Below are 57,516 nucleotides of genomic sequence, written 5' to 3' on the forward strand. Positions count from 1 at the left end.
GCGCAGCACCCCCTCACGGTCGATCGCCGCCCCCACCCGGGACAGCACCGTGGATTCCGCCACCAGGAGCGTGTCACTGGCGCAGGCCGAGGGTTCGGCGTCCCGGTCCAGCAGCAGGCACGCCGTGCTCACCACCCGCGCCTCCTCCCCCGCGTCCTCGGGCACCCGGACCCGCACGGTGAACTCGGATTCCCCACCCGCGGGAACCTCGACCCGCCAGTTGGCGACCCCCTCTTCCAACACCCCGCCCTGGCCGACCTCGACCACCTCCAGGGGTTCGGGCACGTGTTGGGCGAGCAGCCCGCCTTCCACCGCTTCCCCTTCGCCACCGGCGACCGTCGCTCGATAGACGAACTCCTCACCCGCCGGGGGTGGCTGGGGCGCGCCGGACAGGACCAACCCGACGGGCGCCGCCTCGGAGGCGCCCTCCCCCTCGTCCACGGCGGAAGCGGGGGCGACCAACAACGCCGCGGCGGCGACCCCGGTGACAGCGCCGGCCACCGCACGCCCGGCCCCTCTCGTTCTGCCACGTCCACGAACACCCTCGAAAACGGCCAGCGTCATCCCGTGTCTCCCCGGTCTCACTGTCTCTCACTGTGTGACACCTCAAGACAACTACGAGTGACTGCATAATCACGTCAGGTGACACGCCCTTGCCCGCTCCACCGCCCGGAGTGACCGCTTAGATCAGGGATCGACCTCTTAGTCCCGGACCTCCGCATCCAGCGGGCGAAGGGTGCCAAGACCCGGATCTCTCCCGATGCGTGGGCCGCCCTCTTAGTCCGATCGTGGGACCCACGGCGGCCGAGAGCCGACCGCCGGGGAGAAGCGGAGAGTGTCATGTTCCAGATCGAGACCCTGCACAACTACGTCGAACGCCCCGGACCGAAGGAGGTGCTGGAGCACCGGCAGCGTCGGGAGGTCCTGTGGGAACGGCGACGCCGTCGAGAGGCCCGTCGGACCGAACGCCGGGCCGACCGTCGGACCCGCCGCGCCTTCGACACCTGACCGGTCCTTGCGGTGCGGGACATAATGGCCGGCATGCCCCTTCTTCCCGCGACCACCACCCACCTCGTCGGCCGCTCGGAGGAACTCCACGCCCTGTCCGCGCACACCGGCCACTGCCGAACGCAGGCCTCGGCGACGATGATGATCGGCGGCGACGCCGGCGTAGGCAAGACCCGCCTGGTCACCGAGTTCGCTGCCACCCTGCCGACCGGGACCGTGTTCGCGGGCGGCTGCCTGGAACTGGGCGTGGACGGCCTGGCCTACGCCCCGTTCACCACGCTGTTGCGTCAGGTGCTGCGCGAACGGGGACGCGGAGACTTCGAGCTCGCCCCCGACGGTGGTGGAGTGGGCGAGCTCGCCCGGATCCTGCCCGAACTGGGAGCGATCCCCACCGAGCGCCCCGAGTCACGTGGCGTGCTCTTCGACCAGGTGCTGACGCTGATCCGGTCACTGGCCGAGAATCCGGGGCCGACCGGGGAGAAGGGCCTGACCCTGGTCCTGGAGGACCTGCACTGGGCCGACGGCGCCACCCGTGACCTGATGGTCTTCCTGGTCCGGGCGCTGGACCGGCCCGGGGTCCAGATCATCGCCACCCACCGGTTCGTCGAACTGGACGGCGCGCACCCGCTGCGCCGACTGCTGCCCGAGTTGGAACGCCTGCCCGAGGTGACCCGCCTGGACCTGGCCCCGCTCACCCGGGAGGAGGTCGCCCGCCAAGCGCACGCCCTCACCGGCGACGCCCTGGACGCTCGGGGACTGGACGAGTTGTACCGGCGCAGCGACGGCATCCCCCTGTACGTGGAGGCGCTGGCCGGTGACGACGAAGCGTCCTCCCCGGTCCCCGAACACTTCCGCGACCTGCTGCTGGCGCCCGTGCGCCGGCTGCCCGTCCCCTGGACCCGGGTGCTGCGCGCCGCCGCGGTCGGCGCGCTCTCCGGGGAGGTGGGCCATGAACCACTGCTGCGGGTGACGGGCCTGTCCGAGGACGACCTGGAGGAGGCCCTCCAAGGGCTCGTGGACACCCGGCTGCTACGGATCAGCGGGGACGGCTACCGCTTCCGGCACGCCCTGCTGCGCGAGGCGGTCCACGAGTCGCTGCTGCCGGGGACACGTTCGAGACTGCACCTGCGTTTCGCCCGGGACCTGGACGAACACAGCGACGCGGTGCCGGGCGAACGCCGCGCCGCCGAGCAGGCCCATCACTACCAGGCCGCGAACGAGCTGCCCTTGGCCCTGGCCTCGGCGTGGAACGCGGCGGTGCGCGCCGGGGAGGTCCTGGCCTTTGGCGAGCAGCTGGCCGTGCTGGAGCGGGTGCTCGTCCTGTGGGACCGGGTGCCCGAGGCGCGCGAGTCGGTCGGTGGCCGTTCCCTGGCCCGGGTGCTGGCCGACGCCGCGTTGGCCGCGTTGCAGAGCGGGCGGCCCGAACGCGCTTGGGAACTGTGCGACGCGGCGCTGCCCGACGTACCCGAGGGCCCCGACGACCATGACCTGACCCTGCGTTCGCTGCTGCTGCGCTGCCGTGGACAGGCCCGGACCCAGTGCGTGGCCGAGGGGGCGGAGGCCGACCTGGCCGAAGCACTGCGACTCCATCCGCCGCACATGCCCGGATACGGACGCACCCTCTCGATCGTGGCGCGCGAGAGCATGTTCCGCCCCAGGGAGACCCTCGGTCTGGGGTTGTCGGCGGTGTCGCTGTCCGAACGCGCCCTGGAAGTGGCCCGTCGGGACGGGGACCGCTCCGCGGAGGCGGCGGCGCTGGTCTCGCTCGGCTCGGTGTACATGAGTCGCGGTCGCGGCGAGGAGGGACGGCCCCTCTTGGAGCGGTCCCTGAGGTTGGGCCGTGAGATCGGCGACCCGGCGATGGAGGCGCGCGCCAGCGGGAACCTCGCCCACTACCTGCGCGAGCAGGGGCGCACCGACGAGGCTCTGGAGTTGCTGGAACGTTCCCTGCGGTACCAGCGCGAGCGGGGTTCGGCGAGCCTGCACAACGGCTTCACCCTGCAGAACCGGGCGGAGGTGTTCTACGACACCGGCCGTCTGGAGCGGGCCAGGGAGGTGATCGAGGAGACCGCCCCGCGCGCGTCCACCCCGATGCACCGGGTCTTCCTGACGAGTCTGCTGGCCCGGACCCTGGTCGCGCTGGACGAGACCGCCGCGGCCCGTGCGGCGCTCGGACACGAGGACCTGGCCAGGGCCCGGGAGAGCCTGGAGCGTCTGGGTCGGGTGTCGGTGCTGAGTGTGGAACGCCTGGACCAGGCCCAGCTGGTGGTCGCCGCCCATCTGGACGTGTACCTGGCCGAGGACGACCTGTCGGCCGCCCGCGCCGAGGCCGACGAGGCGCTGCGCCGGCTGGAGTTCCCGGACTCCCCCGGGTTCGGCTGGGCGCTGCTGTCCCTCGTGGCCGAGACGGCCCGTCGCGGACGCGAGCCCGAAGCGGTCGAACGGACCATGCGCGCGGTGGAGCGGATGCCGGTGCACGGCCCGGTCCAGACGGCGTCGCGGGCCGACTGTCGGGCCCGGCTCGTCGAGGCCGGGCGGGGACCCGCGGCGGCCGTCCAGGAGTGGGGCCGGGCGGTGTCGGCCTGGGAGGCCGTCCCGATGCCGCTGCACCAAGGGTGGGCGCGGCTGCGTCGGGCCGAGTCCTGTGCGGTGGCGGGTGACCGCGCCGCGGCCACCGACCCCGTCCGGCAGGTACGGGAGAGTGCCCGCGCACACGGCGCGGTGGCGCTGGAACGGGCCGCCGACGACCTGGCCCGACGGCTCGGGCTCTCCCCCACCAAGCCGGTGCCCGGCTCCGCGGGGTTGACGGCCCGGGAGAGGGAGGTGCTGCGGTTGCTCGCCGAAGGCGCCACCAACGCCCGGATCGCCGAGCTGCTGTTCATCTCGCCCAAGACCGCCAGCGTGCACGTGTCCAACATCCTGGCCAAGTTGGAGGTGCCCAACCGGGCCACCGCCGGCGCACGTGCCCGGCGGTCGGGCCTGGCCTGAGACCCCACCGGAAGGTCTTAGGGGATGCCCCGTCCGACTTAGCGGCACGGACGCCGGGGCCGTGTCCCCACGATGGAAAGCAGGAGTTCTCCCCATGTGGCGGCGGGTGTCTTAGCGACATCGTCGTAGATGTGCCGAACGCGTCCGGCACATCACGACACCCAGGGGGAGACATGACCTACGACGACCTGCGCACCGCCACCGCCCACGCCATGCGGGACGAGCGCCTCCAGCACGCCGAGCGGGCCCGAGAGGCCCGCCGACTGCGGGCCGAGGCCCGCGCCCGACGCCGCGAGGAGCGTCGGATCCGCGGCGAATAATGGGCGGAGAAATGTCCCGGGCACAGAGCATAATGAGCGGTATGCCCCTGCTTTCCGATACCAGCCCCGTCTTCGTCGGCCGCCATGACCAGCTCCGGCTTCTCACCGACCAGGCCGACCGGGTGCGTTCCGGAACACCGGAGATGCTCCTGGTCGGTGGGGACGCCGGGGTGGGCAAGACCCGCTTGGTGAACGAGTTCACCGCCACCCGGCCGGCGGGAACGGTGTTCACCGGCGCCTGCCTGCAACTGGGTGTCGACGGACTCTCCTACGCCCCCTTCACGGCGGTGCTCCGCCAGGTACTGCGCGAGTGCGGCCGGACCCCGTTCGAGGAGGCCGCCCCCGGCGGGCTAGGAGAGTTCGCCCGTCTCCTGCCGGAGCTGGGACCCTTCCCCGAGGAACGTCGGGAGAACCGGGGCATCCTCTTCGAACAGCTACTGCGCCTGTTCACCCTGTTGGCCGGGGACGAGGGCGTCACCGTGGTACTGGAGGACCTGCACTGGGCCGACGGTGCCACGCGTGACCTGCTGGTCTTCCTGGTCCGCAACCTGGACCGGCCCGGGGCCCAGATCGTCGCCACCTTCCGCAGCGACGACCTGCACCGCGCGCACCCGCTGCGGCGACTGCTGCCCGAGTTGGAACGCCTGCCCGGGGTGGGCCGGATCCAGTTGGAGCCGCTCTCCCGCGAGGAGGTGGCCGCCCAGACCCGGGCGATCCGGGGCGAGGACCTCACCCCCACCCAGCTGGACTCGCTGTACCGCCGCAGCGAGGGGGTGCCCCTGTTCGTGGAGGCCCTGGCCACCGCCGAGACCTGCCCCACCGACGAGGACCCCGACCTGCCCGACCACTTCCGCGACCTGCTGTTGGAGCCGCTGAACCGATTCGACGACACCACGTGGGCCGTGCTGCGCGCGGCGGCGGTGGGAGCGGTGAGTGTCACCGTCGAACACGAGATGCTGTACCACGCGGCCGGGCTGCCCGAACGTGAGTTGGAGGCGGCCCTGCACACCCTGGTGGACTCCAACGTGCTGCGGGCCGGGCAGACCGGATACCGCTTCCGGCACGCCCTGCTGCGCGACGCCGTGCACGGGGAGATCCTGCCCGGACCGCACGCCCGGCTGCACCTGTGCTTCGCCCAGCTCATCGACGAGTACCCCCACACGGTCCCCGTCGACCGGCGTGCCGCCGAGGAGGCCCATCACTACCAGGCCGCGCACGATCTCCCCAGGGCGTTGCAGGCCGCCTGGTGGGCGGCGATCCGGGCCGGTGAGACGCTCGCCTTCAACGAGGAACTGGCCATGCTGGAACGGGTGCTGGGTTTGTGGGACCAGGTGCCCGATGCCGCCGAACGCACCCAGGGGCATACCCGGGCCAAGGTGGTGAGCCGGGCGGCCGGGGCGGCGCTGGACACGGGCCGACACCGGCGGGCGCTGGAACTGGTGGAGGAGGCCCTGGCCGACCTGCCGGAGGACCCCACCGACGACGAGGGCCGCATGATCCGAGCCCTCCTGTTGCGCAGACGTGGTCAGGCTCGCGCGTACAAGATGCGCGACGGTGGCCTGCCCGACCTGGTGCGGGCGTTCGAACTGCACCCGCCGCACATGCCGGGGTACGCGCAGCTCCTCGCCGACCTGGCGCGGGAGAGCAACCTCCTGCGCCTGGACCGTGCGGGCACCCCCGAGCAACGGCTGCTGAACGATCTGCGCCGAGCCGGGCACGGCCCACGCGAACTCGCCGAGCTCGCCATCGAGGTGTCCTCCCGGGGAAACCCCGCGGATCTGTGCGGTGAGGCGGACGCGCGGATCATCCTAGGTTGCCTGCACATGGAGGACGGTGACGTCGAACGGGGCCGTCCACTCATGGAACTGGGTACTCGGCGGGGAGCGGAACTGTCCAACCCGATGATCGAGGCACGCGGCGCCGGAAGCCTCGGCCACCACCTGCGGGAACTGGGCCGACATGAGGAGGGCATGCAGGTCCTGGAGCGTTCGCTGGACCGACACGAACGGCTCGGCTGGGCCTCGGTGCACCGGGACTTCAACCACCAGAACCGGGCCGAGATCCTGTTCGAGTCCGGCCGGCTGAAGAAAGCTCGTGCCCTGGCCGAGCACACGGTGACCACCTCCACCAAGATCAAGCTGCACTTCATCCAATCGGTACTGGCCCGGATCGCGGCCGCGCAGGGCGATCTGGAGACGGCCCGGAGGTCGGCCGGTTCCTTGGGCGACCGGAGCATGCTGGACGCGCACCGGATGGACATCCTGCAGCTGCGGGTCCTGGGTTCCTTGGAGACCGCGCTGGCCGAAGGGGAACTGGAGGAGGCTCTGGAGTTGTCCCTGCGAACCCTGGACCAGGTGATCCTGGAACGGTTCCACGGGTACACCTGGCCGTTGCTGGAACGGATGGCCGAGACGGCCCGCCTGGTGTCCGCCCCGGAGCTGGTCGCCCGGGTACGCGAGGTGGCGGATCGAACCCGGATCACCGGCCTCGCCATGCCCGCCTACGCGGCGTCGGTCGTCGCTCTGACGGCGGAGGCCGATGGGGAGGACGCCACCGACCTGTGGAAGGGCGCCTTGGTGGCGTGGGAGGCGACCCCGATGCCGCTGCACCTGGCCCGGGCCCGGCTGCGTGAGGCCGAGGTGGTGGCCGTCGGCGACCGCGACCTGGCGGTGCGCCGGATCCGGCAGGCGCACGAGAGCGCGGTGGAGTGCGGGGCCGCGCCGCTGTCCCGCGCCGCGGAGGGGTTGGCGCGCAGGCTCGGCACCGGGGTGACCGAGCAGGCGGCCCCACCGGCGCCGCCGGCGGGGTTGACCGCGCGTGAGAGCGAGGTGCTGCGGTTGCTCGCCGAAGGCGCCACCAATGCGCAGATCGCCGAGCGGCTGTTCATCTCACCCAAGACCGCCAGCGTCCACGTGTCCAACATCCTCACCAAGCTGGACGTGCCCAACCGCGCCACCGCCGGCGCCCGTGCCCGACGGTTGGGCCTGGCCTAGATGCCGTGATCGGGATTCCGGTCGTCGAGGACGAGGCTGTTCACCACGCGGGTGACGAGCCCCTCCAGGTCGCCCTCGGGGGCGAGCACCCCGGGCAGGGTGAGGTGTTCGGTGACCAGCCAGTTCAGGGCCAGGTAGAGCACGAGGACGGTGTCGCGACCGCCCGGCATCGCGGTCTCCTCGTGGAAAGCGAAGTTGGCCTCCAGGTCGGCGCGCACGCGAGCGGTCATGTCCGCGCGCAGTTCCGGGCGGCGGGTGGCCTCCAGTTGGAGTTCCAGGGTCGCCAGGTAGACGTGGGGGTCGGCGGCCAGGCGCTTGACCGTGGCGCGCATGACCTCGGCGAGTTTGGCGCGGTCGCGGGCGCCGACCAGCACGTTGTCCCACTCGTCCTGTTCGGGCATGAAGCGCTCGTAGGTGCGCGCGCCCGTCTGGGCGAGCAGGTCGCCGCGGTCGGTGAAGTAGTTGGAGGCGGTGCCGATGGGCACGCCCGCCCGGGTGTCGACGGCGCGGAAGGTGAGCCCGCGCGCGCCCTCTTCGGCGAGTGTCTCGATGGCGGCGTCCAGTAGCGCGGCGCGCCGACCCGGGTTCCTGACCACGTGTTCCTCCTTGATCCGGGGACTTCCCGAAAACCTCTTGGCAAACCACTACACACGAAGTACTTTGGCTGAAGTACTTTAACCATAGTGGTCGCTCGACCGCAGGAAACCCCTACAAGGAGACACATGCGAAACCTCACCTACTTCGTCGCGGTCTCGCTGGACGGCTTCGTCTGCGCGCCGGACGGTTCCTTCGACTTCTTCCCCGGTGGCGACGACGACGGCAGCGGCGGGGAGCTCGGCGAGAACGGCGAGTTCCACGCCCGCGAGTACCCGGAACTGCTTCCCACCGTGGCACGGAACCACCTCGGACTGGACGTGCCGCACCAGCACTTCGACACCATGATCCAGGGCCGGGGTTCCTACCAGATCGCCCTGGACCAGGGGGTGACCAGCCCCTACGGGCACATGCGCGAGTACGTCTTCTCCCGCACCCTGCCCGCCGACCTCGACCCGAACGTGACCGTGGTGGCCACCGACCCGCTCCAGGCCGTACGCGAACTCAAGGAGGAGGACGGGGGCTTGGGCATCTGCACGGTCGGTGGCCCCTCCATCGCCGGACTCCTGCTGCCGGAGATCGACGAGCTGGTGATCAAGCGCTACCCGGTCGTGGCCGGGGCGGGGAAGTCGTTCTTCGAGGGCGCCGCCTTCGACCCGGCCGTCTTCGAGCGGGTGGAGAGCACCGCCTTCGACAACGGCGCCGACTACACACGGTTCCGCCGTCGCCTCGGTGCGAGGTGAGCACCGACGGGTCCGTCACCCCGCCGGGTGACGGACCACATGTTCGCGGTCGGGGGTGGCCCGAACCCCCGCCGTGAGCGGTCATAATGCCTGTGCGGACGACGGTCCGGGGACCGCCGATCCTGTACTGAAATACCCCGGAAATATCCGCACGGCACACTGGGTCCCGGGACATCGTGTCCGGCTCGGCTCCGCGATCGACGGAGCGAGGCAGGGACCGACCGGCTTCGAGGAAGGTTGCTCGTGAATCGACAGCAGGAATTCGTGCTCCGCACGTTGGAGGAGCGCGACATCCGGTTCGTGAGGCTGTGGTTCACCGACGTGCTCGGGTACCTCAAGTCCGTGGCGGTGGCACCCGCCGAACTGGAGGCGGCCTTCTCCGAGGGCATCGGGTTCGACGGTTCGGCCATCGAGGGGTTCGCCCGGGTCTACGAGGCCGACATGCTCGCCCAACCCGACCCCACCACCTTCCAGGTCCTGCCCTGGCGCAACGAACCGCACGGCACCGCGCGCATGTACTGCGACATCCTCATGCCCGACGGTTCGCCCTCCCCCGCCGACCCGCGGCACGTGCTCAAGCGTCAACTCAGCAAGGCCTCCGACCTCGGGTTCACGTTCTACACGCACCCCGAGATCGAGTTCTACCTGCTGAAGAAGTTCCCCGAGCACGGGGAGTTCCCCGAGCCGAACGACTCGGGCGGCTACTTCGACCACACCCCGCACAACAGCGCGCACGACTTTCGCCGTAACGCCATCAACATGCTAGAGGCCATGGGCATCTCCGTGGAGTACAGCCACCACGAGGGCGGGCCGGGCCAGCAGGAGATCGACCTGCGCTACGCGGACGCGCTGACCACCGCCGACAACATCATGACCTTCCGGCTCGTGATGAAGGAGGTGGCGATGGAGCAGGGCGTGTACGCCACGTTCATGCCCAAGCCCTTCACCCAGTACCCCGGATCGGGCATGCACACCCACCTGTCGCTGTTCGAGGGCGACCGCAACGCCTTCTACGAGCCGGGTGCGGAATACCAGCTGTCGAAGGTGGGGCGCGGGTTCATAGCGGGCCTGCTGCGGCACGCGGACGAGATCACCGCCGTCACCAACCAGTGGGTCAACTCCTACAAGCGGTTGTGGGACGACCCGGCCGCCTCGGCCGGCATGGGCGGCGAGGCGCCCGCCTACATCTGCTGGGGGCACAACAACCGGTCGGCTCTGGTGCGGGTGCCGATGTACAAGCCGGGCAAGTCCAACTCCAGCCGGATCGAGATCCGTTCCGTGGACAGCTCCACCAACCCCTACCTGGCCTACGCGGTGATCCTGGCCGCCGGGCTCAAGGGCATCGAGGAGGGGTACGAGCTTCCCCCGGGCGCCGAGGACGACGTGTGGGCGCTGACCGACGCCGAGCGTCGGGCGGTGGGCATCCGTCCGCTGCCGCAGAGCCTGGACGAGGCGCTGCGTCTGATGGAGAACAGCGAACTGGTCGCCGAGGCGCTGGGCGAGCACGTATTCGACTTCTTCCTGCGCAACAAGACGTCGGAGTGGAACTCCTACCGCCGCCAGGTCACGCCGTACGAGCTCCAGCGGTACCTGCCCACCCTCTGAGCCGGTATGGCGAACACCAAGGCCCGTCCACGGGGGACGGGCCTCGTCTCCGTGACCAGGGTGCCCCGCCGGGTCAGACCAGGCCGAACTCGTGGGCCCTGGTGACGGCGGCGGTGCGGTTGTTCACCCCCAACTTGGCCATGAGGTTGGTGACGTGCACGCTCACCGTCTTGGCGGAGATGAACAGCGCCTCGCCCACCTCTCGGTTGGACAACCCCTTGGCGACCTGGACCAGGACCTCGGCCTCGCGGGGGGTGAGCCCGGCGGGCAGCGCGACGGGGGCCGGTGCGGCGTCGGCGAGGGCCGCGCCCATCCCCGCCACGTCCCCGCAACTCACCGCCGGACCCAACCGGCCGCGCAGTTCCCTGACGCGGTCCAACAGCCCCGTGGCCCGCTCACGGTCTCCCAGGGCGAGCAGTGTCCAGAAGGCTCCGGTCCAGGCGTCGATCCGGGACATCACGCTCGCCCTCTCGGCGAGCGGCAGCGCACGCTCCCAGTGCACGAGTGCCCCGGTCGGGTTCTCGGCGAGCCATCCGAGCGCCATGTGCCGGTTGAGCGCGCCCGCCGGTGAAGTCGGCCAGTCCGCACGCTCCAGCGTCCTACGAAGCAGCACGGCGAGTTCCTCGGCGAGTTCGGCGTCTCCGGGCTCGTCACGGTGCCGTAGCCGGGACACCAGCTCCGACAAGGACGGCAGACCTTGGTGGCTGAAACGGACCTGATCGATCAGCCCGATGTCGGCCTCCCCCTCGAAGGCCAGGCGGGCGGCTTCGGCCAGGCGATCCCCCGGGCCCTCCTTCAACAGCCACAGCCGTCCGAAGTAGTAGGTCAGGTACTCCATCGCCGAACTACGATCCCGGGGCAGGACGCGGGTGAACTCACCCAGGACCCTTTCAGCGGCCTCCCAATCCCCCTGTATGAGGTGGAACTGGGCCACGACCCCTTGTCGACGCGCGGCGGTGAGTTCCTCTCCCGCGGGATAGACCTCCAACACCCGCCGGGCCTGATCCATCCGACCCAGGCAGTTCAGGTAGTTGGCCGCGGCGTTGCCGTAGTCGCCACCCTGACTGCGCAGGATCCCCAGCTCGGCGCAACGATCCGCGAAGCGCCTCGTGGTGTCCAGCGCCTCCTCGTACTCCAGCCGCATCGCCAGGTTGTTGGAGAGGTTGATGAACCCGCGCAACTCGACCTGGACCTCGCCCGGTTCCCGGGCGATCCGGATACCCTCGCGCAACAGTTCCAGGGCCTCGTCGGAGCCGGTGACGTCCAGCAGCGCCCCCCGGGTGACCAGGGCGTCGGCCTCACTACCGCGATCTCCGACCCTCCGCGCCAGGTCGATGGTCTCCCCCGCGACCCTCTCCGCCTCGTCGTGGAACCCCTGGAGCATCAGGACCGAGGCCGTCGCGGCGCCGATCGCCGCCTGTTCGAAGTGTCCCTCGGGCAACAGTTCGGCGGCGGCCCGCATGTCGTCCAGCGCGACGATACGGCCCAGGTTCTTGTAGGCGCGGGCGCGGGCCACCAGCAACCGAGCTGCCGCCTCGGGTTCGGTGGTGGAATCAAGGTCGGCCAACCCGTCCGTGGCGTGGTCGACCGAACGGCGCAGGTCACCGGCGACCTGGGCGGCCAGGCACACCCGCAGCAGCAGGGCGCTACGGTCCAGGTCGAGTCGATCGGCGGCGTCGGGCACCAGTTCCCACAGCTCCAGCACCCGCTCCAGCAACTCCAGGTGTTCGGGGTGGGCGGTGGCGGCCAAGGCCCGCTGCGCCGCCTCCCATGCCGCGACCAGTGCGCGCGGGTGGTCGTGGGCGGCGTAGGCGTGATGCGCCAGTTGAGCCACGGTCTCGGCGCGCGGCAGCCCGGGGACCCCGGTGTCGAGCACCTCCGCGTAGCGGCGGTGGGCGCGCACCCGTTGGCCGGGCAGCAGGTCCGCCTTGACCGCCTCGGCGAGCAGGGCGTGCCGGAACACGTAACCGATCTCGGTGGCCCGTAGGACCTGGGCGTCCACCGCGTGGCGCAGCGCCTCGTCCAGGTGGTCCTCCTCGATCCCGGAACGTTCGGCCACCTCGGCGAGCAGCGCGTGGTCGACCCGGTCCCCGGCGACCGAGACCAGTCCCAGGACCTTGCGGGCGGTGTCCGGCAGGGGTTCCACCCCGCGCATCAGGAGGTCACGCGGACCCTCGGGGACCCCGCCGCCGTCGGCCGTGCCGACGAAGGACTCGACGAACAGGGGATTGCCACCGCTGCGTTCGTGCAGCAGGTCCAGGTCGGTCTCGGTGAAGGCGGCCCCCGCCAGCGCGGCGGCCTGTTCGGCCACCTCCTGGCGGGTGAGGGGATCCAGGTCCATCCGAGCGACCCGGGGGAGCCGTTCCAGTTCCGGCAGGAGCGGCCGAAGCGGGTGGGTGCGGTGCAGGTCGTCGGTGCGCACCGACACCACCAGGTGCACCGGCGCCGTGCGCAGGTTGCGCAGCAGGAAGACCAGTAGGTCCCGGGTGGAGGCGTCCGACCAGTGCAGATCCTCTACCACCAGGGCGAGTCCCTCGGGGCGGGCGCGCTCCTCCAGGAAGGTGAGCACCGCCTCGAACAGGCGGGCCCGGCCGTTGTCGCCGGTGTCCGGGCCGATGTCCTGGCCCAGCCCCGGCAGCAGACGCGTGAGCTGCGATCCGGTCTCGGGGGCGCCGTCCTCGGCGCGCAGCAGGTGGCGCAGTAGCGCGGTGAAGGGGGCGTAGGCGATGCCCCCGGTGCCCAGCTCCAGGCAGGACCCGAGCGCGGTCCGCCCCATGGGGGTGTGTTCCAGGTATTCGGCCAGCAGCCGGGACTTGCCGATCCCGGCGTCCCCGCACAGCAGGGTGGCCTGTGACTCCCCTTCCAGGGCCCGGCGGGCGTCGGTGAGGAGCCGGTCGAGGTGGGGCCGTCGGCCCACGAAAACGGAGTGCGCTGAGGGGGACATAGTGGTCAGTATGCCCGGCGCGCGGTCGCTTCGGTGTCCCTCAGAGCAGGCCCAGTTCCCGACCCCGGGCCGGGTACTCCGGGGGCTGGGTCAGCCGATCAGGGCGGAGAGCAGGCGCTCGGCGTCGAACTCCCCGTCCTTGACACCCTCCACGAAGGCATCCCACTCAGCGCGGGTGAAGACCAACGGAGCGGCATCGGGGTTCTTCGAGTCACGGACCACGAAGACCTCGCCCTCAGCGCTCTTGTTCTCCACAACCACCTCGTGACCGGGAACGACAGCGACCTCAACACACTGCCCCCCGTTCTGGGAGTACGTCGACCTGAGCCAGTCACTCATCAGTGATCTCCTTCAATCTGCGAAGGGTGTCGTCTACGGGGAGGGCACTACCTAGAGCGGTGCGCGCGAGGTCCTGCAACCGCTCAATACCACGGGCTTCGTTCACCACGATACTCCCGTTCGTATGCTCCGAAGTCGCCACCCGAGAGCCGTCCCTCAGCTTGTAGATCTGGAAGGGCGACGTCACACCAGCAAGGATGCTGCCGGCCGGAACCATGTTGACCCTTACCCGGTCAGTCGAAACGAGGTCCAACAGGTGAGCGGCCTGTTCTTTCCTCGCAGTAGCCGGCACTCCCGCAAGGCCGGCCTCAGGGAAGGTCGCGAACACTCTTAGCCCCGGATCCAGACGGGACAGCTGCGAGCAACGGATTTTCACCAGTTCATCGATGACACCCATGGGGTCAGATGGCCTGCCCTCCGCCAAGGCATAACGCGCGTACAGCGGCGACTCCAGAATTGCGGGAACTAACACGGGTGTGACGACCTCGATCGTCACAGCTTGTCGAGATAGCTGATCATCATCACGCAACCACGGAGGTGCACCCGAAGTCTGTGTCACGTCCCGAAGAACCCGGAGCAGACCACCCCGCGCCCCCAGGAGTTCGTCCAGTTTCTTCGCAGTTTCCTCATCTGGTGTCGTTCGCCCGTTTTCCCAGTTAGAAGCTGCCGAAGGAACGTAGCCGACATGGTCGGCGACCTGCGCCTGCGTGAGACCGTTCTGTTTGCGCAAACGACGAAGCTCTCTTTGAAAGTCATTCACATGACACAGGATCACACACTGTCAATACGAGTGAGGAGTGTCTAACGAGAAACATTGTCATGACCTAGGCGACAAAAGTCGTCGGGCTGAGGCTGGGGTCATGGACGTTTTTGGACAGCAGCAGACACGGACCACCCGCAACACTCAGAGCCAGAACACCGATCCTCGGGCCGAAGCCCTGCACGCCTTCCGTGAGATGCGGGGGCTGACCTTCACCGTGGAGTGGCGACGCTTCCCCTGGACCCATGGCCCGGACCTCGAACGCGCCCTGGTCGGCCCCGCCTACCTGGGCAACGTCGCCCTTGGTCTCAAGGACCGCAGCCACTGGGCCTACCAGTCCCGGGACGGCCATACCTGGCGCTACATTCCCCGAGCCCAGATCCGCCGACTGGTCCACGAGGTGGTCGAGGAGTTCGCCGGGTTCGCCCCGCCCCTGCCCCGCAGGTCCTGACCTCTGGCTGGAACACACCACTGTTCCAGGAACACCCGCCCTGGACTGCTCCCGTCCCCGGCAGCAGGACCTACCCCGCACAGCCATGCGGGGTCCTGACAACCGAAGCGGCCCGGCGGTGCAACCAACACCCCGGGCCCGGACAAGTGAAAGAAGCACTTGCCATGACGTACGTTACCGCCGCCCTGTGCACCCTGGTGCGCCTGCTCCGCCCATGCGGCGGGCTGCACACCGACCCCTCCGGCTACCTGCGCGCCCTGGCCGCCGAATACCGGCGCCGCTCCCGCCGGGTCCGCCGCTACACCCTGCCCGAGCACACCTCCGCCCGTCCGACAGCCACCGCACAGGCCCCGGACCAGTTCGACCCGTTCATCCCCCGCCCCCGCCGCCCCGTCGACCTCCAGCACCCGATTCCGCTCCCGGCCTCTTCCCGGACCATGTACTCAACCCCGGAGACGCCCTGGGCACTGTTGCCGACCTTCCGTGTCTCCCACGACCATGCGCACGTGCTGAAAACCTCCGCCGCGACTGCCCGAGACGACCTCGTGCGCACTTACTACCGCGTCCATGAGCAGCACGCCCGCACCATCCGAACCCGTAACGGCCACACCGCCTGACCTTTCCTGCCCCGGCCCGCGCTCAGAGCAGTCCCAGTTCCCGGCCCTTGGCGGCGGCAGCGGTGCGGTTGTCCGCCTCCAGCTTGGCCATCAGGTTGGTCAGGTGAACGCTCACCGTCTTGGCGGAGATGAACAGCGCCTCGCCCACTTCTCGATTGGACAGCCCCTTCGCGACCTCGACCAGGACCTCCAGTTCCCGAGGGGTGAGTCCGGCAGGCAGGGGCTCCCTGGTCGGTGCGGCCGCGGCCAGCGCCGCCCGCATGCGTTCGGCCTCCCGTCGCAGCACCAGACCGATCCCCGGCCCGAGGTGGGACTCGTAGCGTTCCAACAGTGCGCGGGCCCGGTCGATGTCGTCCAGGTCCAGGGCCGCGTGGAAGGCGCCCAGCAGGCTCCGCAACAGTACGAGCCGGTAGCCGGCCTCCTCACAGACCCGAGCCGCCTCGGTCAGGTGCTCCAGTGCTCTCGCCGGGTCCTCGGCAAGGAAGCCCTCGATCATCCGGTGCCCCAGCCGCCCCAACGCCGAGACGTGGCCATGGTCGTGTTCCAGGTGGTGGCGCAGGTGCCCGCTGAGGACGTCGACCCACCGCCGCGCCTCGGCGTCGTCGATCATCCTCAGCCGGAACACCAGCTCCCCGACCACGGTGAGCCCGTAGTAGGGGTAGCGCCCGGGGGTCAACAACCCGACGTCCGCGTGGGCCCGCTCGACCGTTCGGGCGGCCTCGATCGGCTCACCCCGGCGCATCGATAGGTAGAGCCGGGCGTAGTGGTGGTTGAGGTACTCCATCGGGGAACTGGTCTCTGGGGGCATGACCCGGATGAACGCGGCCAGCGACTCCTCGGCCCGATCCCAACGTCCCTGGAAGGTGTGGAACAGGGCCGTCAGGTTCAGCCGGTAGGCCTCGTTCCTCGACCGGCCGTGGGGCAGCCGCGTGAGCAGTTCCTCGGCCTCGTCCAGCCGGCCCATGTCGTTGAGCAGGGCCGCCATCGCCGTCGCGCAGCCGACCCCCTGGCCACGGGAGACACCCAGTTCGGCGCAGCGACGCCACCCGCGTTCGGCCGCCCGATAGGCCTCCTCCAACCGCAGGTCCTGATCCAGGTGAGCGGCGAGGTTGCGCCAGGCGCGCACCTCCATCCTGACCTGGCCGGTGCCTCGGGCGACGTCGATGGCCCGGTGCAGCAGGGCGGTGACCGACTCCCCGGGCCGCCGGGCCCCGGTGGGGTCCTCCGCCAAGCCCTCGATCTCCCCGATCAGGTTGGCCAGGGTCATCAGGGCGTCGACCTCGGTGACCCGGTCCCCCGCCCTCTGCGCGGAGTCGAGCGCGACCCGGGCGGCCCGCTCGGCCTCCTCATCGAGACCCAGCCGCATGAGGACGGTGGCGGAGGTGGCGTCCAACCCGGGGCGCCGGCGGTGATCACGGGGCAGGTACCGGGCGGCGGCCCTCAGATCGTCCAAGGCGTCGGCGCGACCCAGGTCGCTGCGGGCCCGGCCGCGTGCCATGAGCAGTTCGCCGGTGAGCCCGGGGTGGACGACCGGGTCGGTGACTCCCAGCCCTGCGGTGGCGTGCGCGACCGCGCGTCGGGTTTCGCCGTGGACGTGCGCGGCCTGGCAGGCGCGGAACAGGACCTCACCGTGCGGGAGACCGAGCCGGTCGGCGGCGTCGGGCACCGACTCCCACAGCTCCAGCACCTTCTCCAGCAGGTCGAGCCGTTCGGGGTGGGCGGCGGTGGCGGCGGCGTATTCGGCGGCGGTCCAAGCCGCGGAGAGCGCCCGGGGGTGGTCGTGGACGGCGTGGGCGTGCCGGGCCAGCTGTCCCGCGAGCTCACCCTCCGACGCGCCGGGGACCCCCTGTTCGAGGACCTCCGCGTGCCGGCGGTGGGCGCGCACGCGTTCCCCGGGCAGCAGGTCGGCGTAGACGGCCTCGGCGAGCAGCGCGTGCCGGAACACGTAGCCGTCGTCGGTGGCGCGTAGGACCCGGGCGTCGATGGCCGGGCGCAGGGCGGTGTCCAGTTCCATCTCGGTGATCCCGGCACCGGCCGCGGCCCCCGCGAGGACGGTGTGGTCCACCCGGTCACCGGCGGCGGAGACCAGTCCGAGGACGGCGCGGGTGGTCTCGGGCAGGGGTTCCACGGCGCGCAGCAGGAGCTCGCGGGGCCCCTCGGGCAGGGCGGTGTCGGAGTCGGGTGCGGTGAGCAGGGACTCGACGAACAGGGGGTTGCCGCCGCTGCGCGCGTGCAGGAGGTCGGGGTCGGTGCGGTGGCCCAGTGCGGCGGCCTGTGCGGCGACCTCCTCGACGCTGAGCGGGGCCAGGTCCAGCCGGGACACCCCGGGCAGGCGCTGGAGTTCGGGCAGCAGGCGACTCAGCGGGTGGGTGCGGTGCAGGTCGTCGGTGCGCACGCTCACCAGCAGATGGACGGGGGCCGAAGCCAGGTTGCGCAGCAGGAAGACCAGCAGGTCGCGGGTGGAGGCGTCGGCCCAGTGCAGGTCCTCCACCACCACGGTCAGCCCGTCGGGGCGGGCGCGTTCCTCCAGGAAGGTCAGGGTGGACTCGAAGAGACGGCCCCGGCTCTCCTCGGTGGTCTCGGGGACCGGGCCCAGCCCGGGGACCAGCCGGGCCAGCTCCCCTCCTTCGGCGGTGCCGGGTCCACCGGAGCGGACCAGGTGGCGCAGGACGGTGGTGAAGGGCGCGTAGGCGATGCCCTCGGTACCCAGCTCCAGGCAGCCGCCCACGGCGGAACGCGCCAGTGGGGTGCGACTCAGGTGTTCGGTGAGCAGCCGGGTCTTGCCGATCCCCGCGTCGGCGCACACCAGGGTGATGCGTGGATGCCCCGCCGCCACCGCGCGGGCCTCGTCGAGGAGACGGTCCAGTTGGGGTCGGCGACCGACGAACTCGGCGGGTTCGGTGGGGGGCATGGGCCCCAGTATGCCGTTCAGAACAGGCCCAGTTCCCGGCCCTTTGCGGCGGCAGCGGTGCGGTTGCGCACCTCCAGCTTGGTCATCAGGTTGGTGACGTGCACGCTCACGGTCTTGGCGGAGATGAACAGGGTCAGACCGACCTCCCGGTTACTGGAGCCCTTGGCGACCTCGGCCAGGACCTCCAGTTCACGCCGGGTCAGACCCATCGGGAGGGTGGTCCGGGCCGGGCTGGAACCACCGGTGAGGGCGGCGGGTTCGGACGCCGCCCCGGTGGCCGGGTGTTCGCCCGGCCCGGGCAGGGCGTGGCGGGCGCGCAGGCGTAGCGACTCACGTTCGAACAGGACCATCCCGTGTTCGACCGCGAGGCCGTGCAGGAGGTCCACGTGCCGGATCGCGGCGGCCCGGTCCTCGGCCCGCAGGGCGGCGCGGACGGCGCCCAGGTGGTACTCGGCGGTGGAGACGACCAGACCCGTGGGGCCGAGTTCGGTCAGGGCTCGTTCGAACAGGCTCAGGGACGCGACGGGATCACGGCTGCGCCATGCGCGCGCGGCCAGGTCGGCGGCCGGGGCGTCGGAGCGCACCGCGTCGGGTGGCAGGGCGTCCAGGGACTCCTCGATCCGCAGGGCCAGCCGCTTGGATTCCTCTTCGGGTTCCTCGGAGAGCAGGGCGGCGACGGCTGCGTGCCAGGGCAGGATGGAACGGTAGAGGCCGTGGGTGTTGGAGAGGGCCCCGCGCTCGCCGAGGGCCTTGGTGAGCATGGCCAGGGAGATCCGCCCGGCGTCCTCCAAGCGCCCCTCGTGCAGGGCGAGCTGTTGCAGGACCATGTGCACCGGCAGGTGTTCCAGCGGGGAGCTGTCGCGTTCGGGCAGCAGACGGCGGAAGTGGTCGGTGGCGGTGCGCACGGCGTCCGGGCGCCAGCGGTACAGGTCCAGGTGCATGCGTAGGACGAGGGCGCGGGCCCGGGTGATCGAGGTGTCATCGATCCCGTCCAAGAGGGCTTCGGCCTCATCGAATCGGCCCTGGTTGAAGCGGGTGACGGCCAGCCCGTAGACGAAGACGCCGCCCTTGGTGCGGGTCAGACCCAGTTCCCGGCAGCGACGTAGCCCTTCCAGGGCCACCTCGGCACTCGCTTCCAGCCGCCCGTGGTTCTTGAGGACCCCGCCGAGGTTGGTGAGCCCGCGGATCTCGGCCTGAACGTCCCCGACCTCTCGGGCGATGCGGATGCCGTTGCCGAGTACGGGCAGCCCGCTGCCGTTCTCCTTGTCCTCCAGCAGGGAACCCAGGGTGATGAGCGCGTCGGCCTCGCTGCGCCGGTCGCCCAACTCACGGGCCAGGTACAGGGCCCGGCGGGCACCGCCCTCGGCGTGCTGATGGTGGCCGCGTATCAGCAGAGTCGCGGAGAAGGTCGCGATGACCGCGGCGCTCTCGGGGTGGCCCTTTGGCAACAGGACACTGGCCTCGCCCAAGTCCTCCAGCGCACCGTCCAGACCCATCTCCTTGAGGGCGAGGGCGCGAGCGTGGCGCAGGAGGGCGATCCGTTCGGCCTCGGCCGGTGGATCGCCGAGGTCGACGTGCAGGGCGGTGGCCCCGAGTTCGGCCAGACCGTCGTCGGCGTAGCCGATGGCCCGGCGGACCGAACCGGCGACCAGGCACACCTGGGCGGCGCGGACCAGGACGTCCACGCGTTGCAGTCCGGTGCGTTCGGCGGCGTCGGGGACCTGCTCCCACAACTCCACGACCCGTTCGATCAGGGCCAACTGTTCCGGGTAGGCGTCGACGGCGGCGACCTGGTCGGCGGCGCTCCAGGCGGCCTCCAGGGCCAGGGGCTGATCGTGCGCGGCGTGGGCGTGGTGGGCGAGTTGGACCGCCTGTTCGCGCTCGGACATGCGGGGCACACCGCGCTGGAGCGCCTCGGCGTAGCGGCGGTGGGCGCGCACGCGTTCGCCGGGCAGCAGGTCGGTGTACACGGCCTCGGCGAGCAGGGCGTGCCGGAACACGTAGCCATCGCGGGTGGTGCGCATGACGCGGGCGTCGATGGCCGGTCGCAGCGCGTCCTCCAGCTCCTCCTCGGTGGTCCCGGCGCGTCGGGCGGCGGCGGCCAGCAGGGTGTGCGGGACCCGGCTCCCGGCGGTGGCGGCCAGGCCGAGGACACGTCGGGTGGGTCCGGGAAGGGGTTCGACCGAGGCCAGGAGCAGGTCGCGGGGACCCTCGGGAAGCACCGCCCCGGCGGGGTCGTGACCGTTCAGCAGGGACTCGACGAACAAGGGGTTGCCGCCGCTGCGTTCCCAGAGCAGGTCCAGGTCGGCGGGGTCGAGGCCGGCACCGCGCAGCGCGGTGGCCTGTTCGTCGACCTCCGCACGGGAGAGCGGTTCCACGTCCAGACGGGACACCCCGGGCGAACGCTGTAGCTCGGGCAGCAGCCGGCGCAGCGGGTGGGCGCGGTGCAGGTCGTCCGTGCGCACGCTCACCAGCAGGTGGACGGAGGTCGGTCCGAGGTTGCGCAGCAGGAAGAGCAGCAGGTCGCGGGTGGAGGCGTCGGCCCAGTGCAGGTCTTCCAGGACCAACGTGAGCCCGTCGGGGCGGGCGCGTTCCTCCAGGAACGTCAGGACCGACTCGAACAGGCGGGCCCGGCTCTCGTCCGTGCCGCCGCCCGCTCCTCCGAGTTCGGGGAGCAACCGACCGAGGTCGACGGCCTGGTCGGTGGTGGGTCCGCCCGAACGCAGGAGTTCGCGCAGCAGGGCGGTGAAGGGGGCGAAGGGGAGGCCGTCGGAGCCGACTTCGAGACAGCCGCCGACGGCGACGCGGGCCTCCGGGAGGCCGCGCAGGTGTTCCTCCAGCAGTCGGGTCTTGCCGACCCCGGCCTCGCCGCAGACCAGGACGGTGCGGGCGCCTTCCCTCCGGGTTCGACGCCCGTCCGCGGTCAGGGTGGACAGCTGGGCTCGGCGCCCGACGAACACGGTGGAGGGATCGCGAAGCCGCATAGCGTCGAGTATGTCCGGTCGACGCCGCCCCCGACACCGTATTTCGCCCACGGGGCGGGCGCCCGGTCCTGGACGCTCGCCCATCCCCATAGCGGTCAGTTCTGGCCGAGCCAGAGGTCGGGACCGAACACCTCGTAGTGCACCCGGCGCGCGAGCAGTCCACCGTCCAGCAACCCGGAACGGACCGTGCGCATGAACGGCAGCGGGCCGCACAGGTAGGCCTCGGCCGCCTCGGGGATCTCGACCGGGTCCAGGTCCATGGTGCCGGGACGCACCGTGACGTCCGCGCTCTCGCCCGCGTCGGTGTGGTCCTGCTCGTACCAGACGTGGGCGGTGGCGCCGGGCAGCCGCTCGATCAGCTCGTTGAGCTCTTCGCGGTGGGCGTGGTCAGCGGGCGTGCGGTCGGCGTGCAGGACGATCACTCGGCGGGTGCTGCCGTGTTCGTCCAGGTGCCGGAGCATGGCCGCGATGGGGGTGCAGCCGATACCGGCCGACACCAGGACCAAGGGGTGGTCGCCGTCGGAGAGGGTGACGTCGCCGGCCGGGGTGGAGACCATGAGGGTGTCACCGGGGGCCGCGGTGCCGTGCAGGAGGGTGGAGACCTCGCCGGCCGGATGGTACTCCCCCGCGCGCAGGCGCTTGACGGTGATCAGCCGCCGGCTGCCGTCCCAACCGGAGACGGAGTACTGGCGGGCCTGGTGGACGCCGTCGGGCATCTGGGCCCGCACGCTCACGTACTGACCGGGCCGGAAGTCGGGGGCGGGGTCGCCGTCGCCGGGCTCCAGGGTGAGGGTGACCGCGTCGGCGGTCTGCTCGCGGCGTTCGGTCACCTTCCAGGGGCGCCACACGTCGCGGCCACTGCTGCCGGACTCCAGGTACAGGCGGGCCTCCATGGCGATGAGGGCGCCGGCCATGAGCCAGTACACCTCGTCCCAGGCGGCGACGACCTCGGGGGTGGCCGCCTCGTCGAGGACGTGCGCGATGGCGCCGAAGAGGTACTTGTGCACGATCACGTACTGGTCCTCGGTGATGCCGAGGGAGACGTGCTTGTGCGCGATGCGGGACAGGAGGGCGTCGGGGCGCTCGTCCGGGTTGTCGAGCAGCATCGTGGCGAAGGCGGCGATCGACCCGGCCAGGGCCTTGCGCTGTTCACCGCTGGCCTGGTTGCCGCGGTTGAACAGCCCGTCGAGGAGCTCCGGGCGTTCGCCGAGCATCGTGTCGTAGAACCGGGCGGTGATGTCGTCGAGGGCTCCGGCGACGGCGGGGATCGTGGCGCGGACCGTGGCCGCGGACTCGGTGGAGAGCACGCTTCCTCCTGAGTCGGGACGTGAGTCCCGGCATCGATAATTGGTATCTAAAATGCATATTAAGCGCGCTGATCGGACACCTCACACCGGGGTGGGTTAACGGAAAACGCCAGTTCAGACCGGGTTTTAGACCGGGGAACCGTCCTCGCGGAGCAAAGTGAGCACCTGCCGTGTGGGCGAGCTCACCAACGATTCCACGGTCACTTCGTCCAGGGAGGCGTAGAAGGCCTCACGCGCCTGCGACAACGCCACGCGCAGTCGACAGGCGGCGCGCAGCGGACAGGGCGGGTCGTCCTCACAACCGGCCAGGTCGCCCGAGCCCTCCAGCTCACGGACGATCGCCCCCACCGAGGAACGCCGGCCGGTATCGGTGAGCCGCAGACCGCCGCCGCGTCCGCGTCGGGCCTCGATCAGGCCCATTTCCGACAGGCGCGCCACGGCCTTGGCCATGTGCGTGTAGGGCACGTGGAGCATGCCCGCGGCGTCACGCGTGGTGAGGAGTTCACCCTCCCGAGCGACCGCGAGCCGCATGACCAGGCGCAGGGAGACGTCGGTGAAGACGGTCAGACGCATGTCGCCCATGGTAGGTCGTGTGCGGTGACCTTGCTCGGATCCGGTTCACCCACCGCTCTCACGGCCGCTCCGAGGACGCCCCTCCCCCTCCGGACCCGGACTCGCGTCGTCGCCCCGGCGTGGAGCGGGAGCGCCGCGCGGCATCCACACCAGCACCACCAGCAGGCCCACCAGCCCGAGGGCCAGCGAGACCGTCGCCGCCAGGTGCAGCCCCTCCAGGAAGGCTTCCTTGGCCGGCGTGACCAAGGCCACTCCCTGTTCGCCCAGTGTCCGGGCGAAGGCCATCGTGCCCTCGATCGACTCCCCGGCCACCCGGACCTGTTCGGGGTCGGAGTCGGTCTCGGTCGCCACCTGCCGCAGCGTGGGGGCCATCGCCGACCGGTAGTGGAACGAGATCACCGCGCCCAGGACCGCCACGCCCATGGCCGTGGCGACCTGCCGCACGGTGTTCTGCACCGCCGACGCGGCACCGGCCTTGCCCGGCGGCACCGACGACATGATCGCGTCCGTGGCCGGGGTGAGCACCACGGCCATCGCCGACGTCTGAAGGAAGAAGAACGTGATGATGAGCGGCAGCGGGGTGTCCTGTTCGATCCGTGTGTAGAACAGGAAACTGCAGCACACGATCGCGATACCGATGGCGGCCAGGGTGCGCGCACCCACCCACCGGACCAGGGTGGGGCTGAGCGGCGCGAACACCATCTGCCCGATGGCGGCGGGCAACACCAGCAGGCCCGCGACGAACGGGGAGAACTCGCGCACGCTCTGCCAGTAGAAGCTGAGGAAGAAGATGATCCCGGACATGCTGAAGAACAGCACCATGATCGTGGCGATGGACACGCTGAACCGCGGGTCGCGGAAGAACCGCACGTCCAGCGAAGGGTTGGGGACCCGCGACTCGTGCACCAGGAACAGCACGATCACCGCGACCCCCAGCAGCAGGGCGCCGAACACGTCCCAGTCCGCCAGCGACGCCCGCTCCCCCGCGGTGATGATCCCGTAGATCAGCAGCACCAGACCGGGGATGGACAGCAGCACGCCCACCACGTCCGGGCGACCCGCGTGCTCGTCCCGGGACTCGGGGATGAGCACGAACATCAGCGCCAGCCCGACCAGGACGAACGGCACGTTCACCAGGAAGATCGAGCCCCACCAGAAGTTCTCCAGCAGCAGACCGCCCGCCGACGGCCCGATCGCCATCGCCAGGCCCACCGCCCCGGCCCAGATCCCGATCGCCCGGCCGCGCTCCTCGGAGGGGAACACGTTGGTGATCACCGACAGGGTCTGCGGCATCACCATGGAGGCGCCCAGACCCATCACCGCGCGCGCCGCGATCAGCTGTTCGGGGCTCTGCGAGTACGCCGACAGCGCCGAGGCCGCACCGAACACGACCAGCCCCCACGCCAGCAACCGTCTGCGCCCCCACCGGTCCCCCAGGACACCGAAGGTGAACAGCAGCCCGGCGAACACCAGCGTGTAGGAGTTGATCGCCCACGCCAACTGCGCCTGACTCGCTCCCACCCCGTCGACCGGGTCGGACAGGGTCCGCAGGGCCACGTTGAGGATCGTGTTGTCGGCCACGACCACCAACAGGCAGATGATGAGCACCGCGAGCCCACCCCATCTGCGCCGGTACGCCGTCCGCTGGTCCAAGGGGACACCTTTCGATCACCACGCCCGCCCGCCGCGCGCCGCCCCGTCATGCTAGTAGGAGGGGGTGATCCACATCTCGACCGGTGGCACCCCTGGAGGCGGGGCGACAGGTGGGAGCGCGCTCACAGAAGTTCACGGAAGATCCCGTGCGGTGGCCCCACGGGCACCCTGCTTCCACGACACCACGGACGATGCACCGGTTGTTCGGCGATGTGAATTCAACCCCCGCCCCGGGTCGAAATCGACATGCTCCGCGTGGGATGATGCTCGTGTGCGGTCCTCGCACGCTTGTTCTCCCCCTACCGGTTCGGCCGGGGGCAAGGGAACACGGCGGTGGGGAACATCCCGCATGAGCACGCCGTTCCCTCCGGGGAACCAACGCGCACACGTGCGCACGACAACCCTTCTCGTCCACACGTCCGGGGACACCCACAGCAGGTGCTTCGAGACAACGGAGGAAGAACACCATGAGCAACACGGCCCAGACCCCCTCCGCCGGGAACGCCCTGTACGGCGGGGTCACCAACCGACGCGTCACCATCCGCGACCTGGCCCGCGCCAAGGAGCGCGGCGAGCGCTGGCCGATGCTGACCGCCTACGACGCCCTCACCTCCCGGATCTTCGACGAGGCCGGCATCCCCGTTCTCCTCGTCGGCGACTCCGCCGCCAACGTCGTCTACGGCTACGAATCCACCGTCCCGGTGACGGTGGACGAGCTCCTCCCGCTGACCGCGGCGGTGACCCGCTCCACCAAGCGTTCACTGGTCGTGGCCGACCTGCCCTTCGGCTCCTACCAGGGTTCTCCCCAGCAGGCGCTGGAGACCGCCTCGCGCTTCATGAAGGAGGGCAACGCCCAGGCCGTGAAGCTGGAGGGCGGCCACTCCGTCGCCCCGCAGGTGGAGATGCTGGTCTCCGCGGGCATCCCGGTGATGGCGCACGTGGGTCTGACCCCGCAGTCGGTCAACACCCTGGGCGGCTACCGGGTGCAGGGTCGGGGCGAGGCCGCCGCCGACCTGCTCAAGGACGCCAAGGAACTGGAGCGCGCCGGCGCGTTCGCCCTGGTACTGGAGGCGGTCCCCGCCGACCTGGCCGCGCAGGTCACCGAGCAGCTGTCCATCCCCACCGTCGGCATCGGCGCGGGTGCGGGCACCGACGCCCAGGTTCTGGTCTGGCAGGACATGGCCGGGTTGAGCCCGCGGGTGGCCAAGTTCGTCAAGACCTACGCGAACCTGGGTGAGACGCTGCGCGAGGCCGCGACCTCCTACGCCGACGAGGTCGTCAACGGCGCCTTCCCGGCCGAAGAGCACACCTACAAGAGCTGACTCCGTGAGCCATGAACGCCGGCCGGGCATCCCCCGGCCGGCGTTCTCACACGTGGGAGACGGAACAAGTGCGCCTCGCGCGAGGTTGGTGCTCTGCGAAGACTTCCGAATCGAGGGGGAATCCGGACATGGCACCGAGCAGTGCGCCGACCGTCGACGTGGCCTGGTTGGCGGAGCACCTGGACGACGAGGGTCTCGTCCTCGTGGACGCGACCACGCACCTGAGCATGCCCGCGCAGGGCCCCTACACCGTGGAGTCGGGACGAAGCACCTTCGACGCCGCGCACATCCCCGGCGCCCACTTCGCCGACCTGCTGACCGACTTCGCCGATCCCGACGCCCCCGCGCCGTGGACCGTGCCGTCCTCGGAGCGGTTCGCCGCGAGCGCGGGCGCCCTGGGAATCGGCCAGGGCGCGCGAGTGGTGGTCTACGACCAGTCCAGCGGTTTCTGGGCCACGCGCCTGTGGTGGCAGTTGCGTTTGGAGGGCTTCGACGACGTGGAGGTCCTGGACGGCGGGCTGAACGCCTGGAAGGCGGCCGGTCACCCGGTCACCGACGCCCCGTCCCCGGCCCCCACCGCACGGACCTTCAAGGCGCACCGCCGCCCGGAGCTGCTGCGTTCCACCGAGGAGGTCCGGGCGGCCATGGGCGACCCGGGCACGGTCCTGGTCAACGTTCTGGACCCGAAGACCTACAGCGGTGAGAAGAAGAGCTACGCCCGGGCCGGCCACATCCCCGGCAGCATCAACCTGCCGGTGAGCGAGGTCACCGACCCCGCCACCGGAACGCTCAAGCCGGTGGCGGAGCTGCGGACCCTGTTCGCGGCCAAGGGGCTGCTCGACCCGGGCGTCACGCCCGTCACCTACTGCGGCGGCGGGATCGCGGCCACCGGTGTGGCCCACGCGCTGGCCCTGGCCGGTCGCGAGGACGTGGCGGTCTACGACGGTTCGATGACGGCCTGGACGGCCGACGAGTCGCTCCCCCTGGTCACCGGCGACGAGCCCGAGTAGGGGCGGGGCCCCGGGGAAGGGCGAGCCCGGCCGGTCAGGATGAGGCGCGTTCCGGCGCGGTCTCCGGTTCTTCCGGAGGCCGCGTCAGTCCTTGGGCGGAGCGTCCGAAGGCGGGCAACAGGACGGCCGCCAGGTAGACCGCCGCCCCCGCCACGAGCACCGGGGAGACCCCGAGGGCACCGATGGCCACCCCGATGCCGGGCGCGGCGATCGGCGCGCCGACCCGGGTCAGGGCGCCGACCATCGCCATGCCCCGCCCCACCATGTTCGTGGGCAGGCGTTCGAAGATCAGCGCCGACAGGATCGGGTTGATGACCCCGCCGAACAGCCCGGACACACCCCAGACCACCAGGACCACCCAGAGCGGTACGTCCAGGGCCAACACGAGGATGCGGGGCGGGCCGGCGACGGCCAGGGCGACGAAGAAGGTCGCGCGCCGGGGCAGGCGGTGGCCGATCCAGGCGGCGAACAGGGAGCCGAGTACCGAGGCGCCGCCGAGCGCTCCCGCCACCAGTCCGACCCCCTCGGGTCCCCAGCCCCCTTCGTGGGCCCAGATCGGCAGCGCCAGGCTCATCACCGCCACGTCCACGACGTTGGTCACCAGGATCATCGCCGTCAGGGTGCGCAGCGGCAGGTCGCCCCAGATGGCGCGCCATCCGGCGTGCAACCGGGTCAGGTAGCCGTGGTCCGCTTCCGGATCGGGTCCGCCGGCGCGCCCGACGGTCTCGGTGTCGCGGCGCAGCATCAGAGCCATGATCCCGGCCGCCGCCAACATCAGTGCGGCGTTCAGGTACAGGGCGGTGAGCGCGCCGAGAGCGGCGACGAGGGCGCCGGCGGCGATGGGTCCGACCGTCATGGAGAGCCGGTCGACGGTGCCGGTGAGCCCGGTGACCCGTTCCACCCGTACTCCGGCGGCGCGAGCCACGAACGGCGCCAGCGACACCTTCGCGGCCTCGGAGGGGCCGGTGGCCAGGCCGATCACGGTGACCAGGACGAGCAGGACCGGGAAGGGCAGCAGGCCGGCGGTGAACAGGAGGGGGACGGTGAGCAGGGCCAGGGCCGCGAGCAGGTCCACCCGGATGCTGACGGCGCGCTGGCCCACCCGGTCCAGGACGGGGCCGACGAACAGCCGGGCCAGGGTGTAGGCGCCCAGTTCGAACAGGGTGACCAGACCCATGTGGGCGGGGCTGCCGGTGGTTTCCAGGACGAACCAGGGGATGGCGATCATGGCCAGGCGGGTGCCGATGTAGGCGCAGGCCTCGGCGGCGACCAGACCGGTCACGGGTCTCATGGCGTTTCCGCAGAGGGGCCGGGGGGCGAGTCGGCCTCGGGGGTCCGGTCGTCGTCGGGTTCCGGTGCGGGGAAGGCGCCGAACTGGACGTTGACGGTGCGCTCCCCTGGTCCGCCCTCGTCGGAGTAGCGGTTCAGGAGTTCGACCACCTCGGCGCGGAAGCGTTCCATCTGGTCCAGGGTGAGGTCGACGGTGCGGTCGGCCATGAGCTGGGCCTCGCGCCACCCCTCCGGTTGGGCGGACCACAGATTCACGGCGGCGGCCAGGCGTTCGGACCAGCGGGCGGCGATGGCGTGGCGCAGCGTGGTGGTGAGTTCGGGCGCCTCGGTGTCCAGGTGTTCGGGCAGGCGGAAGCCTTTGTGGGCCGCGCGCCACCAGCGTTCACGGCTGGTGCCGAGCGAGGGGTCCTCGGCGATGAACCCGTAGGTCTCCAGTTGGCGCAGGTGGTAGCTGGCCGAGGCCGAGGAGATGTCGAGCCGTTCGGCGATGCTCTTGCCGGTGGCGGGCGCCTTCTGGATCAGCTGGTAGACGCGCATGCGCAGCGGGTGGGCCAGTCCCCGCAGGGAACGCGCGTCGAGGTGCGCGGCGTTCTCGAAGGGGTCGTGCGGGGTGGATCGGTGGTCGGCGGAATCGCGAGAGTCGGACATGCTCTCACGATAGACGCCCAAGACTTCTTGGCCAATACTTGTTGGCCAAGAAGTCTTGGGCGCCATCGGCGCCGACGCCCCTGACAGACGTGAGGCGCGTCACGGCCCGAATGCCGTTCGGCAGTACAGTGACGCGATACCAGGATCGCCACGATCGCCACGGGCCGGGCCCCGGCCCCACCGGGAGGACAGCAGATGCGCATCTCGATGCCGCTCCAGTACGCGGGCGAGCCCAAGGCCGCCGTCGACCAGGTCGTCGAACTGGAGAAGGCCGGTCTGGACACCGTGTGGGTCGCCGAGGCCTACGGCTACGACAGCCCCACCCTCATGGGTTACCTGGCCGCCCGAACCGAACGCGTGGAGATCGGTTCGGCCATCCTGCCCATGTACACCCGGACCCCCGCCCTCGTCGCGATGACCGGAGCGGGGATCGACTACCTCTCCGACGGCCGTGCCATCATCGGCCTGGGCGCCAGCGGACCGCAGGTCATCGAGGGTTTCCACGGCATTCCGTACTCCAAGCCGCTGGCCCGCACCCGCGAGACCATCGAGATCTGCCGCAAGATCTGGGCGCGCGAGGAACGCCTCACCCACGACGGCGGTGTGTTCACCCTTCCGCTGCCGCCCGAGCAGGGCACCGGCCTGGGCAAGCCGCTCAAGATCATCAACCACCCGGTGCGTTCGAGCATCCCGATCTACGTGGCCTCCCTCGGTATGAAGAACGTCGAGATGACCGCCGAGATCGCCGACGGGTGGCTGCCGCACCTGTTCATCCCGGAGAAGGCCGACAAGGTGTGGGGCAAGGCCCTGGAGCAGGGCAAGGCCAAGCGCGACGCCTCCCTCGGTGAACTCGACATCTCCGCCGGCGGCCTGCTCGCCATCGGCGAGGGCGAGGACGTCAAGAAGCTCCTGGAGTTCACCCGTCCGATGATCGCCCTGTACGTGGGCGGCATGGGGGCCAAGGGCAAGAACTTCTACAACACGGTGGCCCAGCGCTACGGCTACGAGGAGGCCGCGGAGAAGATCCAGGACCTGTACCTGGCGGGGAAGAAGGACGAGGCCGCGGCGGCGGTGCCCGACGAGTTCGTGGAGCTGACCAACCTGGTCGGCCCCGAGTCGTACGTGCGCGAGCGCGTGGGGGCCTTCCGCGCCGCCGGGGTCACCCGCCTCAACGTCACCCCGGTGGGCGACAACCCCGCGAAGCTGATCGAGAAGGTCAAGGACTGGGCCTCCTGAGCCCTCTCCCCCGAGGATGACCCTTCTCCCTCCCCGTGATCTTGCTACCAGAAGCGAAAAAAGCGCCGTTTTCGCTTCTGGTAGCAAGATCACGGCTGCGGGAGTGGGTTATCCACAGCTTCGGGGGAAGGCCTCGCTTCGACGTCGGCAGCACCTCACTCTGGAGGCATGAACCCTCCCGAACCTCAGCAAGGGCTCCGAACCCCTGGTCCGGGCGCCTCCGTCGCTCCGGGTCGGCCTGCCTCCGCCCCACAACGCTCCAACGCGCTCTCCGCCGGTCGCGGCACTCGCACCGTGCCCGGGGCGGCACTCGCCATCGCCGCCCGCCAGTACGGAGTGCTCAGCTGGGCCCAGGCCGGTTCCACCGGTGTCACCAAGAGTGACGTGCGCCGCCTTGTTCGCAACGGTGAGTGGGGGCGCCCCCACACGGGTGTCTACTCCGTACGAACTCTGACAGCTTCTCCCGACACCAAGACGCACCTTCGCACAGCGGCTATGGCCGCCCAACTGGCTCTGGGGCCGAACTCCTTCGCCGGGGGTGAGACCGCCGCACGCCTCTGGGAGATGCAGGGTCTCCCCCTCTGGGATGGGCGAACCGTCCACATGGTCATCCCCGCACTCGGGGCCCAGCGTCATCACCACCGCATCACGTTGCACAGCTGGCCAACCTCCCCCGAAGAAGTCACCACCCTCCACGGCATCCGCTTGACCAATCCCGGCAGGACCCTGCGCGACACACTCCTTCGGGTGGATCGGGAGACCGCCGTCTGCCTCATGGACTCCGTGTTGCACCAAGGCCTCGTCCTAGACGACGAAATAGAGGAACTGGAACTGGCGAACCGGGGGCGCAGGGGCTGCGTGAACGTTCGCCGGTGGTGGCGTTTGGCCGACGGCCGCGCGGAAAGTCCTCTGGAGACCCGGGTACGCCTGATCTGTGTGGACGGGGGGATACCTCCCACCGACCTACAGCACCGTTTCCTCGACGGCCATGGGCGGGCCATCGGTGTCGCCGACTTCTGGTGGGAGGAACAGCAGCTCATCGGTGAAGCGGACGGTCTGGGCCCGCACAGCCTCCCCCAGGCTCTGCTCAGGGATCGAGAGCGGCAGAACGCCCTACAGCGCTGGCATCCGGGCGTACGCATCGTCCGATTCACCTGGCAGGACCTGGAGCACACCGAGAACGTGCTCAAGGGCCAGGGCGCGACGCTGGAAGTGGTCTCCATCAACCGCTGAGCTCCCGCTCCCATTCTGTGATGATCTTGCTCGCAGCGCCCATTTGGGCGCCGAACATGGCGCTGCGAGCAAGATCGTCGCGAACGGCGCCGCCGACGCGCGGCTACAGGCCGGTGATCCGGATGCCCGCGTGGGTCTTGTAGCGGCGGTTGACCGCGATGAGGTTGGCGGTGAGCGCCTCCACCTGGTGGGCGTTGCGCAACCGGCCACCGAACACGCCCCGCACCCCCGGGATGCGATCGGCCAGGGCCCGCACCACGTCCGTGGCCTCGCGGTCCTCGCCCAGAACCAGCACGTCCAGGTCGACCTCGGCCACCTCCGGGTCCAGCAGCAGCTTCGCCGACACGTGGTGGAAGGCGGCGGTGACCCGGCTGCCCGGCAAGACCTCGGCGGCCTGCTGGGCGGCGCTGCCCTCGGAGACGTCCAGCGCGAACGGCCCCTTCTTGTCGAAGCCGAGCGGGTTGACGCAGTCCACCACGATCTTCCCGGCGAGCTTGTCGGCCAACGCGACCAGCAGCTCCCGATGACCATCCCAGGGCACAGCGACGATCACGATGTCGCCCTGAGCGGCCGCGTCGCCGTTGTCCAGCCCGTGCACCCGCACCTGCTCGGACTCGCCCTCGACCAGATCATTGGCGGCCTTGGCGGCGCGCTCGGCGCTACGAGAACCGATATAGACGGTGTGCCCGGCCAGGGCGAACCGGCGGGCCAGACCCCGGCCCTGGTCGCCGGTGCCGCCCAGCACGGCGATGGTCTTCCCGGTGATGTCCACGCCCTGCGGCGCGTTCTGTTCGCTCATGGGGCCGATCCTGTCAGAGCGGGGTTCGGTGACGGGCGCGCAGGGCCGGGCTCGGCCGGACTCAACGGCCCTCCTCTTCCTCCTGTTCTTCCCACTCCTCATTGCGTTCGGCGGCGATGTTCAACGCCCGTGCCGCCGTCGCCTGGTCCGGGTAGGGCCCCAACCTCTGACTGTTGGGGCACCCCTTACCGTGTTCGACTTCGTTGTGCCGCAGACAGAACCACCAAGCATCCTCCCGAACGTCCACCACAGCAGACCCACCTCTCTCTCGCCGTTCTCGTGGGGCATCTACCCGCACCTGGGGCGCTCCTCACACCCGCCGTCGCGCCATGTCGGTGCCACCCACGAACTACAATCAGTGTCCATGACTACTCCGCTGGTTCCTGGGCGCATCTCGCCGCAACGTTCGGTCCCCTCGCACATCGTCCGCCCGGAGTACGTCGGTAAGAAGCGTCCGATCGAGGGGGTCCTGGGCGACGTCCACGACGCCGAGACGATCGAGCGTGTCCGTGTGGCGAGCCGGATCGCCGCGCAGGCCCTGGAAGAGATCGGCAAGCACATCGTGCCGGGCGTGACCACCGACGAACTGGACCGGGTCGGCCACGAGTTCCTGCTCGACCACGGCTCCTACCCGAGCACCCTGGGGTACAAGGGCTACCCGAAGTCGCTGTGCTCCTCCCTCAACGAGGTCATCTGCCACGGCATCCCCGATGACACGGTCGTCTCCGACGGCGACATCGTCAACATCGACATCACCGCCTACAAGGACGGTGTGCACGGCGACACCAACGCCACGTTCCTGTCGGGGAACGTCTCCGAGGAGAACCGGCTGCTGGTGGAGCGCACCCACGAGGCGACCATGCGCGCTATCAAGGCGTGCCGCCCGGGTCGGCAGGTCAACGTGATCGGCCGGGTGATCGAGTCCTACGCCAAGCGGTTCGGCTACGGCGTGGTCCGTGACTTCACCGGTCACGGCGTGGGCCCGGAGTTCCACTCCGGCCTGATCATCCCCCACTACGACGACCCGCGCGCCACCACCACCATGGAGCCGGGCATGGTGTTCACCATCGAGCCCATGATCACCCTGGGCGGGGTGGAGTACGACCTGTGGGAGGACGGCTGGACCGCGGTGACCGCGGACCGCTCCTGGACGGCCCAGTTCGAGCACACCCTGGTCATCACCGACTCCGGCGCCGAGATCCTCACCCTTCCCTAGTCCTCGTCCCTGCCACCGATTCCGTGGGCCGCGGCCGGCCGCCGGGGCCCACGCGTGGGCGGGATCGACCATGGCGCCGACATTCGCGATGACCTGTGGTACGTGTGTTGACCCGGGGTCGTGGAACGCTTCCAGCGCGCAAGGGCTTAGAATTCTGAGCCATGCCCCTGAGCGCTCCGGTCGAGATCACCCGTTCCCTCGGGTACGCGGCACACGCCGAACAGCGTCCGGCCCCGGGTGTACTACTGAGAACCCTGTACGAGGCTCGTGAGATCGGCAGTCGACACCTCCGACCGACAGGGATCCGCGCCATGGCGCTCTTCGTCCACCTGACCCCCCGCGCCAACCTCGCCCGCGTCCAGCGGTCCGGTGTGCACACCTCCCCCGGCCAAGGGGAGGTGCGAGGGGTCTTCTGCTTCCCCATGCTCCCCTCCTACGCGGTGACCCACCAGTGGTTGCGCGCGCTGGAACCTCATCACGAGCCGCAGGGCATGGTCGCGGTGGACATGCGCCTTCCGGACGACGAGCCGGTGACGGTGGGTCACTTCGACGACCGTGACGCCCGCCGGGTCACCGCGTTGGAGGCGGTCCACGTGGTCAGGTCCCTGGAGGACCCCGGCGGCTGGGAGGTGGTCGTGCCCCGCCCGGTGCTCCGTTACGAGGTGCAGCGCATCCGGGAGGTCGGCAGAGCCGGCGCACGGCCGCTCATCCCCGAGCCCTACGCCCACACGGTGCCCGCGGGCCGGCCCGCCTCCTTCTCCCCGTTCCGGTTCGAGCCGCCGACCGACGTGTCCGGCGTGTCCGGCGTGACCGATGTGTCCGGTGTCTTCGCCGACCTCGGGTGGGCCATCCCGGAGCAGGTCCGCGGAGACTGACCGAACCGGGCCCCGCACCTATGGCCCCGCGAGGTGGTCGGGCTCTAGGCTCTGGCGATGAAGATTCTGATCTCCGCGGACATGGAGGGCGCCACGGGCGTCACCTGGCCCGCCGACTGCGAACCCGGCACCGAGCAGTGGCAGCGCTGTCGGGTGATGTTCACCAGCGATGTCAACGCCGCGATCGCCGGGCTCTTCGAGGGCGGCGCCACCGAGGTACTCGTCAACGAGGCCCACTCCACCATGCGCAACCTCTTGTTGGAGGAGCTGGACGAGCGGGCCACCATGATCACCGGCAGGCACAAGGAACTCTCCATGATCGAGGGCGTGCAGACCGGTGACGTGGACGGAATCGTGTTCCTGGGCTATCACTGCGGGGCCGGAGACGAGGGGGTGCTGGCCCACACCTACCTTCCCAACGCCATCACCGGGGTGTGGCTGGACGGCGAACCCGCGAGCGAGGGCCGCCTCAACGCCGCGGTGGTCGCCGAGTACGGCACCCCCGTCATCCTGGTCACCGGCGACGACCGGGCCTGTGAGGACGCCGAGTCCTACGCGCCCTTCGCCCGGACGGTCGCGGTGAAGGACCACGTCAGCCGGTACGCCGCGCGGTGCCGACCTCCCGCCCGCACCGCCGCCGACATCCGCGTGGCCGCGGAACGGTCGATGACGCTGGCGGGCCGGATCGACCCGGTCGATCCCGCGCACAAGGCGATGGAGATCGAGGTGGACTCCGCGCAGCTCGCCCAGGCCGCGGCTATCGTCCCGGGGGTGACCCGCACCGGCGCGCGCCGGGTCCGCTACACCTCTCCGGACGCCTACGAGATGATCCGGGCGTTCAAGACCGTCACCACGATGATCTCCAATCACATGGAGAAGGACTACGGCTGAACCCATGGCGCTGCCCGGGAGTCCCACTTCCGGGCGGTTCTCCGGATAATCGCACGTGAGAACCGGTAGAACTGTGCCCGGGACCCGGTAACGGCCGACCCCTGCCCCGAGCACGGTTCACCACCCCACCACCACCTGAAACCCCGAAGAAAGGCCGAGCCCGTGGGCCACACCAACACCTCCCTGCCCGACAGCGCCAGAGAAGAGGCACTGGTCGCCGCCGGTGAGGACGCCATCCACCTCACCCGCGAGCTGATCCGACGCGACTCCACCAACCACGGCAAGGGCGAGGGCGACGAGCGCGCCGCCGCCGAGTTCGTGGCCGAGGCGCTCGGCGCCACCGGACTGTCGCCCGCGATCCTGGAGTCCGCGGACCGTCGCGCCAACGTGGTGGTGCGCATCCCCGGCACCGACCCCGACGCCGACGCCCTGTTGGTGCACGGCCACCTCGACGTGGTGCCCGCCGACGCGCACGACTGGTCGGTACCGCCCTTCGCCGGTGAGGTCGCCGACTGTCCGGTCACCGGAGCGCCCTCCCTGTGGGGACGCGGCGCGGTGGACATGAAGAACACCATCGGCATGGTGACCGCGGTGGTGCGGTACTGGTCGAAGCTGGGGCTGCGGCCGCGCCGCGACATCGTGTTGGCGTTCGTCGCCGACGAGGAGGACAGCGCCGCCTACGGGGCCGACTACCTGGTGCGCGGGCACGCCGACCTGTTCGAGGGCTGCGCGGTGGCGATCGGCGAGGGCGGTGGCCACACCGTGCACAGCCGCGACGCCTCCGGGGCTCCGGTACGGCTGTACCCGATCGGTTCGGCCGAGCGCGGCAGCGCGTGGCTGACCTTGCGCTCGCACGGCACGGCCGGGCACGGTTCCAGGCCGCCGGAGGACAACGCGGTGGGCGCGTTGGCCGCCGCCGTGGCCCGGATCGACCGGCACCGTTGGCCGCTGCACCTGACCCCGGTGACCCGCTCGGCGATCGACGCGATCGCCGACGCCTTGGGGACCGAACGCATCGCGGGCGACACCGACACCAACGAGGCCGTGAACGCCCTGGTGGCCCGCTTGGGCACCGCCGGAGCGCTGGTGGGACCGACCGTGCGCAACAGCGCCACCCCCACGATGCTCTCGGCCGGGTACAAGGTGAACGTGGTGCCGGGCGAGGCGACCGCGGGCGTGGACGGCCGGGTGCTGCCCGGTGGGGAGGACGCGTTCGCCGCCACCATGGACGAGTTGACCGGTGACCGGGTGACCTGGGAGTACGCGCACGATTCGCCTCCGGTGGCCGCTCCGGTGGACTCGCCGGCCTTCGGCGCGTTGCGGGACGCGCTGACGGCCCACGACCCCGAGGCCCGGGTCGTGCCGGTGTGTCTGGCCGGCGGCACGGACGCCAAGGTGTTCTCGCGGCTGGGAATCGACTGTTACGGCTTCTCCCCGATGCGTCTGCCCGAGGGGGTGGACTACCCGGGGCTGTTGCACGGGGTGGACGAGCGGGTGCCGCTGGACGGTCTGCGGTTCGGGGTGCGGGTGCTGGACGGTTTCCTGCGCTCCTGACCGGTGGTGGGCACCGGCCGGGCAGGTCCTGCCGGTGCCCGGGCGCGCCCCGTCCTCGGGCGCGCCGTGGAGGGGACGACGACAAAGATGGGAAGCGACGTGGGTGAATCGGTGGCCGAGGTGCGTGAGGAGTTCACGGGGACGGGGGCGGGGTCGGCCGGGCCGGCGACACTACGTCGGCCGCCGAGGCTGCGTCCGGGCGATCGGGTCCGGTTGGTGGCCCCGTGCAGCCCGGTGCCGGACGAGCGGTTGGACGCGGCGGTGGAGATCCTCACCGGGTGGGGTCTGGAGGTCGAACTGGCCCCGCACGTACGCGACCGGCACCCCCGGCTGCCCTACCTGGCGGGCCACGACGAGGATCGCGCCGCCGACCTCCAGGACGCCTGGTGCGACCCGGACGTGCGGGCGGTTTTCTGCGCCCGTGGCGGCGACGGCGCGCATCGGATGCTGGACCTGTTGGACTTCGACGCGATGCGCCGGGCCCAGCCCAAGGCACTGATCGGGTTCAGCGACATCACGGCGCTGCACGAGGCGTTCGCCGTCGAGTTGGGGGTGACGACGGTGCACGGCCCCGTGGTGGGCAGCCTCTACTTCGTGGGCGACGAGTTGGCCCAGCGGGAGCTGCGCACCACCCTGTTCACCCCCGAGCGGCGGATGCTGCTCACCTCGCCGGGGGCCCGGGCGCTGGTACCGGGCCGGGCCGAGGGTGTGCTGTTCGGCGGGAACCTGAGCCTGCTCAACGACGGGTTGGCCACACCGCACAGCCGCTTGTCGACGAACGGCGGCATCCTGGTCCTGGAGGACATCAACGAGGACGCCGCCCGGGTGGACCGGATGCTCACCCACCTGCTGCGCACCGGTTGGTTGGACGGGGTGCGGGGGGTGGCGATCGGCACCTGGACGGACTGTCCGCCGGCGCCCGAGGCGATCGCCGACCTGATGCGCGACCGGCTCTCCTACCTGGGGGTTCCGGTGCTGTGGGGGTTGGAGTTCGGTCACTGCGCCGCCCAGCTCACCCTGCCGTTGGGCGTCATGGCCACCCTGGACACCGAGCGCGCCCACCTGGAACTGGCGGTTCCGGGACTGGAGTGAGACCGGTGGCCCCGGTGCCGGGCCCTCACACCACGATGGCCCGGCACCGACCATCGATGGCCTTGGCCAGACGCAGGTCCGAGGTGAGCACCGGGCAATCGAGTTGGAGTGCGCAGGCGGCGTAGGCGGCGTCATATCCGCTCACGTTGTCCCGCAGCTCCCACATGAGGGGGAAGAGCCGCCGAACGTCCACCAGTTCGATCTCCATGTCCTCGGCCAGTACCGCCAGCGCGTCGCTCGCCCTGTGCCGGGTGATCCTGCCGCCCAGGCAAAGTCCTCTGACCGCCGAGAACACCTCCATCGGCAGATGTTGCGGGGCGGCCCAGGCATCGTCATCGGACAATGCCGCACGCGCGCGTTCCCCGGGCTCTCCGTCGAAGACCAGCGCGTTGACGAGGACACTCGCGTCGATGACGAACACTAGCCATCTTCCGTTTCACCCCGGAGCCCGAAGCGGGCCATGCGTTCTTCGCGTTCGCGACGAATGATGTCGGCCGCGGAGGCCTCTCCGTCGTTCGCCCCGTCCGAGCGTCCCTCGAAGCGCCGTAGCGCCTCCGCGTTGCGGGACCGACGGGCCTCCGCCCTGACCAGTTCGAGCAGGAAACCCTGGAGCGACTGCCCCTTCTCACCGGCCCTGCGCACCAACACGTCTCTGACCTCGGGTTCGACATCTCTGATCTGCAAAGCAACCATGCATGCATTTTACATGCATCGAAATCCGGGTGTCCAGTACACGGGGTCGGGGCAAGGTGAGTACCGCGAGGGCACCTTCCCTGTGCTGCCTCGCGCACCCCCTACGGACGGAGCCCCCATGACCGACGACCTCGACGATGCCCTCTGGTGGCGTACCGCGGCCATCTACCAGGTCTACGTGCGCAGTTTCGCCGACGGCGACGGTGACGGTGTCGGCGACGTCGCCGGGCTGCGCGCCCGCCTGCCCTACCTGCGGGACCTGGGCGTGGACGCGGTGTGGCTCAATCCCTGGTACGTGTCACCGATGGCGGACGGCGGATACGACGTCGCCGACTTCCGCGACATCGACCCCGTGCTCGGCACCCTGGAGGAGGGCCGGGCCTTCATCGAGGAAGCCCACACGCACGGCATTCGAGTCGTCCTCGACATCGTGCCCAACCACGTCTCCGACCGGCACGAGTGGTTCCGGCGGGCGCTGGCCGCCGGTCCGGGCGCGCCCGAACGGGAGTTGTTCCTGTTCCGTGACGGTCGGGGACCGGGTGGGGACGAGCCGCCCAACAACTGGATCGCCGACTTCGGCGGCCCTGCCTGGACCCGGACCACGGACCCGGACGGGACCCCCGGACAGTGGTATCTGCACCTGTTCGCCCCCGAGCAGCCGGATCTGAACTGGGAGCATCCTCGGGTCCACGAGGAGTTCCGGTCGATCCTGCGGTTCTGGTTCGATCGGGGCGTGGACGGGTTCCGCATCGACGTGGCGCACGGGCTGGTGAAGGATCCCGCGCTGCCCGACTTCGAACGCCATTCGCGGGATCCGTACCTGGCCGCGGACGGCCACACGCACCCCTACGCCGACCTCGACGAGGTCCACGAGATCTATCGGGACTGGCGCCGGGTGGCCGACTCCTACGACCCACCCCGGGTCTTCGTGGCCGAGGCGTGGGTGACCACACCGGAACGACTCGCCCGCTACCTGCGACCCGATGAGCTGCACACCGCGTTCAACTTCCACTACCTCCAGGCGCCGTGGACCGCCGAGGGCATGCGCGAGTCCATCGACGAGTCCTTCGCCGCGCTCGGCTCGGTGGGCGCGCCGGTGACCTGGGTACTGTCCAACCACGATGTGGTGCGGCACGTGTCACGGTTCGGTCGGCCCGACCACGCCCAGCACAAGGCGCTCTCGGAGCTGCGGGACGAACCGTTCGATCTGGCGTTGGGTACCCGACGTGCCCGAGCGGCGGCGCTGCTGTCCATGGCACTGCCGGGCAGCGTGTACCTGTACCAGGGCGAGGAGTTGGGGTTGTGGGAGGTCGAGGACCTGCCGCCGGAGGTGTTGCGGGACCCCACCTGGGAGCACTCGGGGTACACGGATCCGGGACGGGACGGTTGCCGGGTACCGCTGCCGTGGTCCGGGCAGGAGCCCCCCTTCGGGTTCGGTGACGGCGCCGAGCCGTGGCTGCCCCAGCCCGCGGGGTGGGCGACGCTGACCGCCGAGCGTTCCGCCCGGGACCCGGGGTCGATGCTCACGCTCTACCGGCACGCGCTGCGCCTGCGCCGAGCAGAACCGGGTCTGACCGGCGAGGCCATGGTCTGGGTGGACATGGGCGAGGAAGTGCTGGCCTTCGACCGCGAGGGCGTGCGCTGCGTGGTCAACTTCGGCGCGGAGCCGGTGGATTCGCCCGAGGGAGCGGAGGTGCTGTTGGCCAGTGGCGAGGTGGTCGACGGACGGCTGCCCCGCGACACGGCCGTCTGGCTACGCCTGCCTTAGGTGTACTGACCGGGCCTCGGGGCACCCGTCGATCAGGGCAGGGTGAGCACCACGGGCCCGTCCTCGGTGACGGCGACGGTGTGCTCGCAGTGGGCGGCGCGGGTGCCGTCGTCGCTGAGCACCGTCCATCCGTCGTCGGCGTGCGCGTAGCCGTCCGAACCCCCGCGCACCAGCATGGGCTCGATGGCGATGGTCAGGCCCGGGCGCAGTTTCAGGCCCCGTCCGGGACGGGCGTCGTTGGGCACGTCGGGGGCCTCGTGCATGGTGCGGCCGATGCCGTGTCCACCGTGGTCGGCGGTGAGCCCGTAGCCGGCGGCGCGCGCGTCCCGGGCGATGGCGTGCCCGACGTCGCCCAGGAAGTCACCCGGCCGGGCCGCGGCGACGCCTCGGGCCAGGGCGGCCTCCGTGTCCTCGATCAACGCCAAATCGGCGGGGTCGGCCGCACCCACCACGAAGCTGATCGCGGCGTCGGCGGACCATCCGCTCAGCCGCGCGCCACAGTCCACGCTCACCAGGTCGCCATCGACCAACCGCCGGGTGGAGGGGACGCCGTGGACGATCTCGTCGTTGACGCTCACGCAGGTCACCCCGGGGAAGGGCATCGGCGCCCAGGCCGGGTGGTAGCCGAGGAAGAGCGGATCGGCGCCGGCCTCGGCGATGACCTTCGCGGCGACACGGTCCAGGTCGGCGGTGGTGCGTCCGGGTGCGGCGGCCTCGCGGGCGGCCTCCAGCGCGCGGGCGACCACACGTCCGGCTTCGCGCATGAGGGCGATCTCGTCGGGGGTCTTCAGTTCGACCATGGGTCGGCACGCCTTTCCATCGAATTTCTATACCGGTATAACTATGCCACACACCTCGGAGTCCCCGAAGACCTCCGGGTTAGACTCGCCCCATGGTTCGTGAACCGCTGACCGAAGAGCAGATCGAGCGAGGCCGTGTCCTGGGCGCCATGCTGCGGGCGGCCCGGGCGCAGCGCACCATGGTGGACGTCGCCCGCCATGCCGGGATCTCCGTGGAGACCCTGCGCAAGATCGAGGGCGGGCGCATCCCCACCCCCGCCTTCTTCACCGTCGCGGCCGTCGCCGCGACCCTGGACCTGTCCCTGGACGATCTCCTGCGGCGCACGGACGAGGCCGCAACCCCCGGTCCCTCCCCCACCGCCCCGCTGCGCGACATCGCCGTCTGAAGACCCTCACCCCTGCCCGGTCCGCGACGACCCCCGGCCCAGTTCCGCCACCAGCCGGTCCGCCAGCGGCGAGACCGGCTCGGTCGCCCTGAGCGCGGCCTCCCGCACCCCTTCGGTCAGGCACCAGTCCCACCACCGGTCCAGGGAAGCGGCGTCCGGCTCCCGCCCGGGCCCCGGCACCGTCAGCACCGGCCAGTCCCAGGCCCTCCCCTGGGCCGCGACCTTCGCCCCTGCGACCACCGGGTCCACCGCCAGTGCGGGCACACCGTTGCGCAGGGCCAGAACGAGACCGTGCAGGCGGGTCGTCACCACCAGGTCGGTGCGGCGCACCAAGGCGTCGAACTGGGCGGGGTCGGCGCAGTGTTCCCAGTCCGTGCTGTCGAGCCTGGTGTCCAGGGGCAGGCGAGCGCAGTCCTTGGTGACCAACCACCCGCCGAGGGCCCCGTGGATCCGCTCGTGAGCTCCGCTCGCGCCGTATTCGGGCTGCCCCGGCGCGGCGCACACCCCGACCACCGGAAGCGGACGCCCCGGCGGCGCCCCGTGCGCCAGGTCGCGCTGGGATGGCGACCCCGTCCCGTCCCGGGGCAGGACCGCGTGGAACCCCAGGTACGCGGGGTCCTGGGGGCCCACCACGGAGACCCCCACGGCCACTCGTCGGCAGTGGGGAAAGCGCCGATGCAGCTCACGTGGCTGTTCGCCGCCGAGCGGCCCGCAGACGAAGACCAGATCGGAGTAGTCACGGCCCTGCGCTTCGTCCAGGTCGAGTCCTTCGGGCCTGAAGACGGGGCTCCACGCCACATCGTGGGCTATTCCGGCCGACCGCAGCGCCGCGCACACCGTCTCGGCCGCGCCGACGTCGCCCGCCGTGGCCTCCCCGTGCAGGAAGGAGAACCAGCCCGTCACCAGCACACGCACGGCTGTCCCCTCCCCCGCTTCGATCGTCGCTCCATGGCCCTCCCCCGTCCCACACGTTCCCTCACCGCCCGTGGTGGGCGGATGATTTCCGGATCCGAGAAGCCGCAAACAGGACATCGGAAACACTCGACGACCTACTACCTTGGGATTCATCGCACCCACGTCCGGGCGTGTTCGGTCCGCCGGTCTCCGTGCCGGTGGTAGTCACGTGGGGACGCGGGTGCGCGTCGACGAAGACACAGGGGGAGCAGATGAGCGAACAGGCACCGCTGAAACCGAACGAAGCCGAACTGCGCGGCCTGTTGGACGGACGCTGGGCCAACGTGCGCGAGAAGGCCCGGGACGTCATCCAGGGCGAGGAGTTCGCCCCGGTGCACGGCCTGTCCATGGAGGAACACCGCGCCCGGACCCTCAAGCAGCTCCTGGCGCTGGCCGGGACCGGCATGCCCTCCTACGGTTTCCCGAAGTCCGTCGGTGGAACCGACGACATCGGCGCCTCCGTGGTCGCGTTCGAGATGCTCGTCGCCGACATGTCCCTCATGGTCAAGATGGGTGTGCAGTTCGGGCTGTTCGGTGGGGCGATCAGTGCCCTGGGCACCGACGATCACCACCGGCGCTACCTGCCGGGCGTCATGAGCGTGGAACTGCCCGGCTGTTTCGCGATGACCGAGACCGGTCACGGTTCCGACGTGCAGCGGTTGGGCACCACCGCCACCTACGATCCGGCCACCGAGGAGTTCGTGGTCCACACGCCCGACGAGTCGGCGCGCAAGGACTACATCGGCAACGCCGCCAGGGACGGACGCATGGCCGTGGTCTTCGCCCAGCTGCGCACACCCGGCCCGGACGGTCCCGTCGAGCACGGGGTGCACGCCCTGATGGTGCCGATCCGCGACGAGAAGGGCGACCCGCTGCCCGGAATCACCGTCGAGGACTGCGGCCCCAAGGCGGGCCTCAACGGGGTCGACAACGGCCGGCTGTGGTTCGACCAGGTGCGGGTGCCGCGCACCGACCTGCTCAACCGGTACGGCGACGTCGCCGCGGACGGCACCTACTCCAGCCCGATCGAGAGCCCCAACCGTCGGTTCTTCACCATGTTGGGCACCCTCATCCGTGGTCGGATCAGCGTGGCCGGGGGCGCCGGCACCGCCACCAAGGCGGCGCTGGCCATCGCGATCCGCTACTCCGACACCCGCCGCCAGTTCACCCGCCCCGCCACCGAGGACCGCCCCGAGCAGGAGGTGAAGATCCTCGACTACCTGGCGCAACAGCGCAAGCTGCTGCCGGCGCTGGCCCGCACCTACGCCCTGCACTTCGCCCAGGAGGAGCTGGTCACCCGACTGCACGAGCTCTCCCGCGACACCGAACGCGACGAGCACGCCCAGCGGGAACTGGAGTCGCGCGCGGCCGGTCTGAAGGCGATCTCGACCTGGCACGCCACCGCGACCATCCAGACCGCCCGCGAGGCGTGCGGTGGTTCGGGATACATGGAAGCGAACCGGATCCCGCAGCTCAAGGCGGACTCGGACATCTTCACCACCTTCGAGGGCGACAACACGGTCCTGTTGCAGCAGCTCGCCAAGGCGATGCTGACCAACTTCCAGGACAACTTCGGCGACCTGGACCACCTGGGGCTGGCCCGGTTCATGGCGGGCAAGGTGTTCGAGAACGTCATCGAGCGCACCGCCGCGATCCCGCTGATCGAACGGCTCATCGCCGCCGCCCCGGGCCGTAGCGACGAGGCGGGACTGTACAACCGGGGCTGGCACCTGGAACTGTTCGAGGACCGGGAGAAGCACGTCCTCGAGAGCCTGGCCGCGCGTCTGCGCCGGTCCCGCAAGGACGGCAGCGACGCCTTCGACGTGTTCAACCAGGCCCAGGACCACGTTCTGGAGGCCGCGCGGGCGCACATGGACCGGGTGGTCCTGGAGGCGTTCGTGGCCGCCATCGACCGTTGCGGCGACAAGTCCACCGCCAAGCTCCTCAACCGGGTGTGCGACCTGTACGTGCTGTCGGTGATCGAGGACAACAACGGCTGGTTCCTGGAGCACGAGCGGCTCTCCACCGCGCGTTCCAAGGCGATCACCGCGGCCGTCAACGACCTGTGCCAGGGGCTGCGGCCCTACGCGGTCCAGCTGGTGGACGCGTTCGGTCTGCGCGACGAGTGGCTGGGCGCCCCGATCGCCCTGGGCGCCGAGCACCGCCGTCAGGGGGACCAGGACTGACCCGCGCCGGACTCCCCGGCACGAACGCACGGGCGTCCCATGACTCCAGGTCGAGACCTGGTGGCCGTGGGGCGCCCGCCTCGTCTCTCCTCTTCCCCCGGATCGTCCATCGACCTAACATGAATCACCTTCATGTTAGGCAGGTCACACGTGCGCACACCCCCCGCGCCCTCATCCCCCTCCTCGCCCGGGCAGCCCGTCCCCGCGGCCTTCGCCGAGCCCACCCGCCCCGTCCGAGCCCTGTGGGTGGCCGGGATCAGCCTGGCCAACCTCGGCATGTGGATGGCGTTCTTCGGTCCCCTCCAGGTGCTGTTGCCCGAACAGATCGACCGGATCGTCCCCACCGACAAGGAGACAGTCCTGGCGTGGGTGACCGGGGTGGGCGCCGCCATGGCCCTCATCGCCACACCTGTGGCCGGCGCCCTGTCGGACCGCACCACGGGCCGGTTGGGGCGCCGACGCCCCTGGGTGCTGGCCGGTGCGACGCTCGGCGGCGCGGGGTTGGTGGTGCTCGGCACCCAGGACACCGTCTGGGGCGTCCTTGTGGGCTGGTCCTTCGTGCAGACCGCGCTGTCCTGTCTGAACGCCACCCTGCTCGCCGCGGTCCCCGACCACGTGCCCCGAAGCCAGCGCGGGGCGGTCTCCGGGTGGATCGGCATCCCCCAGTCCGCCGGTGTGGTCGCCGCCGTGGTGCTGGTGACCATGGTGGTCACCGAGATCGCTCCCGGCTACACGCTCATCGGGGTGCTCACCCTGGGACTCGCCCTGCCGTTCGCGCTGCTCGCACCGGATCCGCCACTGCCACGCGCGGCACGCCCGCCCTGGCGTGGCCTGCTGCGCGGGCTGTGGGTCTCGCCCCGCCGGTACCCGGACTTCGGGTGGGCGTTCCTCACCCGGTTCCTCATCGGTACCGGCAACGCCATGTTCATCCTGTACCTGCTGTACTTCCTGCGCGACGCCGTGGGCTACGAGGAACTCTTCCCCGGGTCGGACGCCACCGACGGTCTGTTGACGCTGATCCTGGTGTACACGGCGGCGGTGGTGGCCACCACCGTGGTGGCGGGCCTGATCTCCGACCGGATCGGCCGACGACGCGTCATGGTCGCCTTCGCGGGCGTGGTGATGGGCGTACCGGCGTTCATGGTGGCCCTCTCCCCCACCTGGCCGACCCTGTTGGTGTGCGCGGTGGTGCTGGGCGTGGGCTTCGGGGTGTTCCTGTCGGTGGACAACGCCCTGGTCACCGAGGTGTTGCCGAGCGCCGAGGGGCGTGCCAAGGACCTGGGGATCGTCAACATCGCCAGTTCCGGCCCGCAGGTGATCGCCCCGGCGCTCGCCGGCCCGATCGTGGTGCACCTGGGCGGCTACCCGGTGCTGTACACCGTGTGCGGCCTGGTCTCCCTGCTCGGCGCCGTCGTCGTATGGAAGATCAAGGGCGTGCGCTGACCCGTCCCGGCCGCCCCCGGCGCGGGCGGCCGGTCGGGCAAGCGGATCAGCGGGCCCAGCGCAGGCAGAGGTAGGTGATGACGAAGAACAGTCCTCCGAACAACACCCCGTAGGCCGATGCCTGGAGCCAGGTGTCGCCCATCAGGGCGCGCAGCGGGACCAGGACGACGGCGGAGATCATCGCCGGGCCGGCCGCGTTCAGCAGCGGCCGACGGGTGAGTTCGGGGGACATATGCAGCTCCTTCGCGCCGGCTTCAATCGGTGACCGCGTCCATCGAACCGGTGTCGGAGCGGGTCATCCCGGCGACCTCCTCGCCGCGCTGACGGGCCGGTTCCCACCACCACCAGTGCGTCCGGGGCACCCAGACGGGGATCTCCTCGACACTGGTCGGCGCGGCCTCGGCGGCCACCGCCTCCAGGGCGTCGTCGATACGTGGGATGGACTCCAGGTCGCCCGGGCGCATGCAACGTTCCCACGGCACGAACTCGTCACCGAGGATCTGGAGCATGGAACGGCGCCAGCACGCCGGACGGTAGCCCTCGTGCCTGCCGTGGTCGGCCGCGGTCTGGGTCCGCACCACGTACAGGCCCATCCGATCGGGGTTGCTACCGCCGGCCAGGAGTTCGGCGAGGGTGGCGACGAGGTTCTGGCCGCCCGGGGACTGTCGTTCGGCCTGGTCGGTGGCCCGATACAGGTCGAAGAGCCGGGCGAAGGCCGTGTCCATCAGGGCGTCCCGGTCCCGGCGCCGCGCGGCGCTCTCCGCGAACGCGTCCACCACGCGCTTGGCCAGGCCGGGGAGGTCCCTGCCCGTATCCGCACCCACCGATACACCGCCTTGTCCATAGAACCCGTCGTGGTGTCACCGGGGCCGGGGCGAGGCCCGGCCCGAGTCCTGATCATAATCCCGGCGAAGCCGGAGCAGGTAGGAGGTTACCGCCTGGTATCCGGCTCGGGGACATTCTCACCGCGCAGGGCGTGTTCGAGCATGCGGGCCCACTGGCCGACGACGCGGCGACGTCGTGCCCGGTCATCGGTGAGGAGGTTGGCCAGCCCCAGTCCTCGGGCCAGGTCCAAGGTGGCCTGAACCGCCTCCCGGGTGCCGGGAACCGACTCGTCGGCGTCGAGCAGGTCCACCACCGCGTGGTGCAACTCCCGCCCCACCTGTTCCTCCAGGGGGATGAGCTGGGCGCTCAGGGCCGGCTCGCCGGCGGCGGCGGCCCACAGCTGGAGGGCGGCGTCGAAGTCGGGGCCGCTGAAGGCGTCCACCACCATCTGCACCACGGCCTCGGTGCGCCCCGGCCCCGCCGGGACGGACGCCACCCGGCGGCGCAGGTCAGCGCCACGGCTGTCCACCATGTGCCGCAGTGCCGCCAGCAGCAGTTCCTCCCTCGTCGGGAAGTGGTGCTGGGCGGCGCCGCGGGAGACCCCGGCGCGTTCGGCGACGGCGCTCACCGTGGCGCCGGCCACCCCGCGTTCGGCCAGGCGGGCGACGGCCGCGTCCAGTAACCGGGCCCGGGTGAGCCGGCTGCGTTCCTGTCTCGGCTCCCGGTCGGATGCCGTCTCCACTCGCGCCTCTTCCCTTGGACGTCAGTACGACTTGGGCAACCCCAGGGACTGCTGGGCCACGTAGTTGAGGATCATCTCCCGGCTGACCGGGGCGATCCGGGCCAGTCGGGAGGCGGCGATCATCGACCCCAACCCGTACTCGCTCGCCAGCCCGTTGCCGCCCAGGGTCTGCACGGCCTGGTCGACCGAACGCACGCACGCCTCGGCGGCGGCGTACTTGGCCATGTTGGCCGCCTCCCCCGCTCCCGCGTCGTCGCCGGAATCGTAGCGGAGCGCGGCGTATCGGGTCATCAGTCGCGCCTGCTCCATCTCGATCTTGACCTGGGCCAGCGGGTGGGCCAGCCCCTGGTGGGCGCCGATGGGCCGGTCCCGCCACACCACGCGTTCCTTGGCGTAGGCGACCGCCTTGTCGAGCGCGTAGCGCGCGGTGCCGGTGGAGAACGCGGCCGCCATGATGCGTTCGGGGTTGAGTCCGGCGAACAGTTGGAGGAGCCCCGCCTCGGGGTCGCCGACCAGGGCGTCGGCGGGGAGGCGGACGTCGTCCATGAACAGTTGGAACTGGTGGTCGGGGCTGACGATGTCCATCTCGATCCGCCGGGCCTCGAAACCGGGCGCCGCGGTGGGGACCACGAACAGGGCGGCGGACAGGCCGCCGGTGTCGGCGTTCTCGATGCGGGCGACCACGAGTACGGCGTCGGCGACGTCGACCCCGGAGATGAAGGTCTTGCGGCCGTTGAGCACCCATTCGTCACCGTCGCGCCGGGCGGTGGTGGTGATGCGGTGGGAGTTGGAACCGGCGTCGGGTTCGGTGATGGCGAAGGCCATGATGGTCTCGCCGCTCGCCAACCCGGGCAGCCAGTGTTGTCGCTGCTCCGGCGTGCCGAAGCGGGACAGGACGGTGCCGCAGATGGCCGGGGAGACCACCATCATCAGGGTGGGACACCCGGCGGCTCCGAACTCCTCCAGGACGGCGGCCAGGTCGCCGATGCCGCCACCGCCACCGCCGTACTCCTCGGGGATGTTGACGCCCAGGTAGCCGAGTTCGCCCGCCTCCTTCCACAGTTCGCTCAGGTAGGCGCCCTCCTTGGCCTTGGCCCGCGTGTACTCGTGGCCGTAGCGGGAGGCGAGGGCCGCGACGGCGGCCCGCAGTTCGACGCGTTCGGACGGTTCTTCGAAGGTCATGGCACCGGTCACTGGTTCGTCCCTTGCTCGCTGACGGGGGTGGCGGGATCTGTGGCGGAATCCGTGTCGGGGGCTGTGTCCGTGTCGTAGTCGAGGACGGCCAGCGGCGCTCCGGAGCCGACCCTCTCCCCCGCCGCGACGGGCAGTTCGCGGACCGTGCCGGCGGCGGGCGCGGTGACGCGATGTTCCATCTTCATGGCCTCCATGCGCAGCAGGATCTCGCCCTGGACCACCCGTCGACCGACCTCGACGTCCACGGCGGTGACCGTGCCCGGCATGGGGGCCGGAAGCGCCCCGGGATCGACCTTGGACTCGGGTGCGGGTAGCGGGTCGACGGGCACGAGGGGAACCGAGCCGAGCGAGGACTCCACGTACACGGCGCCGGTCGCGCCCGGTCCCGCTCCGGGGACCCGGTGGATCTCGAAGGCACGGCGCACCCCGTGCACCTCCAGCACGACCAGGTCCGCTCCGGCCGACAGCACCCGTACGCCCTCCTGTTCGGGCAGGTGGGCGCCGCGCACCGAACGGAACGCGCTGGTGATCTCCCGGTCATCGGAGGTGGTGTGCCCGCGGGTGTGCGGCGCGGAGGGCACGTTGCGCCAGCCGGCGGGGACCCCGATGGGCACGGTGACCGCGGCGCGGGCGGCCTCGACCTCGGCGAGCGAGGCCGCCAGGGCGGACAGCCGCTCGGCCTCGGGGTCGGCCAGGGGCCGGGCGAGCGCGGTGAGCCGATCCCCGGTGAGGAACCCGGTGTGCAACCCCTCCGGAACGGTCTGCGCTCCGACCAGGTCGGGGCGGCGCAGGGAACGCACGAGCAGGTCGCGGTTGGTGCCCACCCCGTGCAGGCGGGCCCCGGCCAGGGCCGCCGACAGACGACGCAGGGCGTCGCGGCGGTCCCGGCCCACGGCGATGACCTTGGCGAGCATGGGGTCGAAGTCGACGCCGACCTCGTCACCGGCCTCCACCCCGTGGTCCAGCCGCACCCCGGGATCGGTGAGCGGCGCGAAGGAGGTGTCGGCGGCGGGTACCTCGAACGCGTGCAGGGTGCCGGTGCGGGGCCGCCAGTCCACGCGCGGGTCCTCGGCGTACAGGCGGGCCTCGATGGCGTGCCCGCGCGGTGCGGGCGGTCCCTCCGGCGGGAGCGTCTCGCCCTCGGCCACGCGCAGCTGCCACTCCACCAGGTCCAGCCCGGTGACGCACTCGGTGACGGGGTGTTCGACCTGAAGACGGGTGTTCATCTCCAGGAAGACGGGTTCGCCCAGGCCTTCGTCGGTGACGGGGACGAGGAACTCGGCGGTCCCGGCCCCGGTGTAACCGATGGCGGCGGCCAGGTCCCTGGCGGCCCGATGCAGTCTGAGCCGGGTCTCCTCGGGCAGGCCGGGCGCGGGAGCCTCCTCCAGGACCTTCTGGTGCCGGCGCTGCACCGAGCAGTCGCGTTCGCCGACCGCCCACACGGTGCCGTGGAGGTCGGCGAGCACCTGGACCTCCACGTGACGGCCGCGTTCGACGTAGGGCTCGCAGAACACGGTGGGGTCGCCGAAGGCGGAGGCGGCCTCGGTGCGGGCCGCGTCGGCTTCGGCGGGCAGCTCCGCCAGGTCGCGGACCACCCGCATGCCGCGGCCACCGCCCCCGGAGACCGCCTTGACCAGTACCGGCAGGTGTTCGGCGCGCACGTCGGCGGGGTCGAGGGCGTCGGCGACCGGGACGCCGGCGTCGCGGGCGACCTTCTTGGCGAGGGTCTTGGAGCCCATCTGCTCGACGGCCTCCGCCGAGGGGCCCACCCAGGTGAGCCCGGCCTCGATGACGGCGCGGGCGAAGCCGGCGTTCTCGGACAGGAAGCCGTAGCCGGGGTGGATCGCGTCGGCGCCGGCGGTGCGGGCGGCCTCGACCAGGGCGTCGGGGTCCAGGTAGGCGTCCACGGGGCCGCGTCCCTCGGGAACGGGCAGGGCCACGGCCGCGTCGGCCTCGCGCACGTGGGCGGCGTTCTCCTCGCCGGGAGCGTGCACGGCGACGGCGGTGACGCCCAGGGTGCGGCAGGTGCGGATGATCCGGCGGGCGATCTCGCCGCGGTTGGCCACCAGCAGGGCGGTGATGGGGCGGACGGCTCCGCCGGTGGTGGGGTCGATCTGTGTCATGTCCTGGCCTCCTCTACATGCGGAAGACACCGAAGGCGTCGGTGCCGGCGACGGGCGCGTTGTGCGCGAAGGACAGGCACAGTCCCAGGACGGTGCGGGTGTCGCGGGGGTCGATGACACCGTCGTCGTAGACCCGTCCGGACAGGAACATCGGCAGGGATTCGGCCTCGATCTGGTTCTCGACCATCTCCCGCATGGCGCGATCCTGTTCGTCGTCGTAGGGCTGCCCCTTCTTGGCGGCCGAGGCCCGCGAGACGATGGAGATGACCTCGGCGAGCTGTCCGGGGCCCATCACCGCCGAGCGGGCGCTGGGCCAGGCGAAGAGGAAGCGCGGGTCGTAGGCGCGGCCGCACATGCCGTAGTGCCCGGCCCCGAAGGAGGCGCCGATGAGCACCGAGAAGTGCGGGACGGTGCTGTTGGAGACGGCGTTGATCATCATCGAGCCGTGCTTGATGATGCCGCCCTGCTCGTACTCGGCTCCGACCATGTATCCGGTGGTGTTGTGCAGGAAGATCAGCGGGGTGTCGGAGCGGTTGGCCAGCTGGATGAACTGGGCGGCCTTCTGTGATTCCTCGCTGAACAGCACACCGTTCTCGTTGGCCAGGACGCCGACGGGGTAGCCGTGCAGGCGTGCCCAGCCGGTGACCAGTCCGGCCCCGTAGGAGGGTTTGAACTCGTCGAACTCGGAGCCGTCGACGACGCGGGCGATGACCTCGCGGGGGTCGACGGGGACCTTGAGGTCGGGCGGCATGACGCCCAGGAGTTCCTCGGCCGGGTGCAGGGGTTCGGGTGCGGTGGCGCTCGGGGCGGGACCGGCCTTGGTGTGGTTGAGGCGGGCGACGATGCGCCGCCCGATCCGGATGGCGTCGTGTTCGTCCTCGGCCAGGTGGTCGGCGAGCCCGGACACCTCGGCGTGCATGCGCGCCCCGCCCAGGGACTCGTCGTCGCTCTCCTCACCGGTGGCGGCCTTGACCAGCGGCGGCCCGCCCAGGAACACCTTGGCCCGGTCGCGCACCATGACGACGTGGTCGCTCATGCCGGGGACGTAGGCGCCGCCGGCGGTGGAGTTGCCGAATACCAGGGCGATGGTGGGGATACCGGCCCTGGACAACTGTGTGAGGTGGCGGAAGGTGCCGCCGCCGGGAATGAAGATCTCCTTCTGGGTGGGCAGGTCGGCGCCGCCCGACTCCACCAGGCTGATCATCGGCATCCGGTTGCGTTCGGCGATCTCGCCGGCGCGCACGGACTTCTTCAGGGACCAGGGGTTGGTGGAGCCGCCCCGCACGGTGGGGTCGTTGGCGACGATCACGCACTCCACCCCGGAGACCACGCCGACGCCGGTGACCACGCTCGCGCCCACGTGGAAGTCGCTTCCCCAGGCGGCGAGGGTGGACAGTTCCAGGAAGGGGCTGCCCTCGTCGAGGAGGAGTTCGACGCGTTCGCGGGCGAGGAGGCCGCCGCGGGAGCGATGCCGTTCGACGTAGCGTTCACCACCGCCGGCCAGGGCCTTGGCGTGTTCGGCGTCGATCTCGGCGAGCCTGCCGAGCATGCCCTCCCTCGCCTCGGCGTAGGCCGGGCCACGGGTGTCGAGTCCGGTGGTCAGAACGCTCACGGGTTCTCCTCGCTCTCGGCGGTCGGGGGGTGTTGCAGCAGGGACACCGGAACGGGGAACCGGCGCGCGCGCAGCCACTCGCCGAGCCCCTTGGCCTGGGGATCCAGGCCCTCGCGGCGGGCGGTTCCGGGTGCGAGCAGTCCCTCGATCCAGAAGTCGACGGCGCGCAGGTTCGGCAACGGGTGGCGGGTGACGGACAGCTCCGCGGTCTCGGGCAGCAGCTCGCGCAGGACGTCCACGGTGAGGGTGTGGGCGAGCCAGCGCCAGCCCTCGTCACTGGTGGCCCACACGCCCAGGTTGGCGTTGGCTCCCTTGTCCCCGCTGCGGGCGCCCAGCACCAGGCCGAGGGGGACGGTCCGGGTGGGGCCGCCGGGCGGCGACGCGGGCGGGTCCGGTTCCGGTACGGGGGCGAGTCGGCGGGTGCGTTCGGGCGGTGCCACCGACTCGCGGTCACCGTCGGGGGTGATCACGGTGTGCTCGATCTCCGTGGCGGGGACCAGGGCGTGTGTGGCGGCGACCCCGTCGGGGCGGGCGTCGCGCGGTGGCGCGGTGATGTGGAACCCGGCGTAGCTGCCCAGGGCCAGCTCGACGGCCGCCGCACCGAAGCGGCGACCGACGACGGCCGGGTCCTCGTCGCGGGCGATGACCTTGAGGCGTGCGGTCGCGGCGTCCTGGGTGCGGCCGTGGGGATCGGCGGCGGGGGTGAACTCCACACGCAGCTCCGCGGGCGCGCGGTGGGCCAGGGCGGCGCGCAGCTGCCGTTCGACCCGCGCGGCCTTGGCCTCGGCGTCCAGTCCGGTGATGAGGAACTCGACCTCGTTGCGGAAGCCGGTGAGCTCGGTCAGTCCGACCTTGACGTCGGGCGGGGGGTCCTCCCCCACGACCCCGTCGTAGCGGACCCGGTCCGGGCCCTCCCGCACGAGTCGGACGGTGTCGAGCCGGGTGGTGACGTCGGGTCCGGCGTAGCGGGCGCCGTCGATCTCGTAGACCAGCTGGGCGGTGACGGTGCCCACGGTGACCGCGCCCCCGGAACCGGCGTGCTTGGTGATGACACCGGTTCCATCGGCGGAGATCTCCGCGATGGGGAACCCGGGGTGGTCCAGGTCGCGTCCGGCGAGCTCGGCGGGCAGCGCGTAGTTGCCGCCGGTGGCCTGGGTGCCGCACTCGATGACGTGTCCGGCCACGGTCGCGCCGGCCAGGGCGTCGACGTCCTCGCGGGTCCAACCGAAGTGGGAGATGGCCGGGCCCACCACGAGGGAGGCGTCGGTGACGCGCCCGGTGACGACGATGTCGGCGCCCAGGTCCAGGCAGCGGGCGATGCCGAACGCGCCGAGGTAGGCGTTGGCGGTGAGCGGGCGGCCGAGGCCGAGTTCCTCGATGCGGTGCAGGACGTCGTCGCCGGTGACACAGGCGATCCTGGGTTCGAAGCCCAGGGCGTCGGCGAGTTCGGTGAGTTTGTCGGCCAACCCGCGGGGGTTGAGCCCACCGGCATTGGTGACGACCCGGACGCGACGCTCCATGATCAGCCCCAGACTCTCCTTCATCTGTTTGAGGAAGGTCCGGGCGTACCCACGGGTGGGGTCGGTCAGTTGGTCGCGGCCCAGGATGGCCATGGTGAGTTCGGCCAGGTAGTCACCGGTGAGAACGTCCACCGTGCCCTCGGTGAGCATCTCGTGCACCGCACCGAGACGGTCTCCGTAGAACCCGGAGGCATTGCCGACCCGCAGGGAGGGGGCTGCTGTAGCGGTCATGGAAAAGAGAGTGACACCGGACACAGAAAAAAACAAGCATCGGTGATTGTTTCTGGTTCGTCCCGTTCAGGACAGCTATCCGACGAAATGGCCGGAACCGGCCGCGATCATTCCGTTACGGAGGGCGTCCTTCGGGAGAAAGGGCCGGTATTTTGACGCGGGTGAGCACCTCCCCGGAAGACACCAAGGACACCACCCCCACCACCGAAACCACCGACGACACCGCCGGCGACACCACTGACGACAGCGCCGCGAAGAACCCCGTCGAGAGCGACGCGGGCGAGGCCTTCGTCTCCGGCACCCCCGAACCGCGGCCGGGCGGACTGTTCGGACCCGAGACCTTCAGCGTGGCCGGACTCCTGCTGCTGGTCACCACCCTGCTGTCCACCGAACTGGTCGCCATCTTCAACCAGCACACCCTCACCGGCGCGCAGGGCACCCTGAGCGCGGCGGTCCAGGGGCAGCTGACCGGCGCCGGCCTGTTCGCCGCCCTGGCCGTGGTGAGCGCGGCCGTGGCACTGCTGCGCACCACTCCCATCACCCGCCCGTGGGCGCGCCACCTCGCCGCGGCCACGGTCATCGTCGGTCTGCTGCTGGTCCTGCTGACCGTGACCTCGTACGTACTGCTGTCCCCCTGATCCCCCGTCCCCGGGCCGGAGGTCCCCCTCCGGCCCCTCTCGGCGACGCCGCTCCCGCCCGGACACCCGGATCCCTAGGGCGACCAGGCGATTCTTAGGCACTGCTTACGCACACCCACAGGTACGTTGGCCGCGTGAGTACCACACCGGAAGACAACACAGCATCCGAGAACACCACGACCGGGACGGACGAGTCCGGCCGGCCGAACTTCGAACCGGCCGGGGCCACCGCCGAGACCGCCGAGGGAACTCCCCACGAGACGGCCGAGGGAGACGAACACGAGCAGGATGAGGCCGTGGACGCCGACGGCACGGAGCCCGCCGTCGGGGCGAGGTCCGATGCTCGTCCCGGGGGCGTCTTCTCGGCGGAGACCTTCGCCATCACCGGCCTGGTCCTGCTCGCCGTGACCGTCATGTCGGGGCAGCTCCTGGAGATGCTCGTCAGCATGATCATGGTGGGCGGCCAGCCCGTGGCGCCCGAGCAGGTCAGCCAGATCGAACTCCAGCTGATGATGGGCGGCGCGGTGGCCCTGCTCTCCGTGCTCGCCGCGGGCCTGGCGCTGGCGCTGACCAACCCGGGTACCCGTTCCTGGGCCAAGTGGGGCGCGGCCGCCACCGTCATCGTGGGGCTGCTGTTCGTGGCCGTCGCGGCGGTGGCCTTCTACATGGTCCCCGAGGCGGCCGAGCAGATGATGCCGCCGATCATGGAGTGACCACCCGATCCGCCGGGGCCCGTCCTGGGCCCCGGCCGGGTTTCGGCACGGGAAAAGCAGTTGCGCACCGCCTCGGGCCCCGGATAGAACGGGGCATCGCCCACACCACGGATGGGCACGAACACCGAGAGGAGGGATAAGCCATGGTTTCCACGACCACCGCGCTCATGTCCCCCCGGGCGGCGGCCGACCGCTGACCGACTCCGGGGGCGAGCGCCCACACCGGAGAGAACCGTGACTTCCCTGATTCTGCGTCCGCTCACCGGACGCGCCGAACTGCCCCTCTTCAACCGGCTCCCCTACGACCTCAACGGGGAGCTCGCCGAGGACCTCGACGCCGGCCGCCGGCGTCCCGAACACCTGTGGGTCGCCCTGCGCGGCGACCGTCTCCTCGCCCGGCTCGCCTGGTGGAGCGACGGGCCCGCGGCGAACCTGCTCGACGTGTTCGACGTGGCCGACGACGTCGACCGCGTGGACGTGGGCGTGCGGCTGCTGCGCACCGCCATGGCCCGGGTCCTGCCGGAGGGTTCCACCCCGCCCGACCACATCCGCTACGTCCCACCTGACTGGCGCACCGACCAGGTGTCCGGCCGGGTCGCGCGGGACGTGTCCGCGGCGCTGGAACGCACCGGCGCGCGGCTGTTCGTGGAACGTCTACGCCTGGAGTGGCGACCCGGCACCCCGTTGCCCGAACGGGACGAACGGCTGCGCTTTCGACCTCCGCACGACACCGAGGAGCTCTTGGGCCTGATGACCCGCGTGCTGGAGGGCACTCTGGACGCCCACAGCACCGAGGACCTGGCCCGGATGTCGCCCCGGGACGCGGCCACCGCCCACTTCGAGCGTGAGATGGCCCGCTACGTCAGCCCCCGTGACTGGTGGCGGGTGGCCACCCTGCCCGACGGCTCACCGGTGGGGTTCGTGACCCCGGGCCGCAACCACTACAACGCCGTCACCGGCTACCTCGCCGTGTTGCCGGAGCATCGAGGTCGGGGCCACATCCACGGGCTCCTCGCCGAGAGCACCCGTTTCCTGGCCGGCCAGGGCGTGCCGAGGATCCGGGCCGCCACCGACCTGGACAACACTCCCATGGCGGCGGCCTTCCATCGCGCCGGGTACCTCACCCTCGCGCACGTGCTCAACTCCACCTGGGGGTGACGCGGCGGGCGCCGGACTCCGGCGCCCGCCCCACCCCTCCGCCCCTGGTTCGGGCCGGCTCAGGCGACGCGGTCGATGACCAACGGCCTCGGGGTCCACTCGTCGGCGCCACCGATGTCGCAGGCCCCCTCCAAGGCCTCCGCCGCCCACGCGAAGCGTTCGGTCTCGTCGGTGTGCAGGGTGAACAGCGGTTCGCCCGCGACGACCTCCTCGCCCGGCTTGGCGTGCAGGGTCACGCCGGCGCCGAAGGACACCGCGTCCTCCTTGCGCGCCCGTCCCGCGCCCAGCCGCCAAGCGGCCAGGCCGACCTGGTAGGCGTCCAGACGGGTGACCGTGCCCGTGGCCGGGGCGAGCACCACACGGCTCTCGGCGGCCTCGGGCAGGGGCGCGTCCGGATCACCGCCCTGAGCCCGGATCAGGTTCTTCCAGGACTCCAGGGCGCTGCCGTCGCGCAGCGCCTCCGCCGGGTCCTTGACCCCGTTCTCGCCCGGGGTGAGACCGGCGGCGGCGAGCATCTCCCGGGCCAGGGCCACGGTCAGCTCGACCACGTCGGCCGGTCCACCGCCGGAGAGCA

The 57,516-nt window shown here is 70.9% G+C and carries 50 protein-coding genes (1 of these 50 only partly in view); 24 read left to right on the plus strand and 26 right to left on the minus strand.

The annotated features are described in order from the left end of the window. Positions 1-501 (minus strand): hypothetical protein (locus BQ8420_RS07835; protein ID WP_200815848.1); only part of this gene is annotated, 501 nt, incomplete at its 3' end. Between the two features lie 339 nt (positions 502-840). Between BQ8420_RS07835 and BQ8420_RS31795 the strand changes: the two genes are divergently transcribed. The 4 genes from BQ8420_RS31795 to BQ8420_RS07845 all read left to right on the plus strand — a co-directional run bounded on the left by BQ8420_RS31795 (position 841) and on the right by BQ8420_RS07845 (position 7,309). Continuing rightward, positions 841-1,008 (plus strand): hypothetical protein, encoded by a 168-nt coding sequence (locus tag BQ8420_RS31795; protein ID WP_160049281.1) that lies wholly within the window; start codon positions 841-843, stop codon positions 1,006-1,008. A 33-nt stretch (positions 1,009-1,041) separates the two neighbouring features. Then, positions 1,042-3,996 (plus strand): tetratricopeptide repeat protein, encoded by a 2,955-nt coding sequence (locus BQ8420_RS07840; protein WP_369825482.1) that lies wholly within the window; start codon positions 1,042-1,044, stop codon positions 3,994-3,996. A gap of 173 nt (positions 3,997-4,169) precedes the next feature. Continuing rightward, positions 4,170-4,316 carry a hypothetical protein gene (locus tag BQ8420_RS32270; protein ID WP_200815849.1) on the plus strand — a complete coding sequence of 49 codons (147 nt, stop codon included), beginning with the start codon at positions 4,170-4,172 and terminating at the stop codon, positions 4,314-4,316. A 32-nt stretch (positions 4,317-4,348) separates the two neighbouring features. Then, a complete protein-coding gene (locus BQ8420_RS07845; RefSeq protein ID WP_087097160.1) occupies positions 4,349-7,309 on the plus strand; it encodes an AAA family ATPase in 2,961 nt (986 codons plus the stop codon). Here BQ8420_RS07845 and BQ8420_RS07850 read toward each other — a convergent pair. Further along, positions 7,306-7,905, minus strand: coding sequence for a TetR/AcrR family transcriptional regulator (locus BQ8420_RS07850; RefSeq protein ID WP_087097161.1), 600 nt, complete (start codon positions 7,903-7,905; stop codon positions 7,306-7,308). The two genes, BQ8420_RS07845 and BQ8420_RS07850, sit on opposite strands and share 4 nt — an antisense overlap. A 126-nt stretch (positions 7,906-8,031) precedes the next feature. On the opposite strand from BQ8420_RS07850, the gene BQ8420_RS07855 reads away from it, so the two are divergent. Together BQ8420_RS07855 and BQ8420_RS07860 are read left to right on the plus strand one after the other, a co-directional pair. Continuing rightward, positions 8,032-8,646: a dihydrofolate reductase family protein gene (locus tag BQ8420_RS07855; protein ID WP_087097162.1), complete on the plus strand. Its 615-nt coding sequence runs from the start codon at positions 8,032-8,034 to the stop codon at positions 8,644-8,646. A gap of 243 nt (positions 8,647-8,889) precedes the next feature. Next, a complete protein-coding gene (locus tag BQ8420_RS07860) occupies positions 8,890-10,251 on the plus strand; it encodes a glutamine synthetase family protein (RefSeq protein WP_200815850.1) in 1,362 nt (453 codons plus the stop codon). A 73-nt stretch (positions 10,252-10,324) separates the two neighbouring features. On the opposite strand, the gene BQ8420_RS07865 is transcribed toward BQ8420_RS07860, so the two are convergent. The 3 genes from BQ8420_RS07865 to BQ8420_RS07875 all read right to left on the minus strand — a co-directional run bounded on the left by BQ8420_RS07865 (position 10,325) and on the right by BQ8420_RS07875 (position 14,294). After that, positions 10,325-13,195, minus strand: coding sequence for a helix-turn-helix transcriptional regulator (locus BQ8420_RS07865; protein ID WP_087097163.1), 2,871 nt, complete (start codon positions 13,193-13,195; stop codon positions 10,325-10,327). Between the two features lie 90 nt (positions 13,196-13,285). Next, a complete protein-coding gene (locus tag BQ8420_RS07870) occupies positions 13,286-13,534 on the minus strand; it encodes a DUF397 domain-containing protein (RefSeq protein WP_087097164.1) in 249 nt (82 codons plus the stop codon). Continuing rightward, a complete protein-coding gene (locus BQ8420_RS07875; RefSeq protein ID WP_160049282.1) occupies positions 13,527-14,294 on the minus strand; it encodes a Scr1 family TA system antitoxin-like transcriptional regulator in 768 nt (255 codons plus the stop codon). The genes BQ8420_RS07870 and BQ8420_RS07875 overlap by 8 nt, the downstream gene beginning before the upstream one ends. Before the next feature lie 100 nt (positions 14,295-14,394). Here BQ8420_RS07875 and BQ8420_RS07880 point away from each other — a divergent pair, with 100 nt between their 5' ends. Together BQ8420_RS07880 and BQ8420_RS07885 are read left to right on the plus strand one after the other, a co-directional pair. Continuing rightward, on the plus strand, positions 14,395-14,745 hold the full coding sequence (locus tag BQ8420_RS07880; protein ID WP_087097165.1) for a hypothetical protein: 351 nt from the start codon (positions 14,395-14,397) through the stop codon (positions 14,743-14,745). Between the two features lie 164 nt (positions 14,746-14,909). Then, positions 14,910-15,362, plus strand: a complete 453-nt coding sequence (locus tag BQ8420_RS07885; RefSeq protein ID WP_087097166.1) for a hypothetical protein — start codon at positions 14,910-14,912, stop codon at positions 15,360-15,362. A 22-nt stretch (positions 15,363-15,384) separates the two neighbouring features. On the opposite strand, the gene BQ8420_RS07890 is transcribed toward BQ8420_RS07885, so the two are convergent. The 5 genes from BQ8420_RS07890 to BQ8420_RS07910 all read right to left on the minus strand — a co-directional run bounded on the left by BQ8420_RS07890 (position 15,385) and on the right by BQ8420_RS07910 (position 24,790). Then, positions 15,385-18,273, minus strand: a complete 2,889-nt coding sequence (locus tag BQ8420_RS07890; protein WP_087097167.1) for a helix-turn-helix transcriptional regulator — start codon at positions 18,271-18,273, stop codon at positions 15,385-15,387. A 17-nt stretch (positions 18,274-18,290) separates the two neighbouring features. Then, entirely contained in the window at positions 18,291-21,257 is a 2,967-nt protein-coding gene (locus tag BQ8420_RS33135; protein WP_087097168.1) for a helix-turn-helix transcriptional regulator, read from the minus strand. A 95-nt stretch (positions 21,258-21,352) separates the two neighbouring features. Beyond that, entirely contained in the window at positions 21,353-22,564 is a 1,212-nt protein-coding gene (locus tag BQ8420_RS07900) for a globin domain-containing protein (RefSeq protein WP_087097169.1), read from the minus strand. Positions 22,565-22,690: 126 nt separating this feature from the next. Further along, positions 22,691-23,137, minus strand: coding sequence for an Rrf2 family transcriptional regulator (locus BQ8420_RS07905; protein WP_087097241.1), 447 nt, complete (start codon positions 23,135-23,137; stop codon positions 22,691-22,693). 45 nt (positions 23,138-23,182) lie between these two features. Next, positions 23,183-24,790: an MFS transporter gene (locus BQ8420_RS07910; protein ID WP_087097170.1), complete on the minus strand. Its 1,608-nt coding sequence runs from the start codon at positions 24,788-24,790 to the stop codon at positions 23,183-23,185. 467 nt (positions 24,791-25,257) lie between these two features. On the opposite strand from BQ8420_RS07910, the gene panB reads away from it, so the two are divergent. Together panB and BQ8420_RS07920 are read left to right on the plus strand one after the other, a co-directional pair. Further along, positions 25,258-26,112, plus strand: a complete 855-nt coding sequence (gene panB, locus BQ8420_RS07915; protein ID WP_087097171.1) for a 3-methyl-2-oxobutanoate hydroxymethyltransferase — start codon at positions 25,258-25,260, stop codon at positions 26,110-26,112. A 128-nt stretch (positions 26,113-26,240) separates the two neighbouring features. Continuing rightward, positions 26,241-27,122 carry a sulfurtransferase gene (locus BQ8420_RS07920; protein ID WP_087097172.1) on the plus strand — a complete coding sequence of 294 codons (882 nt, stop codon included), beginning with the start codon at positions 26,241-26,243 and terminating at the stop codon, positions 27,120-27,122. 34 nt (positions 27,123-27,156) lie between these two features. Here BQ8420_RS07920 and BQ8420_RS07925 read toward each other — a convergent pair whose 3' ends face one another. Beyond that, positions 27,157-28,413, minus strand: coding sequence for an MFS transporter (locus BQ8420_RS07925; protein WP_087097173.1), 1,257 nt, complete (start codon positions 28,411-28,413; stop codon positions 27,157-27,159). Beyond that, positions 28,410-29,060 carry a winged helix-turn-helix domain-containing protein gene (locus tag BQ8420_RS07930; protein WP_087097174.1) on the minus strand — a complete coding sequence of 217 codons (651 nt, stop codon included), beginning with the start codon at positions 29,058-29,060 and terminating at the stop codon, positions 28,410-28,412. Before BQ8420_RS07930 ends, BQ8420_RS07925 begins: the two co-directional genes overlap by 4 nt. Before the next feature lie 195 nt (positions 29,061-29,255). Between BQ8420_RS07930 and BQ8420_RS07935 the strand changes: the two genes are divergently transcribed. Continuing rightward, positions 29,256-30,296, plus strand: coding sequence for an LLM class F420-dependent oxidoreductase (locus tag BQ8420_RS07935; protein WP_087097175.1), 1,041 nt, complete (start codon positions 29,256-29,258; stop codon positions 30,294-30,296). 168 nt (positions 30,297-30,464) lie between these two features. After that, positions 30,465-31,529 carry a type IV toxin-antitoxin system AbiEi family antitoxin domain-containing protein gene (locus BQ8420_RS07940; RefSeq protein WP_143847150.1) on the plus strand — a complete coding sequence of 355 codons (1,065 nt, stop codon included), beginning with the start codon at positions 30,465-30,467 and terminating at the stop codon, positions 31,527-31,529. A gap of 103 nt (positions 31,530-31,632) precedes the next feature. Here the strand turns inward: BQ8420_RS07940 and npdG are convergent, their stop codons facing one another. Together npdG and BQ8420_RS07950 are read right to left on the minus strand one after the other, a co-directional pair. Beyond that, positions 31,633-32,328, minus strand: coding sequence for an NADPH-dependent F420 reductase (gene npdG / locus BQ8420_RS07945; protein WP_087097176.1), 696 nt, complete (start codon positions 32,326-32,328; stop codon positions 31,633-31,635). 61 nt (positions 32,329-32,389) lie between these two features. Further along, the gene (locus tag BQ8420_RS07950) at positions 32,390-32,578 is read right to left on the minus strand and encodes a hypothetical protein (protein WP_087097177.1); all 189 of its coding nucleotides are present in this window, start codon (positions 32,576-32,578) and stop codon (positions 32,390-32,392) included. A gap of 114 nt (positions 32,579-32,692) precedes the next feature. On the opposite strand from BQ8420_RS07950, the gene map (BQ8420_RS07955) reads away from it, so the two are divergent. The 5 genes from map (BQ8420_RS07955) to BQ8420_RS07975 all read left to right on the plus strand — a co-directional run bounded on the left by map (BQ8420_RS07955) (position 32,693) and on the right by BQ8420_RS07975 (position 37,956). Continuing rightward, positions 32,693-33,544: a type I methionyl aminopeptidase gene (gene map, locus BQ8420_RS07955; protein WP_235005997.1), complete on the plus strand. Its 852-nt coding sequence runs from the start codon at positions 32,693-32,695 to the stop codon at positions 33,542-33,544. Between the two features lie 161 nt (positions 33,545-33,705). After that, complete coding sequence (locus BQ8420_RS32275; protein WP_200815851.1) at positions 33,706-34,419, plus strand: hypothetical protein; 714 nt, start codon at positions 33,706-33,708, stop codon at positions 34,417-34,419. A 57-nt stretch (positions 34,420-34,476) separates the two neighbouring features. Beyond that, positions 34,477-35,310, plus strand: coding sequence for a M55 family metallopeptidase (locus tag BQ8420_RS07965; RefSeq protein WP_087097179.1), 834 nt, complete (start codon positions 34,477-34,479; stop codon positions 35,308-35,310). Between the two features lie 162 nt (positions 35,311-35,472). Then, positions 35,473-36,864, plus strand: coding sequence for a M20/M25/M40 family metallo-hydrolase (locus tag BQ8420_RS07970; protein WP_087097180.1), 1,392 nt, complete (start codon positions 35,473-35,475; stop codon positions 36,862-36,864). Between the two features lie 87 nt (positions 36,865-36,951). After that, positions 36,952-37,956 carry an LD-carboxypeptidase gene (locus tag BQ8420_RS07975; protein ID WP_087097181.1) on the plus strand — a complete coding sequence of 335 codons (1,005 nt, stop codon included), beginning with the start codon at positions 36,952-36,954 and terminating at the stop codon, positions 37,954-37,956. 25 nt (positions 37,957-37,981) lie between these two features. Here the strand turns inward: BQ8420_RS07975 and BQ8420_RS07980 are convergent, their stop codons facing one another. Further along, on the minus strand, positions 37,982-38,377 hold the full coding sequence (locus tag BQ8420_RS07980) for a type II toxin-antitoxin system VapC family toxin (protein WP_087097182.1): 396 nt from the start codon (positions 38,375-38,377) through the stop codon (positions 37,982-37,984). After that, complete coding sequence (locus BQ8420_RS07985) at positions 38,377-38,649, minus strand: hypothetical protein (protein WP_143847152.1); 273 nt, start codon at positions 38,647-38,649, stop codon at positions 38,377-38,379. Before BQ8420_RS07985 ends, BQ8420_RS07980 begins: the two co-directional genes overlap by 1 nt. Positions 38,650-38,767: 118 nt before the next feature. Between BQ8420_RS07985 and BQ8420_RS07990 the strand changes: the two genes are divergently transcribed. Further along, a complete protein-coding gene (locus BQ8420_RS07990) occupies positions 38,768-40,417 on the plus strand; it encodes a glycoside hydrolase family 13 protein (RefSeq protein WP_087097184.1) in 1,650 nt (549 codons plus the stop codon). Positions 40,418-40,449: 32 nt separating this feature from the next. Here the strand turns inward: BQ8420_RS07990 and map (BQ8420_RS07995) are convergent, their stop codons facing one another. Next, positions 40,450-41,217: a type I methionyl aminopeptidase gene (gene map, locus BQ8420_RS07995; protein ID WP_087097185.1), complete on the minus strand. Its 768-nt coding sequence runs from the start codon at positions 41,215-41,217 to the stop codon at positions 40,450-40,452. Positions 41,218-41,309: 92 nt separating this feature from the next. Between map (BQ8420_RS07995) and BQ8420_RS08000 the strand changes: the two genes are divergently transcribed. Further along, positions 41,310-41,603: a helix-turn-helix transcriptional regulator gene (locus tag BQ8420_RS08000; protein WP_087097186.1), complete on the plus strand. Its 294-nt coding sequence runs from the start codon at positions 41,310-41,312 to the stop codon at positions 41,601-41,603. A 6-nt stretch (positions 41,604-41,609) separates the two neighbouring features. Here the strand turns inward: BQ8420_RS08000 and BQ8420_RS08005 are convergent, their stop codons facing one another. Next, positions 41,610-42,518: a polysaccharide pyruvyl transferase family protein gene (locus tag BQ8420_RS08005; protein ID WP_235005998.1), complete on the minus strand. Its 909-nt coding sequence runs from the start codon at positions 42,516-42,518 to the stop codon at positions 41,610-41,612. Positions 42,519-42,769: 251 nt separating this feature from the next. Between BQ8420_RS08005 and BQ8420_RS08010 the strand changes: the two genes are divergently transcribed. Then, positions 42,770-44,743, plus strand: a complete 1,974-nt coding sequence (locus BQ8420_RS08010) for an acyl-CoA dehydrogenase (RefSeq protein ID WP_087097187.1) — start codon at positions 42,770-42,772, stop codon at positions 44,741-44,743. Between the two features lie 150 nt (positions 44,744-44,893). After that, on the plus strand, positions 44,894-46,186 hold the full coding sequence (locus BQ8420_RS08015; protein ID WP_087097188.1) for an MFS transporter: 1,293 nt from the start codon (positions 44,894-44,896) through the stop codon (positions 46,184-46,186). A gap of 46 nt (positions 46,187-46,232) precedes the next feature. On the opposite strand, the gene BQ8420_RS08020 is transcribed toward BQ8420_RS08015, so the two are convergent. The 7 genes from BQ8420_RS08020 to BQ8420_RS08050 form a co-directional block, all read right to left on the minus strand. Then, positions 46,233-46,418, minus strand: a complete 186-nt coding sequence (locus BQ8420_RS08020) for a hypothetical protein (RefSeq protein WP_087097189.1) — start codon at positions 46,416-46,418, stop codon at positions 46,233-46,235. Positions 46,419-46,440: 22 nt separating this feature from the next. Continuing rightward, positions 46,441-47,010 carry a hypothetical protein gene (locus BQ8420_RS08025; protein ID WP_087097190.1) on the minus strand — a complete coding sequence of 190 codons (570 nt, stop codon included), beginning with the start codon at positions 47,008-47,010 and terminating at the stop codon, positions 46,441-46,443. A 107-nt stretch (positions 47,011-47,117) separates the two neighbouring features. Then, on the minus strand, positions 47,118-47,753 hold the full coding sequence (locus BQ8420_RS08030) for a TetR/AcrR family transcriptional regulator (protein WP_087097191.1): 636 nt from the start codon (positions 47,751-47,753) through the stop codon (positions 47,118-47,120). 21 nt (positions 47,754-47,774) lie between these two features. Further along, a complete protein-coding gene (locus BQ8420_RS08035; RefSeq protein ID WP_369825483.1) occupies positions 47,775-48,935 on the minus strand; it encodes an acyl-CoA dehydrogenase family protein in 1,161 nt (386 codons plus the stop codon). A gap of 8 nt (positions 48,936-48,943) precedes the next feature. Continuing rightward, positions 48,944-51,070, minus strand: a complete 2,127-nt coding sequence (locus BQ8420_RS08040) for a biotin carboxylase N-terminal domain-containing protein (RefSeq protein ID WP_087097193.1) — start codon at positions 51,068-51,070, stop codon at positions 48,944-48,946. Between the two features lie 13 nt (positions 51,071-51,083). Next, positions 51,084-52,682, minus strand: coding sequence for an acyl-CoA carboxylase subunit beta (locus tag BQ8420_RS08045; RefSeq protein ID WP_087097194.1), 1,599 nt, complete (start codon positions 52,680-52,682; stop codon positions 51,084-51,086). Next, on the minus strand, positions 52,679-54,433 hold the full coding sequence (locus tag BQ8420_RS08050) for an acyclic terpene utilization AtuA family protein (protein ID WP_087097243.1): 1,755 nt from the start codon (positions 54,431-54,433) through the stop codon (positions 52,679-52,681). The genes BQ8420_RS08045 and BQ8420_RS08050 overlap by 4 nt, the downstream gene beginning before the upstream one ends. 161 nt (positions 54,434-54,594) lie before the next feature. Between BQ8420_RS08050 and BQ8420_RS08055 the strand changes: the two genes are divergently transcribed. The 3 genes from BQ8420_RS08055 (at position 54,595) to BQ8420_RS08065 (ending at position 56,942) form a co-directional block, all read left to right on the plus strand. Continuing rightward, on the plus strand, positions 54,595-55,071 hold the full coding sequence (locus BQ8420_RS08055; RefSeq protein ID WP_087097195.1) for a hypothetical protein: 477 nt from the start codon (positions 54,595-54,597) through the stop codon (positions 55,069-55,071). A gap of 134 nt (positions 55,072-55,205) precedes the next feature. After that, positions 55,206-55,784 carry a hypothetical protein gene (locus BQ8420_RS08060; RefSeq protein WP_200815853.1) on the plus strand — a complete coding sequence of 193 codons (579 nt, stop codon included), beginning with the start codon at positions 55,206-55,208 and terminating at the stop codon, positions 55,782-55,784. Between the two features lie 234 nt (positions 55,785-56,018). After that, the gene (locus BQ8420_RS08065; protein WP_235005999.1) at positions 56,019-56,942 is read left to right on the plus strand and encodes a GNAT family N-acetyltransferase; all 924 of its coding nucleotides are present in this window, start codon (positions 56,019-56,021) and stop codon (positions 56,940-56,942) included. Positions 56,943-57,001: 59 nt separating this feature from the next. On the opposite strand, the gene BQ8420_RS08070 is transcribed toward BQ8420_RS08065, so the two are convergent. Next, positions 57,002-57,516, minus strand: the 3' end of a protein-coding gene (locus BQ8420_RS08070; RefSeq protein ID WP_087097197.1) for a thymidine phosphorylase. 775 nt of this gene lie beyond the right edge of the window; 515 of the gene's 1,290 nt are visible here — the last part of the coding sequence; the start codon falls outside the window, past its right edge — the gene reads right to left on this strand; it ends in the stop codon at positions 57,002-57,004.

Source organism: Nocardiopsis sp. JB363 (assembly GCF_900143625.1).
Classification (GTDB): Bacteria; Actinomycetota; Actinomycetes; order Streptosporangiales; family Streptosporangiaceae; genus Nocardiopsis.

Bases quoted from the DNA above. Each gene is read 5' to 3' on its own strand.
- BQ8420_RS07930 (WP_087097174.1), bottom strand. From the start codon at position 29,060: ATGTCCGACTCTCGCGATTCCGCCGACCACCGATCCACCCCGCACGAC.
- BQ8420_RS07940 (WP_143847150.1), top strand. From the start codon at position 30,465: ATGAACCCTCCCGAACCTCAGCAAGGGCTCCGAACCCCTGGTCCGGGC.
- BQ8420_RS08020 (WP_087097189.1), bottom strand. From the start codon at position 46,418: ATGTCCCCCGAACTCACCCGTCGGCCGCTGCTGAACGCGGCCGGCCCG.
- BQ8420_RS07890 (WP_087097167.1), bottom strand. From the start codon at position 18,273: ATGCCCCCCACCGAACCCGCCGAGTTCGTCGGTCGCCGACCCCAACTG.
- BQ8420_RS07840 (WP_369825482.1), top strand. From the start codon at position 1,042: ATGCCCCTTCTTCCCGCGACCACCACCCACCTCGTCGGCCGCTCGGAG.
- BQ8420_RS07845 (WP_087097160.1), top strand. From the start codon at position 4,349: ATGAGCGGTATGCCCCTGCTTTCCGATACCAGCCCCGTCTTCGTCGGC.
- BQ8420_RS07865 (WP_087097163.1), bottom strand. From the start codon at position 13,195: ATGTCCCCCTCAGCGCACTCCGTTTTCGTGGGCCGACGGCCCCACCTC.
- BQ8420_RS32275 (WP_200815851.1), top strand. From the start codon at position 33,706: ATGCCCCTGAGCGCTCCGGTCGAGATCACCCGTTCCCTCGGGTACGCG.
- BQ8420_RS08000 (WP_087097186.1), top strand. From the start codon at position 41,310: ATGGTTCGTGAACCGCTGACCGAAGAGCAGATCGAGCGAGGCCGTGTC.
- BQ8420_RS07965 (WP_087097179.1), top strand. From the start codon at position 34,477: ATGAAGATTCTGATCTCCGCGGACATGGAGGGCGCCACGGGCGTCACC.
- BQ8420_RS07880 (WP_087097165.1), top strand. From the start codon at position 14,395: ATGGACGTTTTTGGACAGCAGCAGACACGGACCACCCGCAACACTCAG.
- BQ8420_RS33135 (WP_087097168.1), bottom strand. From the start codon at position 21,257: ATGCGGCTTCGCGATCCCTCCACCGTGTTCGTCGGGCGCCGAGCCCAG.
- BQ8420_RS08040 (WP_087097193.1), bottom strand. From the start codon at position 51,070: ATGACACAGATCGACCCCACCACCGGCGGAGCCGTCCGCCCCATCACC.
- BQ8420_RS07905 (WP_087097241.1), bottom strand. From the start codon at position 23,137: ATGCGTCTGACCGTCTTCACCGACGTCTCCCTGCGCCTGGTCATGCGG.
- BQ8420_RS07935 (WP_087097175.1), top strand. From the start codon at position 29,256: ATGCGCATCTCGATGCCGCTCCAGTACGCGGGCGAGCCCAAGGCCGCC.
- map (WP_087097185.1), bottom strand. From the start codon at position 41,217: ATGGTCGAACTGAAGACCCCCGACGAGATCGCCCTCATGCGCGAAGCC.
- BQ8420_RS31795 (WP_160049281.1), top strand. From the start codon at position 841: ATGTTCCAGATCGAGACCCTGCACAACTACGTCGAACGCCCCGGACCG.
- BQ8420_RS08010 (WP_087097187.1), top strand. From the start codon at position 42,770: ATGAGCGAACAGGCACCGCTGAAACCGAACGAAGCCGAACTGCGCGGC.
- BQ8420_RS07885 (WP_087097166.1), top strand. From the start codon at position 14,910: ATGACGTACGTTACCGCCGCCCTGTGCACCCTGGTGCGCCTGCTCCGC.
- BQ8420_RS07975 (WP_087097181.1), top strand. From the start codon at position 36,952: ATGGGAAGCGACGTGGGTGAATCGGTGGCCGAGGTGCGTGAGGAGTTC.
- BQ8420_RS07990 (WP_087097184.1), top strand. From the start codon at position 38,768: ATGACCGACGACCTCGACGATGCCCTCTGGTGGCGTACCGCGGCCATC.
- npdG (WP_087097176.1), bottom strand. From the start codon at position 32,328: ATGAGCGAACAGAACGCGCCGCAGGGCGTGGACATCACCGGGAAGACC.
- BQ8420_RS08050 (WP_087097243.1), bottom strand. From the start codon at position 54,433: ATGACCGCTACAGCAGCCCCCTCCCTGCGGGTCGGCAATGCCTCCGGG.
- BQ8420_RS07985 (WP_143847152.1), bottom strand. From the start codon at position 38,649: ATGGTTGCTTTGCAGATCAGAGATGTCGAACCCGAGGTCAGAGACGTG.
- BQ8420_RS32270 (WP_200815849.1), top strand. From the start codon at position 4,170: ATGACCTACGACGACCTGCGCACCGCCACCGCCCACGCCATGCGGGAC.
- BQ8420_RS08035 (WP_369825483.1), bottom strand. From the start codon at position 48,935: ATGACCTTCGAAGAACCGTCCGAACGCGTCGAACTGCGGGCCGCCGTC.
- BQ8420_RS07870 (WP_087097164.1), bottom strand. From the start codon at position 13,534: ATGAGTGACTGGCTCAGGTCGACGTACTCCCAGAACGGGGGGCAGTGT.
- BQ8420_RS07925 (WP_087097173.1), bottom strand. From the start codon at position 28,413: ATGAGACCCGTGACCGGTCTGGTCGCCGCCGAGGCCTGCGCCTACATC.
- panB (WP_087097171.1), top strand. From the start codon at position 25,258: ATGAGCAACACGGCCCAGACCCCCTCCGCCGGGAACGCCCTGTACGGC.
- map (WP_235005997.1), top strand. From the start codon at position 32,693: ATGACTACTCCGCTGGTTCCTGGGCGCATCTCGCCGCAACGTTCGGTC.
- BQ8420_RS07920 (WP_087097172.1), top strand. From the start codon at position 26,241: ATGGCACCGAGCAGTGCGCCGACCGTCGACGTGGCCTGGTTGGCGGAG.
- BQ8420_RS07855 (WP_087097162.1), top strand. From the start codon at position 8,032: ATGCGAAACCTCACCTACTTCGTCGCGGTCTCGCTGGACGGCTTCGTC.